This window comes from Achromobacter agilis, from assembly GCF_900496965.1.
Classification (GTDB): Bacteria; Pseudomonadota; Gammaproteobacteria; order Burkholderiales; family Burkholderiaceae_B; genus Achromobacter; species Achromobacter agilis.
Genome location: NZ_UFQB01000027.1, coordinates 1 through 54,804, shown reverse-complemented (window position 1 = coordinate 54,804; position 54,804 = coordinate 1). Strand labels below are relative to the sequence as shown.

Annotated in this window: 59 protein-coding genes (1 of these 59 only partly in view); 13 read left to right on the top strand and 46 right to left on the bottom strand. The window is 66.2% G+C overall.

All coding sequences use genetic code 11. The features are described 5' to 3' along the window. Together AGI3411_RS25165 and AGI3411_RS25160 are read left to right on the top strand one after the other, a co-directional pair. Positions 1-243, top strand: the 3' end of a protein-coding gene (locus AGI3411_RS25165; RefSeq protein WP_129530051.1) for a lipoate--protein ligase family protein. Its footprint begins 534 nt before the window's first position; the window shows 243 of its 777 coding nt (coding positions 535-777); its start codon lies beyond the left edge, outside the window; it ends in the stop codon at positions 241-243. 33 nt (positions 244-276) lie between these two features. After that, positions 277-1,095 (top strand): RsiV family protein, encoded by an 819-nt coding sequence (locus AGI3411_RS25160; RefSeq protein WP_129530050.1) that lies wholly within the window; start codon positions 277-279, stop codon positions 1,093-1,095. 182 nt (positions 1,096-1,277) lie between these two features. Here the strand turns inward: AGI3411_RS25160 and AGI3411_RS25155 are convergent, their stop codons facing one another. The 12 genes from AGI3411_RS25155 to mltG form a co-directional block, all read right to left on the bottom strand. After that, on the bottom strand, positions 1,278-2,387 hold the full coding sequence (locus AGI3411_RS25155) for a porin (RefSeq protein WP_129530049.1): 1,110 nt from the start codon (positions 2,385-2,387) through the stop codon (positions 1,278-1,280). Between the two features lie 341 nt (positions 2,388-2,728). Continuing rightward, complete coding sequence (locus AGI3411_RS25150; protein ID WP_129530048.1) at positions 2,729-4,018, bottom strand: Glu/Leu/Phe/Val family dehydrogenase; 1,290 nt, start codon at positions 4,016-4,018, stop codon at positions 2,729-2,731. A gap of 266 nt (positions 4,019-4,284) precedes the next feature. Beyond that, the gene (gene hutG / locus AGI3411_RS25145; RefSeq protein WP_129530047.1) at positions 4,285-5,229 is read right to left on the bottom strand and encodes a formimidoylglutamase; all 945 of its coding nucleotides are present in this window, start codon (positions 5,227-5,229) and stop codon (positions 4,285-4,287) included. Next, the gene (locus AGI3411_RS25140) at positions 5,226-5,987 is read right to left on the bottom strand and encodes an amino acid ABC transporter ATP-binding protein (protein WP_165359268.1); all 762 of its coding nucleotides are present in this window, start codon (positions 5,985-5,987) and stop codon (positions 5,226-5,228) included. The genes hutG and AGI3411_RS25140 overlap by 4 nt, the downstream gene beginning before the upstream one ends. A gap of 35 nt (positions 5,988-6,022) precedes the next feature. Then, entirely contained in the window at positions 6,023-6,691 is a 669-nt protein-coding gene (locus AGI3411_RS25135) for an amino acid ABC transporter permease (protein ID WP_129530045.1), read from the bottom strand. Then, positions 6,688-7,431: a transporter substrate-binding domain-containing protein gene (locus AGI3411_RS25130; RefSeq protein WP_129530044.1), complete on the bottom strand. Its 744-nt coding sequence runs from the start codon at positions 7,429-7,431 to the stop codon at positions 6,688-6,690. The genes AGI3411_RS25135 and AGI3411_RS25130 overlap by 4 nt, the downstream gene beginning before the upstream one ends. 92 nt (positions 7,432-7,523) lie before the next feature. Further along, entirely contained in the window at positions 7,524-8,270 is a 747-nt protein-coding gene (locus AGI3411_RS25125) for an IclR family transcriptional regulator (RefSeq protein WP_129530043.1), read from the bottom strand. Between the two features lie 186 nt (positions 8,271-8,456). After that, positions 8,457-9,320, bottom strand: a complete 864-nt coding sequence (locus tag AGI3411_RS25120; protein WP_129530042.1) for an ankyrin repeat domain-containing protein — start codon at positions 9,318-9,320, stop codon at positions 8,457-8,459. Positions 9,321-9,358: 38 nt separating this feature from the next. Continuing rightward, the gene (locus AGI3411_RS25115; RefSeq protein WP_129530041.1) at positions 9,359-10,129 is read right to left on the bottom strand and encodes a TatD family hydrolase; all 771 of its coding nucleotides are present in this window, start codon (positions 10,127-10,129) and stop codon (positions 9,359-9,361) included. 68 nt (positions 10,130-10,197) lie between these two features. Beyond that, the gene (gene holB, locus AGI3411_RS25110) at positions 10,198-11,289 is read right to left on the bottom strand and encodes a DNA polymerase III subunit delta' (protein ID WP_129530040.1); all 1,092 of its coding nucleotides are present in this window, start codon (positions 11,287-11,289) and stop codon (positions 10,198-10,200) included. After that, complete coding sequence (gene tmk, locus AGI3411_RS25105; RefSeq protein ID WP_129530039.1) at positions 11,286-11,909, bottom strand: dTMP kinase; 624 nt, start codon at positions 11,907-11,909, stop codon at positions 11,286-11,288. Before tmk ends, holB begins: the two co-directional genes overlap by 4 nt. Next, positions 11,906-13,039: an endolytic transglycosylase MltG gene (gene mltG / locus AGI3411_RS25100; protein ID WP_129530038.1), complete on the bottom strand. Its 1,134-nt coding sequence runs from the start codon at positions 13,037-13,039 to the stop codon at positions 11,906-11,908. The genes tmk and mltG overlap by 4 nt, the downstream gene beginning before the upstream one ends. A gap of 153 nt (positions 13,040-13,192) precedes the next feature. Between mltG and ygfZ the strand changes: the two genes are divergently transcribed. Beyond that, positions 13,193-14,194 (top strand): CAF17-like 4Fe-4S cluster assembly/insertion protein YgfZ, encoded by a 1,002-nt coding sequence (ygfZ, locus tag AGI3411_RS25095; protein WP_129530037.1) that lies wholly within the window; start codon positions 13,193-13,195, stop codon positions 14,192-14,194. Positions 14,195-14,244: 50 nt separating this feature from the next. On the opposite strand, the gene AGI3411_RS25090 is transcribed toward ygfZ, so the two are convergent. The 7 genes from AGI3411_RS25090 to AGI3411_RS25060 form a co-directional block, all read right to left on the bottom strand. Continuing rightward, a complete protein-coding gene (locus tag AGI3411_RS25090) occupies positions 14,245-14,934 on the bottom strand; it encodes a VIT1/CCC1 transporter family protein (RefSeq protein ID WP_129530036.1) in 690 nt (229 codons plus the stop codon). 78 nt (positions 14,935-15,012) lie between these two features. After that, entirely contained in the window at positions 15,013-15,450 is a 438-nt protein-coding gene (locus AGI3411_RS25085; protein WP_129530035.1) for a PaaI family thioesterase, read from the bottom strand. 1 nt (position 15,451) lies between these two features. Then, positions 15,452-16,342 (bottom strand): 3-hydroxyisobutyrate dehydrogenase, encoded by an 891-nt coding sequence (gene mmsB, locus AGI3411_RS25080; RefSeq protein WP_129530034.1) that lies wholly within the window; start codon positions 16,340-16,342, stop codon positions 15,452-15,454. Between the two features lie 83 nt (positions 16,343-16,425). Beyond that, entirely contained in the window at positions 16,426-17,601 is a 1,176-nt protein-coding gene (locus AGI3411_RS25075; protein ID WP_129530033.1) for an enoyl-CoA hydratase/isomerase family protein, read from the bottom strand. Beyond that, positions 17,598-18,752 (bottom strand): acyl-CoA dehydrogenase family protein, encoded by a 1,155-nt coding sequence (locus AGI3411_RS25070; RefSeq protein ID WP_129530032.1) that lies wholly within the window; start codon positions 18,750-18,752, stop codon positions 17,598-17,600. Before AGI3411_RS25070 ends, AGI3411_RS25075 begins: the two co-directional genes overlap by 4 nt. 190 nt (positions 18,753-18,942) lie before the next feature. Further along, on the bottom strand, positions 18,943-19,290 hold the full coding sequence (locus AGI3411_RS25065; RefSeq protein WP_129530031.1) for an RnfH family protein: 348 nt from the start codon (positions 19,288-19,290) through the stop codon (positions 18,943-18,945). Then, on the bottom strand, positions 19,280-19,714 hold the full coding sequence (locus AGI3411_RS25060; RefSeq protein ID WP_042793335.1) for a type II toxin-antitoxin system RatA family toxin: 435 nt from the start codon (positions 19,712-19,714) through the stop codon (positions 19,280-19,282). Before AGI3411_RS25060 ends, AGI3411_RS25065 begins: the two co-directional genes overlap by 11 nt. 224 nt (positions 19,715-19,938) lie before the next feature. Here AGI3411_RS25060 and smpB point away from each other — a divergent pair, with 224 nt between their 5' ends. Beyond that, on the top strand, positions 19,939-20,412 hold the full coding sequence (gene smpB, locus AGI3411_RS25055; protein WP_129530030.1) for an SsrA-binding protein SmpB: 474 nt from the start codon (positions 19,939-19,941) through the stop codon (positions 20,410-20,412). A 1-nt stretch (position 20,413) separates the two neighbouring features. Here smpB and AGI3411_RS25050 read toward each other — a convergent pair whose 3' ends face one another. The 3 genes from AGI3411_RS25050 to AGI3411_RS25040 form a co-directional block, all read right to left on the bottom strand. Then, on the bottom strand, positions 20,414-21,601 hold the full coding sequence (locus tag AGI3411_RS25050) for a GGDEF domain-containing protein (RefSeq protein WP_129530029.1): 1,188 nt from the start codon (positions 21,599-21,601) through the stop codon (positions 20,414-20,416). A gap of 26 nt (positions 21,602-21,627) precedes the next feature. Beyond that, positions 21,628-22,554: an SPFH domain-containing protein gene (locus AGI3411_RS25045; RefSeq protein ID WP_129530028.1), complete on the bottom strand. Its 927-nt coding sequence runs from the start codon at positions 22,552-22,554 to the stop codon at positions 21,628-21,630. A 97-nt stretch (positions 22,555-22,651) separates the two neighbouring features. Next, positions 22,652-23,086 carry an NfeD family protein gene (locus AGI3411_RS25040; protein ID WP_129530027.1) on the bottom strand — a complete coding sequence of 145 codons (435 nt, stop codon included), beginning with the start codon at positions 23,084-23,086 and terminating at the stop codon, positions 22,652-22,654. Between the two features lie 169 nt (positions 23,087-23,255). Here AGI3411_RS25040 and AGI3411_RS25035 point away from each other — a divergent pair, with 169 nt between their 5' ends. Further along, complete coding sequence (locus AGI3411_RS25035) at positions 23,256-23,993, top strand: glutamine amidotransferase (RefSeq protein WP_129530026.1); 738 nt, start codon at positions 23,256-23,258, stop codon at positions 23,991-23,993. Between the two features lie 103 nt (positions 23,994-24,096). Continuing rightward, positions 24,097-24,942: a bifunctional transcriptional activator/DNA repair enzyme AdaA gene (locus AGI3411_RS25030; protein ID WP_129530025.1), complete on the top strand. Its 846-nt coding sequence runs from the start codon at positions 24,097-24,099 to the stop codon at positions 24,940-24,942. Between the two features lie 216 nt (positions 24,943-25,158). Here AGI3411_RS25030 and ppsA read toward each other — a convergent pair whose 3' ends face one another. Continuing rightward, positions 25,159-27,525, bottom strand: a complete 2,367-nt coding sequence (gene ppsA / locus AGI3411_RS25025; RefSeq protein ID WP_129530024.1) for a phosphoenolpyruvate synthase — start codon at positions 27,523-27,525, stop codon at positions 25,159-25,161. A gap of 182 nt (positions 27,526-27,707) precedes the next feature. Here ppsA and ppsR point away from each other — a divergent pair, with 182 nt between their 5' ends. Further along, positions 27,708-28,535 carry a posphoenolpyruvate synthetase regulatory kinase/phosphorylase PpsR gene (gene ppsR, locus AGI3411_RS25020; RefSeq protein ID WP_129530023.1) on the top strand — a complete coding sequence of 276 codons (828 nt, stop codon included), beginning with the start codon at positions 27,708-27,710 and terminating at the stop codon, positions 28,533-28,535. 52 nt (positions 28,536-28,587) lie between these two features. Here the strand turns inward: ppsR and AGI3411_RS25015 are convergent, their stop codons facing one another. From AGI3411_RS25015 to AGI3411_RS24920, 20 genes are all read right to left on the bottom strand, one after another. Continuing rightward, positions 28,588-29,058 carry a DUF2846 domain-containing protein gene (locus tag AGI3411_RS25015; RefSeq protein WP_129530022.1) on the bottom strand — a complete coding sequence of 157 codons (471 nt, stop codon included), beginning with the start codon at positions 29,056-29,058 and terminating at the stop codon, positions 28,588-28,590. Then, positions 29,055-29,387, bottom strand: coding sequence for a hypothetical protein (locus AGI3411_RS25010; protein WP_244240449.1), 333 nt, complete (start codon positions 29,385-29,387; stop codon positions 29,055-29,057). Before AGI3411_RS25010 ends, AGI3411_RS25015 begins: the two co-directional genes overlap by 4 nt. Before the next feature lie 165 nt (positions 29,388-29,552). Continuing rightward, complete coding sequence (locus AGI3411_RS25005) at positions 29,553-30,020, bottom strand: DUF2846 domain-containing protein (RefSeq protein WP_129530020.1); 468 nt, start codon at positions 30,018-30,020, stop codon at positions 29,553-29,555. Between the two features lie 103 nt (positions 30,021-30,123). Further along, positions 30,124-30,912, bottom strand: a complete 789-nt coding sequence (locus tag AGI3411_RS25000) for a TrmH family RNA methyltransferase (RefSeq protein ID WP_129530019.1) — start codon at positions 30,910-30,912, stop codon at positions 30,124-30,126. Then, a complete protein-coding gene (rnhB, locus tag AGI3411_RS24995) occupies positions 30,909-31,550 on the bottom strand; it encodes a ribonuclease HII (protein ID WP_129530018.1) in 642 nt (213 codons plus the stop codon). Before rnhB ends, AGI3411_RS25000 begins: the two co-directional genes overlap by 4 nt. Continuing rightward, positions 31,537-32,733: a lipid-A-disaccharide synthase gene (gene lpxB / locus AGI3411_RS24990; RefSeq protein WP_129530017.1), complete on the bottom strand. Its 1,197-nt coding sequence runs from the start codon at positions 32,731-32,733 to the stop codon at positions 31,537-31,539. Before lpxB ends, rnhB begins: the two co-directional genes overlap by 14 nt. Continuing rightward, positions 32,730-33,524: an acyl-ACP--UDP-N-acetylglucosamine O-acyltransferase gene (lpxA, locus tag AGI3411_RS24985; RefSeq protein ID WP_129530016.1), complete on the bottom strand. Its 795-nt coding sequence runs from the start codon at positions 33,522-33,524 to the stop codon at positions 32,730-32,732. Before lpxA ends, lpxB begins: the two co-directional genes overlap by 4 nt. 3 nt (positions 33,525-33,527) lie before the next feature. After that, positions 33,528-33,983 (bottom strand): 3-hydroxyacyl-ACP dehydratase FabZ, encoded by a 456-nt coding sequence (gene fabZ / locus AGI3411_RS24980; protein WP_076521293.1) that lies wholly within the window; start codon positions 33,981-33,983, stop codon positions 33,528-33,530. 67 nt (positions 33,984-34,050) lie between these two features. Then, entirely contained in the window at positions 34,051-35,148 is a 1,098-nt protein-coding gene (lpxD, locus tag AGI3411_RS24975) for a UDP-3-O-(3-hydroxymyristoyl)glucosamine N-acyltransferase (protein ID WP_129530015.1), read from the bottom strand. 17 nt (positions 35,149-35,165) lie between these two features. Further along, entirely contained in the window at positions 35,166-35,726 is a 561-nt protein-coding gene (locus tag AGI3411_RS24970) for an OmpH/Skp family outer membrane protein (RefSeq protein WP_129530014.1), read from the bottom strand. A gap of 107 nt (positions 35,727-35,833) precedes the next feature. Beyond that, positions 35,834-38,179, bottom strand: a complete 2,346-nt coding sequence (gene bamA / locus AGI3411_RS24965) for an outer membrane protein assembly factor BamA (RefSeq protein WP_129530013.1) — start codon at positions 38,177-38,179, stop codon at positions 35,834-35,836. 53 nt (positions 38,180-38,232) lie between these two features. After that, entirely contained in the window at positions 38,233-39,564 is a 1,332-nt protein-coding gene (gene rseP / locus AGI3411_RS24960; RefSeq protein WP_129530012.1) for an RIP metalloprotease RseP, read from the bottom strand. Positions 39,565-39,618: 54 nt separating this feature from the next. Beyond that, positions 39,619-40,818, bottom strand: a complete 1,200-nt coding sequence (locus tag AGI3411_RS24955; protein WP_129530011.1) for a 1-deoxy-D-xylulose-5-phosphate reductoisomerase — start codon at positions 40,816-40,818, stop codon at positions 39,619-39,621. Next, positions 40,815-41,672: a phosphatidate cytidylyltransferase gene (locus tag AGI3411_RS24950; RefSeq protein WP_129530010.1), complete on the bottom strand. Its 858-nt coding sequence runs from the start codon at positions 41,670-41,672 to the stop codon at positions 40,815-40,817. The genes AGI3411_RS24955 and AGI3411_RS24950 overlap by 4 nt, the downstream gene beginning before the upstream one ends. A gap of 57 nt (positions 41,673-41,729) precedes the next feature. Then, a complete protein-coding gene (uppS, locus tag AGI3411_RS24945) occupies positions 41,730-42,494 on the bottom strand; it encodes a polyprenyl diphosphate synthase (RefSeq protein ID WP_129530009.1) in 765 nt (254 codons plus the stop codon). A 171-nt stretch (positions 42,495-42,665) separates the two neighbouring features. Beyond that, entirely contained in the window at positions 42,666-43,226 is a 561-nt protein-coding gene (gene frr / locus AGI3411_RS24940) for a ribosome recycling factor (protein ID WP_129530008.1), read from the bottom strand. Positions 43,227-43,241: 15 nt separating this feature from the next. Then, complete coding sequence (pyrH, locus tag AGI3411_RS24935) at positions 43,242-43,958, bottom strand: UMP kinase (RefSeq protein WP_043542852.1); 717 nt, start codon at positions 43,956-43,958, stop codon at positions 43,242-43,244. A gap of 94 nt (positions 43,959-44,052) precedes the next feature. After that, positions 44,053-44,931, bottom strand: a complete 879-nt coding sequence (gene tsf / locus AGI3411_RS24930) for a translation elongation factor Ts (RefSeq protein WP_129530007.1) — start codon at positions 44,929-44,931, stop codon at positions 44,053-44,055. 181 nt (positions 44,932-45,112) lie between these two features. After that, on the bottom strand, positions 45,113-45,862 hold the full coding sequence (rpsB, locus tag AGI3411_RS24925; protein WP_129530006.1) for a 30S ribosomal protein S2: 750 nt from the start codon (positions 45,860-45,862) through the stop codon (positions 45,113-45,115). A 173-nt stretch (positions 45,863-46,035) separates the two neighbouring features. Next, positions 46,036-46,224: a hypothetical protein gene (locus tag AGI3411_RS24920; RefSeq protein ID WP_129530005.1), complete on the bottom strand. Its 189-nt coding sequence runs from the start codon at positions 46,222-46,224 to the stop codon at positions 46,036-46,038. Between the two features lie 534 nt (positions 46,225-46,758). Between AGI3411_RS24920 and map the strand changes: the two genes are divergently transcribed. From map to AGI3411_RS24890, 6 genes are all read left to right on the top strand, one after another. Then, positions 46,759-47,580: a type I methionyl aminopeptidase gene (map, locus tag AGI3411_RS24915; RefSeq protein ID WP_129530004.1), complete on the top strand. Its 822-nt coding sequence runs from the start codon at positions 46,759-46,761 to the stop codon at positions 47,578-47,580. A gap of 19 nt (positions 47,581-47,599) precedes the next feature. Then, entirely contained in the window at positions 47,600-50,206 is a 2,607-nt protein-coding gene (locus AGI3411_RS24910) for a [protein-PII] uridylyltransferase (protein WP_129530003.1), read from the top strand. Between the two features lie 81 nt (positions 50,207-50,287). Continuing rightward, entirely contained in the window at positions 50,288-51,001 is a 714-nt protein-coding gene (locus AGI3411_RS24905) for a MarC family protein (RefSeq protein ID WP_129530002.1), read from the top strand. A gap of 49 nt (positions 51,002-51,050) precedes the next feature. Further along, positions 51,051-51,536 carry a disulfide bond formation protein B gene (locus tag AGI3411_RS24900; RefSeq protein ID WP_129530001.1) on the top strand — a complete coding sequence of 162 codons (486 nt, stop codon included), beginning with the start codon at positions 51,051-51,053 and terminating at the stop codon, positions 51,534-51,536. Positions 51,537-51,541: 5 nt separating this feature from the next. After that, a complete protein-coding gene (locus AGI3411_RS24895) occupies positions 51,542-51,757 on the top strand; it encodes a hypothetical protein (protein WP_129530000.1) in 216 nt (71 codons plus the stop codon). Positions 51,758-51,759: 2 nt separating this feature from the next. Next, positions 51,760-52,290: a YgjP-like metallopeptidase domain-containing protein gene (locus AGI3411_RS24890; RefSeq protein ID WP_129529999.1), complete on the top strand. Its 531-nt coding sequence runs from the start codon at positions 51,760-51,762 to the stop codon at positions 52,288-52,290. A 72-nt stretch (positions 52,291-52,362) separates the two neighbouring features. Here the strand turns inward: AGI3411_RS24890 and purF are convergent, their stop codons facing one another. From purF to AGI3411_RS24875, 3 genes are all read right to left on the bottom strand, one after another. Further along, positions 52,363-53,883 carry an amidophosphoribosyltransferase gene (purF, locus tag AGI3411_RS24885; RefSeq protein ID WP_129529998.1) on the bottom strand — a complete coding sequence of 507 codons (1,521 nt, stop codon included), beginning with the start codon at positions 53,881-53,883 and terminating at the stop codon, positions 52,363-52,365. A 30-nt stretch (positions 53,884-53,913) separates the two neighbouring features. Beyond that, complete coding sequence (locus tag AGI3411_RS24880; RefSeq protein ID WP_129529997.1) at positions 53,914-54,402, bottom strand: CvpA family protein; 489 nt, start codon at positions 54,400-54,402, stop codon at positions 53,914-53,916. Beyond that, the coding region (locus AGI3411_RS24875) for an SPOR domain-containing protein (RefSeq protein WP_165359266.1) at positions 54,402-54,804 on the bottom strand (403 nt) is incomplete at its 5' end. The genes AGI3411_RS24875 and AGI3411_RS24880, both read right to left, overlap by 1 nt.

Below are 54,804 nucleotides of genomic sequence, written 5' to 3'. Positions count from 1 at the left end.
GTGCTGCGCATCGGCCGCGAGAAACTGTCGGACAAGGGCACCACCAGCGCGAAGAAGCGTGTCGACCCGCTGCGCACGCAAACGGGGCTGGCGCGCGAAGTCATCATCGACCGCATGGTGGAAACTTTTGCCGGGCTGCATCGTCTCACTCCCGGGCAGGTAGGCAGCAGCACGCTGGCGCTCGCGCAAGCGCAGGCCGTCGAAAAGTTCTCCACGCCGGAATGGACGGGCGTCGTCCCTTGACCGGCCATGCCCTGATTTTCTGGAGGTAGTTCAATGCGTCGCAGTTTCACGCCGCAAGGCGCGATTGGCGGTCTTATCCTGGGCGCAGCCGTCTTGGCGCTGGCCGGCTGCGGCAGCACGCCGCCGGCGGATATCACCCTCGCCTCGCAACCGGCGCCCGCGAACGCCACGCCCGAGCAGGTCGGCGATCTTTCCACCGAACGCATCAAATGGGCGTCGAACAAGCCCGGTTGCGAAGGCGACTGCCCCCGCATCGAGATCGACAGCGTGGCGTTTCCGGGCATCCCCAAGCTGACGGCCCTGGTGGATCACGTGCTGGCCTACATGACCGGCACCGACGCCAACCGCCGCGGCCCCTATGACACGCTGTCCGAATATACGCAGTACTTCTGGTCCACCGCCCGCCCGCGCGATGCCACGTACTTCAAGGCAAACGTAAAGGACACGGTGGGCGATGTCGTTTCGATAGAACTGCATACCGAGCAGTTCCTGACCGGAGCCGCGCACGGCATCCCCGCCACCCAATACCTGAACTGGGAGCGCAGCCGTGGCCGCGTGATGAGCCTGGACGAAGCCCTGATTCCGGGCCGGCGCCCGCAGTACGTCGCCGCGCTGCAACGCGCGCACGCCAAATGGCTGGAGCAGAACCCCGATGCGCGCCGCGATCCGGCGGCCTACGGCAAGATGTGGCCGTTCCAGGAAAGCGACAATTTCGCGCTCACGCGCGACGGCATCGTGGTTAAGTACGACGCCTATTCGATCGCGCCGTACTCGCATGGCGAACCCGAACTGAGTATTTCCTACGCGGATCTGCGCGGAATACTCAAGCCGGAATTGCTGCCCCAGCCTTGAGGGTCCCCGGCAGGCGCAAGACCTGGACGGGGCCGGGGTTCGGGTGAGCGGACTGGGAGTGGAGCTAGGGAGGTGGCCGCCTTTTTCGCGTCTGTGGCCGGGTAAGACGTCCAGTCCGCTCAGTGCAACCGCGGCTCGGCGCAAGGGGCGGCGCCTGCGCGCCGCCCGCTCATGCCGGCGCTTTAGAAGCGGTGGCGAATACCCACCATGGCCACGGTGCTCTTCACGCCATCGGTGAACGCGAAGTTGGTGGCGTACGAACCCAAGGCGTACAGGTTGGTGCGCTTGGACAGGTTGTAGGTATAGCCCAGGCTATAGACGTTCATGGTGGCGTCGTCGCCGGTCAAGGCATCGCTGTCCGGATCGGCGCGCTGCCACGAGGCCAGGATGTTGCTGGCGCCGCCGAGCGGCACGCTCAGGCCGACCAGGTACGAGCTGGCCTTGAAACCCGAAACCGCCACGTTGGTGCCGAAGCCCTTGGCTTCGGGGCTGCCGCTGCCGAAGGCGTTGGCGCCCTGGCCCGTGAACCAGCCGTCGCGGGTCTGGCCGTAGGCCAGCGCCAGCTTCAGCACTTCGAAGTCATAGGAACCTCCAACCATCCACGACTTCGGCGTGGCGTCCGTGCCCAGCTGGTTCGCGGGATTGAGCTGGTCGTAGGTCACGGCGACGTTCACCGGGCCGCTCACATAGCGCAGGCCGGTCGTGATGGCGCGCGTGTTGTCGGCCGTCCTGAAGCCGGTCTGCGCAGCGGTCGTGTCGGCGGCGTTGAACGAATAGCCGATGCCGAACTGTACGCCGCTGAACGACGGGGTCGAGTACTGCACCATGTTGTCGTAGCGGACCGTGTTGGCGGCGCTGAAGGCCACGCCCACGTTGGCCTGGCCGTAGCTGCCGCCGAACGGATCGATCGCGGCGAAGTACTTCGACGCGATGTTGGTCTGGCGGCCCAGCTCCAGCAGGCCCCACGAATTGCTCTTCAGGCCGATGGTGGCCTGGCGGCCGAACAGGCGGCTGCTCTGGCCCGATTGGCCGTTGGCCGAATTAAAGCCGCTTTCCAGCGTGAACACGGCGCTCAGGCCGTCGCCCAGGTCTTCTGCGCCGCGCAGGCCCCAACGCGAACCGCTGGAAACGCCGTTGACCATACCTACCTTGGATTCATGGTAGTTGTCGCCCTTGATGCGCTGATAGCCCACGCCGGTATCGATCAGGCCGTACAGCGTCACCGAGGTTTCCGCCTGCGCCGCTGCGCCGAACGTGGCCAGAATGGCGGTGGCGAACAAAGTCTTTTTCATTGCAAATTCCCGTTGATTGAACAGACATGGCCGGTTGGCTCGCATCGCGGGCGGCGCGCCCGGCACATGGCAAGAAGGGATTCTAGGGACGCAATGTGTCAATCCGTGAAAAACAAGACCGGATATTCCCTAACCGCGAAATTCCGGGCGTATTGTGGCGCCGGGCCGACACGCCGCAAAAAAACCGCTGCGCACGCATGGCTGCAATGTTCCTGTGCCGCGTCTGCCCGCCTAGCCTCTCCCGCCGGCACCGCCAATGAAAATCGCCCCTTGTGGGGCGATTTTCGTTTTGTCTCCTGCCTTCCTCGGCGACGCGTCGGAAACGCGCCGCCGTATCGGAATCACGGATAGAGGCCGCGCACCTGGCGCGCCTGCAGGATCCGCGTGCAAGCAACGATGAACGCCGCCGTGCGCAGGGTGACCTTGTGCTCGCGGGCCACTTGCGACACCGCCGCATAGGCTTCGCGCATGAGGCGCTCCAGGCGCTGGTTGATCTCGTCCTCGCTCCAGAAGAAGCTGGAGAAGTCCTGCACCCATTCGAAATAGCTGACCGTCACGCCGCCGGCATTGGCCAGCACGTCCGGCACGACGTACACGCCGTGCTCGGCCAGGATGTCGTCCGCCTCCGGCGTCGTCGGGCCGTTGGCGCCTTCGACCACGATCTTCGCGCGCACCTTGGGAGCGTTCGCGGCGGTGATCTGGCTTTCCAGGGCGGCCGGGATCAGGAATTCGGTTTCCAGCGTCCAGAACTCGTCCTTGTCCATGGCCTGGCCGCCGGAGAAGCCGCCCACGCCGCCATGCTGCGACACATGCGACAGCAGCTTGTGCACGTCCAGGCCTTCGGCGTTGTGCACGGTGCCGGTATGGTCCTGCGCGGCGATGACCTTGGCGCCCGCTTCATGGAACAGGCGGGCGGCGGTGCCGCCCACGTTGCCGAAGCCCTGCACGATCACGCGCGCCTTCGACACATCGATGTTCAGGTCCCGCGCGGCTTCGCAGCCCACGACGAACACGCCGCGGCCCGTGGCTTCGACCCGGCCCAGGCTGCCGCCCAGCGCGATCGGCTTGCCGGTGACCACGCCGGTGGCGGTGGCGCCTTCGTTCATGGAATACGTGTCCATCATCCAGGCCATGGTCTGGGCGTTGGTGTTCACGTCAGGAGCGGGAATGTCTTTGGCCGGGCCGATGATGACGCCGATTTCCGAGGTGTAGCGGCGCGTCATGCGCTCGAGTTCGGATTGCGACAGCTTGCGCGGATCGACGCGCACGCCGCCCTTGGCGCCGCCGTAGGGCAGGTTCACCGCGGCGTTCTTGATCGACATCCAGGCCGCCAGCGCCATCACTTCGGACAGCGTGACATCCTGGTGGAAACGCACGCCGCCCTTGCCGGGGCCGCGCGAGGTGTTGTGCTGGACGCGGTAGCCCTCGAAGTGCGCGATGCTGCCGTTGTCGAGCTCGATCGGCACGTCGACGATCAGCGAACGCTTCGGACGCTTCAGGGTTTCAACCCACCGCGCCAGAGAACCGAGATACGGGGTAACCCGATCGACTTGTTGCAGGTAATTACCCCAGGGGCCGAGTTCCTCGGCATTCAGATACGACGGCAAGGCATGGGTGGGAGTTTGAGACATGAGCACGCTCTCCTGACTAAGTTGCGCCATTTTATCCGCGAAAAATATAGCGTCCCTAATTTAAAAGAAAAATATTTAAATAGGGACACATATGTGTTGCAGACATCGAACGGGTCACAAGCCCGGCCCTACATGTCGTCCTATCCTAAGCCGCCCGCCCGCCTGCGTCCAGCCCTCCCGGCGCGATGCCGCCCCTGCCCCGCCGCCATGCAAAAGGGGCGGTTTCCCTATGGGAACCGCCCCTCATTCACCATGCCCGCGGCCGCTCAGCGCGCGATCAATTGCCAGGCCAGGCGCGCGGCCGCGCGGGCGCCGTGGCCGTCCACGTCGAAGCCCGGGTTGTACTCCGCCATGTCGGCCAGGCGCAGCTTGCCGCTGGCCTTGACCCGCAGGACGATCTCCTCGATCACCGCCAGCGGCACCCCGTAAGGCGCGGGCGCCGATACGCCGGGCATGACCGCCGCGGGCAGCACATCCAGGTCTATCGTCAGGTACACGTGGGCGGCTCGTTCGAGCAAGGCGTCCACATCGGCCAGTCGGGCGTCCAGATGGCGCTCCTGCATGTCGCGGTCTTCGGTCCAGAACGCCCCGATCTCGGCCGCCCGCGCATACAGCGCGGGCGTATTGGCCAGCCGCGACACGCCCAGGCAGGCATATTGCAGGGGCTGGCCCTGCGCCTCGCAGTAGCGGGCGATCTGGTCGAATGGCGTGCCGGAACTGCCCGGCCGCCCCGTACGCAGGTCGAAATGGGCGTCCAGGTTCAGCACCAGCACGGGCCCTGCATCGCCGCGCGACTGCAGCCAGCGGGCCAGGCCCTGGAAACTGCCCCAGGCGATCTCGTGCCCGCCGCCCAGCACTACCGGCCGGCCGCCCTGTTCCAGCAACTCGGCCACGCGCAGGCCCAGGCGTTCCTGGGCGTCTTCGAGCTGGTCGCCCTCGCAAGCCACATCGCCCGCGTCCAGCAGGCGCGACAGGCCGTGCGCGGGCAATCCCGCCAGGAATTTCCGGATGCCGGCGGGCCCGCCGGCGGCGCCCACGCGGCCCTGATTGCGGACCACGCCCGCATCGCAGGCAAAGCCCAGCAATACCGCCTCTCCCTGGAACTGGCCGGCGGCGGGCTCGACGATGTGCGCCAGACGGCGCGTATCGCCCTGCTCCGCGCTATCGTCGCGGGCCTTCCAGAGTCGTTTGTCCAATTGCCCAGCGCTCATGCGGCCGCTCCCGGCGACGCATTCAGCACCGCCTGGAGGAATTCGCGGGTGCGCGGCTCGCGCGGCTGGCTGAAAATCACCTCCGGCGAACCGGATTCCAGGATCACCCCGCCGTCCATCACGGCAACGACGTCGGCCACGTCCCGGGCAAAGCCCATTTCGTGCGTCACGACCATCATGGTCATGCCCTCCCGGGCCAGCAGCTTCATGACCTGCAACACTTCGCCCACCAGCTCTGGATCCAGCGCCGAGGTCGGCTCGTCGAACAGCATGACCTTGGGTTGCATGGCCAGGGCGCGGGCGATCGCCACGCGCTGCTTCTGGCCGCCGGACAGGCTGGCCGGCATGGCGGACATCTTCTGCGCCAGGCCGACCTTGGCCAGCAGATCGGCCGCCAGCGCGTTGGCCGCTTCGCGGCTCATGCCGCGCAGCTTGCGCGGACCGATGGTCACGTTGTCAAGCACCGACAGGTGCGGGAACAGGTTGAAGCCCTGGAACACCATGCCCACCTGCATGCGCAGGTGGTTCAGCTCGGCTTCGGGCAGCAGCTTGCCGTTGTCCTGCAGGGTCTGCCCGCAGATTTCCACGGTACCGCCCTGGGATACTTCCAGGCCATTGCAGCAGCGCAGCAAGGTGCTCTTGCCCGAGCCGCTGGGCCCGATCACCACCACCACCTGCGAGGGCAGCACGTCGAAATCGATGCCGCGCAGAACGGCGTGGTCGCCGTAGGATTTTTGCAGGCCGCGGATGCGGATCATTTCTTGCGGGGCCGCGGCCCCCTTCGTGGCGGCGTTCATTGCACCATCCCTCCCGCGCGCAAGCGATGCTCGACCTTGCGCAACACCAACATGGTGACCGTGGTCAGGACCAGATAGATCAGCGCCACCACCAGATACGTTTCCAGCGAGCGATACGACACGCTGATGATTTTCTGCCCTTCGTGCATCAGGTCATGGATCGTCAACAGCGATACCAGGGCCGAATTCTTGATCAAGGCGATGAACTCGTTGCCCAGCGGCGGGATCATGCGCACAACGGCCTGCGGCAGCACGATGTTGCTCATCGCCTGGCCGGACGACATGCCCAGCGAGCGCGCCGCTTCGGTCTGGCCGCGGTCCACGGACTGGATCGCGCCGCGCACGATTTCCGACACATAAGCGCCGGAGTACATGCCCAGGCCCAGCACGCCGCAGGCGAACGCCGGCAGCGTCACGCCAAAATGCGGCAGGCCGAAGAACCAGATGAACAACTGCACCAGCAGAGGCGTGCCGCGGAACAGCAGCAGGTAGACGCTGCACAGGTTATAGATGACGTAGCGCCGGGGGTTAAGCCGGCCCACGCCCACCAGCAGACCGATGATGCACGCCAGCAGCAAGGCCCCGGCGGTCACCTCGACGGTGACCGCCGCGCCGTTCATCAGCGCGCCGAAGTCGGCAAAGACGGGGGAGAAATCCAGGTTCATTTCGCGGGCGCCTCGAACCACTTGTTCACGATGGCCTGGTAGCTGCCGTCGGCCTTGAGCTTCTGCAGCGCGGCGTTCAGTTCACGGGTCAGTTCGGGCTTGTTCTTGGGCACGGCGATGCCATAGTCCTCGGTCGTGATCTGCTCGTTCAGGACGGTCAGGTCCGACGTGCTTTGCGCGAACAGCTTGGCGGCGGGCTTACCCGTCACGGCGGCTTCGGCACGGCCGATCTGCACCAGGTTAAACATCTCCTGGTTCTTCTCGACTTCCACGCGCTGCACCGACGGATAGTGTTCCTTCAGGTAGTTGACTGACTTGGTGCCGACCTGCACCGACACCTTGCGGCCGTCGAGATCCTTCAGCGTCTTGATCGGACCGTCCTTCTTCGTCATGACGACCAGGCCGCCCGCGTAGTAGGGATCGGTGAAATCCACGACCTTGGCGCGCTCGGGCGTGATGTAGATGGCGGACACCGCGATGTCGGCGCGGCCGGCCTGCAGGGCGGGGATCAGGCCCTTGAAGTCGATGTCGATCCATTCGATCTTCTTGCCCATCGCGCCCGCCAGGGCTTCGACCAGCTCGATGTCGAAGCCGGTGCGCTTGCCGTCCTTGACGAACTCCATCGGCGGGAAGGTGGCGTCGGTGACGGCGCGGATGGTTTCCTGGGCGTGCGCGGAACCGGCGCTCCAGGCCAGGCCCAGGGTAAGGGCGGCGGTCAGCAGTGTGCGGCGAGTGGTCATGGTGGGTCCTATGGAAAAGGGAGACTGCGATCGATTGGGGGCGGGTACAGCGTGGAATTCTGGGAAAGCGTGAACGGCCGCGGCTAGCGGAATCAATGAACCTGCAATTTCGCCGAGATGCGCCGGGCGGCCGCCACGGTCATCTCGATAAAGGCATCCGGCCGCTGCGCGGCGCGGGTGGATGGGGCCATCAAGGTGATCGACGCGACGGCCTGGTTGGCGCGCTGGAAGATCGGCACGCTGACGCCCCAGACGCCGGCATCGACCTCGCTGTCCGTCACGGCGTAGCCCTGCTCGCGGATCGCGTCCAGCTCCTTGCCCAGCCGCGCGGCATCCATGCCGGCCTCGGCCGCCAGGTAGGCCAGCGCCGCCTGCAGGCGGGCCAGCGGCATAAAGGCCAGCAGCGATTTGGCGGAAGCGCCGCGCGCCAGCGGCAGGCCGCGCCCCTTCGTGAAGGAACAGCGCAGCGGATGCTGGCTTTCGACCATGTCCAGGCACACCGCCTGGTCCTTGACCGCGACCAGCAGGCCGATGGTTTCGCCCGACGCGGCGGCAAGCGCTGCCATGTCGGGCTGCGCTTCGTGGATCAGGAACGAGGACTGGTCGAAGCCCCAGGCCAGTTGCACGCACAGCGGCCCGGGCCCGTACTCGCCGTCATGCTCGGCGACGAACCCCCAGCGCTTGAGCAACGCCACCTGCCGGTACAAGGTGCTCTGCGCCAGGCCGGTTTCTTCGGCCAGCGCGGCGATGCTGAGCGGGCCATCATGCCGGGCCAGGGTGGCCAGCACATACAGCACGCGATCCGCGCCCGCCCCGACTGATTGATCCGCTTTCAACATCTGGCTCCAAGATAACGAAGCGCAGATTATCAATTTATGGTTTTAATCTATGTTTTTATTCCCGAATTTTGAGAATAATTCGGGAAAACCCCCAAGTTGGGTCGAAAAAAAAGCGCCCGAGGGCGCTAGGGAAACTCATCGGAACAGGGAAAATTGGCGCCCAATCGGACGCCGCATCCCCCGCGCTCAAGGCGTGGCGGGCTCGTCGTAGTTGTTCAGCTTCACACCCGATACGCCCTTGACGGCAGACGACGGCGCGGGAGCCGGGGCCGCTGCTGGCGCCTGGGCTTCTGCCGGAGCCGGAGCCGGAACGGCGGCGGACTCTGCGGCCGAACCCGCCGGAACGGCGGCGCGGTGCTTGCGGCGGGCCTCGTCCTGCTGCGCGATCAGCGTGTCCAGTTGCGCCCCCAGCGCCGTCGACTTGCCGGTGCGCGCCCAATCGGCGGCCGTCTGGCCCTTGGTATCGTGCGTGCCCACGTCCGCGCCCGCCTTCAACAGCAGGTCCACCATGGGCTTGCGCCCCGACAGCGCCGCCATCATCAGGGGCGTCTCGCCGTTGGGCGCGGGCGCGTTCGGCATGGCGTGCTGCGCCAGCAGCATGCGCGCCATCTCCATCTGCCCCTTCGAGGCCGCATAGTGCAGCGGCGTCCAGCCCAGCCGGTTGACCTGTGCCCCGCGCGCGATCAGTTTTTTCGCCCTTTCGGTCTGGCCGGCGATCGCCAGGTACATCAGCGGCGTCTCGCCCGCGGGGTTCTCCGCGTTGACGTCGGTGCGCTTGTCGGCCGCGAGCACGTCGAAGACTTTCCAGGCGCCGTCGACCACCGCGCGCATCAGCGCCGGCTGGCCATTCTTGTAGCGCACGTTAGGATCCGCACCCTGCTTGAGCAAGTCCCGGATGTCGTCCGGATAATCGTTGGCGACGTAGACCCACCAATCGCCGGGATTGGCCGCCTGCGCCGCCGGCGCGGCCAGCCCGACCGCCAGGGCCAGCAGCGCTCCCCGGCAGCACGACAACACGGCCCGATGGGCGGAAGCGACACTGTTAGCCATGGATATCCTAGAATTAACTTTAGTTAAAACACATTAGATTATTTCTTTATCTTATTGAAAAGACGGAAGAAATTATCAGTTGAAGCGCGCGCCACATCGGCAACGGGTATGCCCCGCAGGTCCGCGATCTTCTCGGCCACGTGTATCACCTTGGACGGGTCGTTCAGCTTGCCGCGGTACGGTACCGGCGCCAGGTACGGCGAATCGGTTTCGATCAGCAGCCGGTCCAGGGGCACTTTGGCGGCCACTTCGTGCACCACCTGCGCGTTCTTGAACGTGACGATGCCCGACAGCGAGATGTAGAAATTCTGGTCCAGCGCGGCCTGCGCCACCTCCCAGTTTTCGGTGAAACAGTGCATCACGCCGCCGACCTCGGCCGCCTTCTCTTCGCGCAGCATGCGCACCGTATCCTCGGCGGAGGCGCGGGTATGCACGATCAGCGGCAGCCCCGTGTCGCGGGCAACGCGGATATGGCGGCGAAAGCGTTCGCGCTGCCAGTCCAGCGGCTCCGACAGGCGGTAGTAGTCCAGCCCGGTCTCACCGATGGCGACGACCTTGGGATGCGCGGACAGCCGCGTCAGTTCTTGCGCGGTAGGGTCCGGCGTATCTTCGTAGTCCGGGTGCACGCCCACCGAGGCCCACAGATTCGCCTGCGGTTCGACGAGCGCCATCAGGGACGGCCATTCCGGCATGTTGACGCTGACGACCAGCGCGTGGGTCACCTGGTTGGCGGCCATCCGGTCAAGAATGGCCGGCAGATCGGCGGCAAGCTCGGGGAAATTCAAATGGCAGTGGGAATCAACGTACATGGTGAATCTGGATGAAAGTGCCGCGGCGCCTCGCCCGCGGCCGGGCAAAGCGCCGCCGGATCAAGGGCTTACGCCTGGCAGGATAGCACCACGCGCTGCAGGGCGGCGTGGGCGAACAGCTTGGCGTTGAGGGGGTGCGTGGCCAGCGCGCGCTGGCGCGTGAGCCAGCGCGCGGACTCGGCCACCCGGGCCGCGTTCATGCGCGCGGCGACTTGCGCGACGTTGCCGGCCAGGGCCGGGAAATAGCGGGCGGGAGCGCCCGCGCCGGCCAGCATCAGGTCGGTGTACAGCCGCTGCAGGGCATCGATCCATTCGCTGGCCGCCACTTTTTCCAGGGTCTCGGCCAAGGTACCCACGTCGGGCGCCTGCCCGTTCGCGAGCGGCCCGACCAACTGCGCCAGCCAGGGCGGGCACGCGGCCTCGCCCGACTGCGCCAGGCGCAGCGCGGCCAGCGGCGCCCCGCCGGCCGCCGCAAGCCATTCCCGCGCGGGCTCGACGTTCTGTTCGCGCAGCCACTGCAGCGCGGTGTCCGGATCCGGCGCCGGCAACGGCAAACGCCGGCAGCGCGACACCAGGGTCGGCAAAAGGCGGTCCGGCGCATCCGCCACCAGCAGGAAGACCGTATGCGGCGGCGGCTCCTCCAGCACCTTGAGCAAGGCGTTGGACGACACTACGTTCAGGGCATGGGCCGGATACAGGAGCGCCACCCGCCACCCGCCGCGGTGCGTGGCGGTGTTGAACCAGGATTCCAGCGAACGGATCTGGTCGATGCGTATTTCCTTGGAGGGCGCGCGCTTGGCCGTGCCGGCGGCCGGCTCGGCGTCCTCGGCGGACTCGGCGGCGTCCGCCCCCTCTGCCAGGGCCACGGCTTCGGGCCGGATGCGGCGCAAGTCGGGATGGTTGCCGCTGGCGAACCAGGCGCACGCGGCGCAATGACCGCAGGCCAGCCCGTTCTGGGGCGTTTCACATAGCAGGGCGGCGGCCGCGGCGACGGCGAAATCCAGCTTGCCGATGCCGGCCAGCCCGTGCACCAGCCAGGCATGCGCGAAGCGGTCGCGGTTGCCCAGCCAGGCGCGCGCGGTCTCCATCTGCCAGGGAAGGAATTGCGGCGCGCCGGACGCGGCGGACGGCGCGCTGTCGGAGGAACGGGCCGCGCTCATGCGGCCTGCCCCAGGAGTTCACGCAGCCCCGCCTCGAGCCCGGCGCGGACTTCGGCGATGGACTGCGTGGAATCGACGATGCGGATGCGGCCGGGATTGGCGGCCGCGCGCGCGTGATAGGCCTCGCGGGTGCGTTCGAAGAACGCCGCGCCCTCGCGCTCGAAGCGATCGGGTTCGCGCGCGTCGGCCAGCCGCGCCCTGGCCACTTCAAGCGGCACGTCGAAGAGCCAGGTGCGGTCGGGCTGGCCCGCCTGCATCCATTCTTCCAGCACGGCGACGCGCTCGGCGCCCAGGCCGCGCCCGCCGCCCTGGTAGGCGTAGGAGGCATCCGTGTAGCGGTCGCACACGACCCAGGCCCCGCGCGCCAGCGCCGGTTCGATCACCTGGCGGACGTGTTCGCACCGGGCGGCGAACATCAGCAGGGTTTCGGTATCCAGCCCCATCGGGTCGGCCAGCAGCAAGGCGCGCAGCTTTTCGCCCAGCGGCGTACCGCCGGGCTCGCGGGTGGACACCACGTCAAGGCCCTGCGCGCGCAGGAAATCGGCGATCCAGACGGTGTGCGTGCTCTTGCCCGCGCCGTCCACGCCTTCCAGCGTAATGAAACGTCCACGCGAGGTCATTGGTCTTGTCCTTGTGCTTGTTCTTGCGACGGGCTCGGGTCGCCGGCAGGCGCCGGGCTCGACGGCGAGGTGGGCGCCGGACTGGGAGCCGGGTTGCGGCTCGGCGCCGGGCCCGAACTCTGCCCCTGCCCCAGGATGTAGCGCGATACGTTGCGATTGTGCTCGGACAGACTGACCGAGAATTCACTGGTGCCGTTGCCACGCGAGACGAAGAAGAGGAACTTGTGCTGCTCGGGCTGCACCGCCGCCAGCAGCGCCGCACGGCCGGCCGCCGCGATGGGCGTCGGGGGCAGGCCCGGACGCGTATAGGTATTCCAGGGCGTGTCCGTCTGCAGGTCGCGCTTGCGGATCCGCCCCTGGTAGGCCTCGCCCATGCCGTAGATCACGGTCGGATCGGTCTGCAGCAGCATCCCGACCTTCAGGCGGTTGGTGAACACGCCGGACACGCGGCGGCGGTCGGGACCGTGGCCCGTTTCCTTTTCGATGATAGACGCCAGCACCAGCGCTTCGTAGGGCGTGCTCACGGGCAGATCCGATTGGCGCTTGGCCCAGGTGTCCTGCAGGATGCGCTGGCCTTCCTGGTACGCGCGGCGCAGCAGGTCGAAATCGGTGCTGCCCGGCGTGAAGATATAGGTGTCCGGGAAGAACAGGCCTTCCGGTTGCTTGATATTGGAGCCCAGGCGCTCCATCAGTTCCTCGTCGGTGACCTCGCCCAGCGTCTGCTTGACGTCCGGGTTGGCGCGCAGCGCCTGGCGGATCTGCCGGTAGGTCCAGCCTTCCAGGAAGGTGATCTGCCGCTGCGTCATGTCGCCGCGGGCCAGCCTTTCCAGCAGCCGCCAGGGCGTATCGCCATTGATCGCCTGGTAACCGCCGGCCTTCATCTGCTTGTCCAGTTCGGACAGGCGCGCCATCCACACGAAACCGGGCTCCCACATCGGCACGCCGGCCTCATTCAGCGCGCGCGCAACCGTGCGCGGGCTGCTGCCCGGATCCACCACGAAATCGATCTTGTCGGCCGGCAGCTGCATGGGCTTGTTCATCCAGTACCAAGCAGCGCCTACCGTGGCGGCCGCAGCCAGCACGATGAGCAGGAAAGACCACAAGACGAAAAAAAAGAGTCGCTTCTTCATAAGTGTCGGAAGTTTAATTGATCGCGCGGACCTGTCGCGCCAAAAGAGGGGCCGGAGCGCTCCGGCCGCCCCTTTGCACGGCGGGGGCATGGCCCTGCCTGAAGGGGAACACGGCTATCATCTGCACTTTGATGACGCGATAACCCCGCCGCCATGCATGCTTTCCATTCTTCGATCCCCGCGCGCGCCGAAGGTTGCGCCCAATGCGCGCCGCTGGACGATTTCCTGGTTTTCTCCGCCTCCGGCGCCGATGCCCTGACCTTCCTGCACGGCCAGCTAACTCAGGACGTCACCGGCCTGCCGGCCGATGCCGCCCGGCTGGCGGGCTACTGCACCGCCAAGGGCCGCCTGCTGGCCACGCTCGTGATGTGGCGCGCGGCGCCCCCTGACGCGGACGACGCGCCCCAGCTTTACGGCTTGGTCCGCCAGGACCTCGCCCCAGCCTTGATCAAGCGCCTGTCGATGTTCGTGCTGCGCGCCAAGGTCAAGCTGGCGGCCACGCCGCTGCACGTGGCCGGAGTGCTGGCAACCGCCGAACAGGCCGCCGCGCTGGAAGCGGCGGCTGGCTCCCTGCCGCGCACGCCCTGGCAACGCGCCGACCTGCCTTCGGGCACCTGGATCGCCGCCCCCTCCGCCGATGCCCGCCTGCGCTGGTGGTGGATTGCCTCGGACGAACAGCTGGAACAAGCCGCCGCGCTTGCCGGCGTGCTGGGGCTCGCGCCGGCCGCCCAGTGGCATGCGGCCGACCTGGCCGCGGGCATTCCGTGGATCACCACGGCCACCCAGGACGTTTTCATTCCACAGACCGTCAACCTGGACCTGATCCAGGGCGTCAGCTTCACCAAGGGCTGTTATCCGGGCCAGGAAGTCGTGGCGCGCAGCCACTACCGCGGCACGGTCAAGCGGCGCATGGCATACGGCACCATCGCCGACGCGGCCGCCCAAGGCGCGGCGCTGGCCGGGGTCGATGTGTACGATGCCGCCCAGCCGGGCGAACCCACTGGCCGGATCGTAGATGCCGCCAGCGAGCAAGGCGTGGTCTCGGTGCTGTTCGAAACGGCATTGGCCGCCCTGCCGGCAGGCGATCTGCGGCTTGGCGCCGCCGACGGCCCGCGCATTGCCGCCGCCCCGCTGCCCTATTCCATCACCCCGTAAGCCGCCCCGCCGGGGCCTCCCGCGTCCGCGCGGGAACTGGCCGGCGGGCGCTAGACGGCCACGCCGAACAGCGCGCCCACCATCGTGGTCGCGGCCATCGCCAAGCCCCCCAGGACCGTCACGCGCAGCGCGGCGGGCGCCCTGGGCGCGCCGCCCGCCCCCGCGGCCAGGGCGCCCAACCCCGCCAGGCAGACCACCGACGCGCCGATGACCCAGCCGATCAGCTGCGGCACGGGCGCCAGGGTAGCCACCAGCAGCGGCAGCGCCGCTCCCCCCGCGAACGACGCGGCCGAAGCCACCGCGGCCTGCACCGGCCGTGCGCGATTGTGGACGGAAATACCCAGTTCGTCGCGAGCATGCGCATCGAGCGCATCGTGGCTGGTCAGCTGACGCGCCACCTGCGTGGCCAGGTCCCGGGTGAGGCCCCGTCCCACGTAGATATCGATCAGCTCGGCCAGTTCCTCGGTGGAGTTGCGCTTGAGCGACCGTTGCTCCAGCCGCAGGTCCGCGGCCTCGGTGTCGGCCTGCGACCGCACCGATACATACTCGCCCGCCGCCATCGACAGCGCGCCGGCCACCAGCCCGGCCAGGCCCGAAGTGAGGATGGCGCCATGCGTGGCCTGCGCGGCCGCGACGCCGGTAATCAGGCTGGCCGTCGACACGATACCGTCGTTCGCGCCGAGCACAGCCGCGCGCAGCCAGTTGCTGCGGAAAATCCGATGATGTTCTCTAGGAGGCATTGCCAACTCTGCACATGCAACACGTGACGAGCCGCGCGGCGGGGCCGCCACCATGGACGGATCCGCCGCGCGCGGGATTCAGCGCGGTGTCACGCGCACCGCGGTAAGCAAGCCTATCACGCAAAGGGTGGCCTGCTCGCCCTCGTATGCATGCATTTCGACCTGGCAGATCGACAGGCGCTTGCCGGGCTTGACCACGCGGCCGCTGGCGACGTAGCGGTCACCCTTGGCCGGCGCCAAGAAGTTCATCTTGAATTCCGACGTCAGCACGTCCTCGCCCGGCTCGAACAGCGTGTAGGCAGCATAGCCGCCAGCGCTGTCCGCGATCGTCGTGGAGATGCCGGCGTGCAGGAAGCCGTTCTGTTGGCAGAGGTCGGCCCGGTACGGCAGGACGATGTCTACCCGCCCGGGCTCCACCACGCCCAGGCCCGCGCCCAGCAGGGCCATGATGCTCTGCCGGTCGAAGCTGGCCTTGACCCGGGAAGCCGGGCCTTCTGATGCCTGGAACTGCGCCATGTCAGTCCTGCTCGCGCTTGACGAGGTTGACGATGCTGGAGAAATCCAGCCTGCCCGACCCGCCCGCGCTATGCAGGGAATAGAGATTGCGCGCCAGTTCGCCCAGCGGGATCGAGGCCCGCGCCGACAGGGCCGCCTCGGCCGCCAGACCCAGGTCCTTCAGCATCAGGTCCACGCCGAAGCCGCCCGCATAGCCCTTGGACGCCGGGGTGTGCTCCATCACGCCGGGCCAGGGGTTGTAGAGTTCGGTCGCCCAGTTGCGGCCCGAACTCTTGGCGATGATGTCCGACAACACCTTGGGATCCAGCCCATTGGCCACGCCCAGCGCCAGCGCCTCGGACGTGCCCGCCATCAGGATACCCAGCAGCATGTTGTTGCAGATCTTCGCCACCTGGCCAGCGCCAGCCGGGCCGGCGTGGAAGATGTTCTTGCCCATTTTCTCCAGGACCGGACGGGCGCGCTCGAGCGCCTCGGCCTGGCCGCCGACGATGAACGTCAGCGTGCCGGCGGCCGCCCCGCCGGTGCCGCCGGAGACCGGCGCGTCGATCATGGTGATGCCGCGCACCTCGGCGGCCTGGGCCACCTTGCGCGCCGAATCCGGCGCGATGGTGCTGCATTCGATGACCAGCGCCGAGGACGGGATCTTGCCCAGCAGGTCCTCGCCCAGGTACAGCCCCTCCACGTGCTTGCTGGCCGGAAGCATGGAAATCACCACCTCGGCGCCCTTGACCGCCTCGGCGGCGGAAGCCGCGGCCTTGGCGCCGGCGTCGGTCAGCCCTTTCACGGCCGCCGGCACGAGGTCGAAGACCGTCAGGCTATGGCCGGCCTTGACCAGATTCAATGCCATGGGCGCGCCCATGTTGCCCAATCCGATAAACGCGATACTGCTCATGATGTCTTGTCTCCTGTTGCCAATGCTGTAGGTATGGAATCATCGTGTACTGCGTAATGGGCGCCGGCGCCGCCCCGGACGGGCTATCGCCCTTCCTTGCCCAGGTCCGCAAGCGGATGGGGCTCGCCTTCGGGCCAGGGTTCGTCGAAGAACTTCTGCACCCAGGCGTCGGTGGCCATGTCCATCACCGCGGGATTCCAGCGCGGCTTCTTGTCCTTGTCGATCAGCAGCGCGCGGATGCCTTCCGCGAAATCGCCATGCGCCGTGCAGGCCAGCGCCGCGATGTATTCGGCGCGGAACACATCGTCCAGCGAGCGCAGGCGCATGCGCTGCTGCAGCGCGAACGACAGGCGCACCGAGCCCGGCGAACCCGCCAGCATCGTCGACGCCGCTCGCGCCAGCCAGGGATCCTCGTGGTCTTTCAGCGCGGCCAACTCTTCATAAATATCGTCCAGCCGGTTGCCGCTGCACAGGCTGTTGATCAGGAACGAATGCTGGCGCAGGTGGCCGCCCTCGAGCGGCGCCCGCGGTTCCAGCGCCGTCAGGGCGCGGCGCAGCAGGCCGTCGTTGATCGAGCGCGGGGGAATGGCGTCTTCGGCGGCGCCCGACACCTGGCCGGCCCAGGGCTGTTCCTCGAGCGAGGCGAGCAGCTTGGGCCAATCCTCGTAATTCAGGCGGAAATCCGCCAGGCCGGCGAAAAAGGCGTCGGCCGTATTCATCTGCGCGCCGGTCAGCGCCAGGAACAAACCGATCCGGCCTGGCATGCGGTTGAGCAGCCAGCTGCCGCCGACATCCGGGAACAGGCCGATAGTGACCTCGGGCATCGCCAGGCGCGAGGCCTCGCTGACCACGCGGTGGCTGGCTCCCATCATCAGGCCGATCCCGCCGCCCATGACGATGCCGTGCCCCCAGCACAGCACGGGCTTGGGATAGGTGTGGATGCGATAGTCCAGCCGGTATTCGTGCTCGAAGAAGCGCCGCGCATAGGCGTTGCTCCAGCCGGACTTGCCCGTGTTCTCTTGCATGCTGCGGTAAAGCCCGTGCAGGTCGCCTCCGGCACAGAATGCCTTTTCGCCGGCGCCCTGCAGAACCACCAGGGCCACGCCCGGGTCATTCGCCCAGGTATCCAGCTGCGCGGCCAGGAGGTCCACCATTTCCAGCGACAGGCCGTTCAGGGTCTGCGGCGAGTTCAGCGTCGCGATCCCGAAGCGCATTCCATTGGCAGCGGCTTTTTCTTCGAACAGCACCGGTGCATTCATCGTATGTCGGCTCCTTTTTCCAACAATTGGCGGGAAATGATCACTCGCATGATCTCGTTGGTTCCCTCCAGAATCTGATGAACGCGAGTATCGCGCACCAGACGCTCCAAGGGATAGTCCCGCAAGTATCCGTAGCCGCCGTGAATCTGCTGCGCATCCAGGCAGATCTGGAACCCCATGTCGGTGGCGAAGCGCTTGGCCATCGCGCAGTAGGTCGCCGCGTCGGGCGCGCCCGCATCCAATTTGCAGGCCGCCAGGCGCACCATCTGGCGGGCCGCCACCAGGTGCGTGGCCATGTCGGCCAGCTTGAATTGCAGCGCCTGGAATTCGGCCAGGCGCCGGTTGAACTGCCTGCGCTCGTCCATGTAGCGCCGGGCGGCGTCCAGCGCCCCTTGCGCGGCGCCCACGGAGCAGGTGCCGATATTGATGCGGCCGCCGTCCAGGCCCTTCATGGCGATCTTGAAGCCCTCGCCTTCCTGGCCCAGCATGTTGGCGGCGGGCACGCGGACGTTCTCGAACGTGATGGGGCGCGTGGACTGGCTGTTCCAGCCCATCTTCTCTTCCTTGCGTCCGTAGCCGATGCCTTCGCTGTCGGCCGGGATGGCGAAGGCGCTGATGCCGCCCGCGCCCTCGCCCCCGGTGCGCGCCATGACCACCAGCAGGTCGGTGTCGCCGCCGCCCGAGATGAACGCCTTGGCGCCATTGACGATGTAGTCATCGCCCTCGCGCTGCGCGCGGGTGGACAGGGAAGCCGCGTCGGAACCCGCGCCCGGCTCGGTCAGGCAGTACGAGGCCAGCTTCTGGCCGCTGGCCAGCAACGGGCCCCAGGCTTCGCGCAGCCCTGGCTGCCCCCACTTGCCCACCATCCAGGTGGCCATGTTGTGGATCGTCAGGAACGCCGTGGTGGACGGGTCGACCGCCGCCATTTCCTCGAACACCAGGGTGGCGTCCAGGCGCGGCAGCCCCAGGCCGCCGATGTCTTCGCTGGCGTAAATGGCGCAGAAGCCCATCTCGCCCGCCCGGGCGAAGGCCTCGCGCGGGAAGATGCCCTCGGCGTCCCAGTGCGCGGCGTGGGGAGCCAGCTCACCCTCTGCGTAATCGCGCGCGGCCTGCGCGAACGCGCGCTGCTCGTCGGTCAGTTCCAAGTCCACAGCCTGTCTCCTGTTGTAGTCGGTATTGTCTGTTGGCGTTGCTGCCGTCTCGTGAACGCCAGCATACCGATTTTGGCATGACGTTGACGTAAACGTAAATCCGTAACGACGTTTATGTTACGCCCGAAGCGCCGGCGCGATTTGTCTTACCCGCGACAATGTGTTCCGGGGGCCCTTGCCGGGCCGCGAACTACAGCAGGCCGGCCGGACGGATGCGGCCGTTCCTGGCCGTCTTGGCGCGGCGATGCTCCGCGCGGCGCCGGCGCGATTCCTTGGGGTCGAAGCTGAGGCCGCGATAGATCTCCACGCGGTCGCCGTCGGCCAGCCGGGCCTGGGGTTCGGTGGCGCGGCCGAAAATGCCCACGCCGCGCTCCCAGGGCTGCACGATCGGGAAGGCATCGCCGAAGCCGCTCTCGGCCAGCGCGTCCGCCACGGTGGCGCCGTCGGGCAGGTTCAGCTCGCGCAACCAGACGTGGCCCGGCAGCGCATAGCAGACGCTGACGCGCAATGGCCGCGGCGGGGACGGCTCATTCGCCATACTTGGCCTGCGCGCGCTTGGTGAAGGAATCGATAAAGCTGGTGGCAATGCGGTTGAACACCGGCCCCACCACCATTTCGAGCGCCCGGTTGGAAAACGCGTATTCCATGGTGAACAGCACCTTGCAGGCGTCTTCCGCCAACGGCTGGAACTCCCAGTGCCCCACCAGGCTGGAGAACGGACCATCCACCAGTTCAAGGTCGATCCGGTCGGGATAGGCATGGGTGTTGCGCGTAGTGAAGCGCTGCTTCATCCCCGCGAAGCTGATCAGAATGGACGCCTGCATGCCGTGCTCGTCCCGCGTCTGCACCTCGGCGCCGCCGCACCAGGGCATGAACTCGGGGTACTTCTCCACGTCGGCGACCAGGTCGAACATCTGGGCGGCACTGTAGGGCACCAGGACGGATCGTTGTACTTTGTGCATCGGCTATCGCAAATGGCTAGAATGGCAGGATTTTACCAAGGGTATGTCCCGCCCCCGAAGCGCTGCGCGCTTCCCCCTCAAGGGGCGCCGCTGGCGGACCGGCGAAGCCGGATCCGCGCGGCCCCGAGTAGAGGCCCATGCAGGCGGCTACGCAGCATGAACTCAGAAGCCCGTCCCAAAACCAACCGGCGGCGGGCTCCGACGACACGTACAAAACAGGCTTTATGAGCATTATCGACAACCGCAAGGCCACGCACGACTATTTCATCGAAGACCGCTACGAGGCCGGCCTGGTGCTGCAAGGCTGGGAAGTCAAGGCGATCCGCGATGGCCGCGTACAGCTCAAGGAAAGCTACGTCATCGTGCGCGATGGCGAACTCTACCTCCTGGGCATGCACGTCAGCCCCCTGCCCACGGCCTCCACGCACATCCACCCCGATGCCATGCGCACGCGCAAGCTGCTGCTCAAGGCCGAGGAAATCAGCAAGCTCATCGGCAAGGTCGAACAGCGCGGCTATACGCTGGTGCCGCTCAACCTGCACTACAAGAACGGGCGCATCAAGCTGGACTTCGCGCTGGGCCGCGGCAAGAAGCTGTACGACAAACGCGACACCTCGCGCGAAAAAGACTGGCAGCGCGAGAAAGAGCGCATGATGAAGCACGACACCCGCGCCCCGCGCCGGAGCAAGGACGACTGATTCAGGCGGCCGTCGGGAGCAATTGGCGGTCGGCATCCCCGCCCGGCCCGACGATCCCGTTGCGCCCCCTGGCCTTCGCCGTATAGAGCTTGCGGTCGGCCCGCTCGAAAAACGCCTGCAGGCTCTCGCCGGGTATCCAGTTGGCCACCCCGGCGCTGAACGTATACGAAATGGTGCTGCCGCCGTGTGAACACGGCGTGCGCCGCACCGAATCCAGCAGCCGGCCGGCCACCTCCATGACCGCATCGCTGCGCAAGTCGGGAAACAGCACGGCGAACTCCTCTCCGCCCACGCGGCCCACGTGGTCGCCGGTGCGCAGCGTGGCGGTGGCCAGCAGGCCGAAATGGCGCAGCACGGCGTCCCCCGCGGCATGCCCATGGGTATCGTTGATGCGCTTGAAATGGTCGATATCCAGCAATAGCATCGCCAGCGGCCGCCGCGTGCGCAGCGCCTGCGCGCAATAGCGTTCGGCCTGCAGCCACCACGCCTTGCGCGACATCAGGCCGGTCAGGAAATCCGTATTCGCCTCTTGCTCGCGATCCGCCAGCATGCGGTCGTGGATGATCATGATGGTGCCCAGGGTCAGGCAGGGCATGGTCAGCACGCCCAGCGTCATGAACGCGATATTCCAGGCAGTAGGCAGCAGCAGCGCCTGCGGCGCCGCGATACCGAGCAGGTAGACCACGGCGCGCGCGGCGCAGACCACGGCCGACACGAACGCCACCACGCGGACGAAATGGTAGCTATAGCGCGACCGGTTCATCGGCATGCCATGCCCCACGGTCACGGCGATCGCCAGCATGAAGCCGGTCATCAGCGCCGACATCGCCACCATGCGGGCCCCGATCCGGGGCTCGATATACGTATAGGCGGCCAGCACCAGCAGCGTCGCCCCCGAGGCCAGCGCCATGAAATGCCGGGGCACGGGCCGGCCGACCAACCTGCACAGGCCTGCGTAGTACGCGCACAGGGCCAGCGCAACCGCCGTATTGGCCAGGATCACCGACAGGAACAGAGGCGCGCCGGTGGCCTGGAACGCGAAGGCGCCGAATGCCAGCAGCGTCAGCAGATTGGCGCAAATCGCTTCTTTGATGCCCGCCATGCCGCTGCGGGCCAGCGACCCGAGCACGCACAGCGCAAGCACTCCCGCCAGCGCTGCCACCAAGAGCAAGTTAACGGGAGCGATCATCGTCCGGGCGCCCGCGGGCGCGATTGTCAGCTGTTCCGGGTGGACTTCACGATGGTCATGGCGGAGGCGATCATGCCGCCCACATCCGCCAGGTTGGCCGGCAGGATCAGCGTATTGCCTTCCTTGGCCACGTTGCCGAACGCCTCGACGTAGCGCTCGGCCACCTTGAGGTTCACGGCTTCCATGCCGCCCGGCTGGCGCACCGCGTCGGCGACTTGCGTAATGGCCTTGGCGGTGGCCTCGGCGATCGCGAGCACCGCCGCGGCCTCGCCCTGGGCCTGGTTGATCTGCGCCTGCTTCTCGCCTTCCGAACGGGCGATCGCGGCTTCGCGTTCGCCCGTGGCGATGTTGATCTGTTCCTGGCGGCGGCCTTCGGATGCCGCGATCAGTGCGCGCTTTTCCCGTTCGGCGGTGATCTGCGCCTGCATCGAACGCAGGATCTCATTGGGCGGTGTCAAGTCCTTGATTTCGTAGCGCAGGACCTTCACGCCCCAATTCAGCGCGGCCTCGTCCAGCGACGACACGATGTTGCTGTTGATCGAATCGCGCTCTTCGAACGTGCGGTCCAGCTCCATCTTGCCGATGACGGAGCGCAGCGTCGTCTGGGCGAGCTGCGTGATGGCCGAGATGTAATTCGACGAACCGTAGGAGGCGCGCATCGGATCCGTGACCTGGAAGTACAGCACGCCGTCCACCTGCAGCTGCGTGTTGTCGCGCGTGATGCAGACCTGGCTGGGCACGTCCAGCGGGATTTCCTTGAGCGAATGCTTGTACGACACGCGCTCGATGAACGGGATGACGAAACCCGCGCCCGGCGACAGGACCCGGTCGAACTTGCCCAGGCGCTCGACCACCCAGGCATGCTGCTGGGGCACGATGGCGATCGCCCTGATGACGATCAGTATCGCCAGCGCGACGACGACGAGCAGGACGATGGTGGAAGTATCGATCATGATTCGGAGCCTCTCCTTCTGGTAAGTACGTTCGCAGAGCCTGCCCGGACGGCCTCGGCGCCTGCTGCCGGCCTCGCCTGCGGCGGACCGGCGCTGCTCATGCCGATCCGGGCGTGCCCTTGGGGGTCAGCACCAGGATCGAGCCGCGCATTTCGGTAATGGTCTGTTCGCCGGCCTGCGGCGCCTGCCCCTGGGCCAGCTCGGCCTGCCAGTGCGCCCCGCGGTACCAGACGCGCGCCGTGCCGTTCTCGGACCAGGCCTCGACCGAGACGGTCTGGCCGATGTCCAGGTTGACGTCTGCATTGCTGGCCGAGTCGACCTCGCGCTTTTTCAGGACACAGGTCTTGCGCAGGATAAGCAGGCCCAGCAGCAGCACCACGCCGCAAGCCACGAGTTCCCACTCGAGGCCGGCGCCGAACCATGCGGCCACGCCCCCTGCCGCAAGCCCCAGGGCCACCAGCAGCAAATAGAACGTTCCCGTCGCCAATTCGCCGATCAGGGCCAGCGCGGCCAGTCCCAGCCATATCCACATAGTCTTCGTTCGCCCGAAAGGATGAGTTCCTGTGCCGGATTGTACGTATTTCCGGGACGGAACGGTAAAGACGTTGTGCTTCAAGGACAATAGCGCTGGATTATGATGTGCGCTGGCGGTGGCGATCCATCAGGACCCGGCGCCCGTACCTATTTACGCAAAGCCCCCAATGACCGCTGCAATTCCTTCCGCCCTTCCCGTCCTGATCCTGCACACCGGCGATCCGGACGATACGCTCAAAAGCCAGTTCGGCGGCTATGCCGACCAGCTTGCCCAGGCCGCGGGCCTGACGCCCGACGCCATGGAAATCGTGGCCGTGCACGAAGGCCACCGGCCGCGGCCGCCGGCCAGCTATCGCGCCGCGCTGATCACGGGTTCTCCCGCGATGGTCACCGACAAGGAGCCCTGGAGCGAACACACCGCCGCCTGGCTGCGCGAAGCCGCCGCTGCGGAGTTGCCCATGTTCGGCGTCTGCTACGGCCACCAGTTGCTGGCCTATGCCCTGGGCGGCAAGGTGGGCTATAACCCCGCCGGCCGCGAAGTCGGCACGCAAACGGTGGAATTGCTGCCGCCCGCCGCCGGCGACAGGCTGCTGGCGGGCCTTCCGCCCACCTTCCCGGCCCAGATGCTGCATGCGCAGACCGTGCTGCAGCCGCCCCCCGGCTCCGCCGTGCTGGCCCGGTCGGATCTGGACGAACACCAGATGATCCGGATCGGCCGCAACGTATTCTCCACCCAGTTCCACCCTGAATTCGGCCCCGACTTCATCCGTGCCCACCTCGAGCGTTTCGGGCGCCGCTACGCCGCAGAAAACCTGGACGTGCCGGGCCTGTCCGCCAACGTGCGCGCCACGCCCGTGGCGGGTGGCCTGCTGCGCCGCTTCCTGGACACCTACGCTTCCGCCTAGGCCGGTTCCGGCCCTGGCCCGCGCAACAACCGGAGTGCAGCAGACGGCTGGCCTTGAGACGATACGGTCAAGCGCAGAGTCCGCGCACCGTCAGGAGTCCCTTATGAACCACGCCGCCGCCTCTTTGAGCAAACAGCACGCCGCCGCCGTCGAGCGCGCCTGCCGCGCGCTGGAGTCCGAGCAGCCGCCAGACCTGGCCACGCTGGCCGAGCAGGCCGGCATGAGCCGGTTTCATTTCCATCGCGTCTTCAAGGCGGCCACGGGCGTCACCCCCAAGGCCTATGCCACTGCCTTGCGCGCCAACCGCGCGCGCCAGCGCCTGGAGCAAAGCGCCAGCGTCACCGACGCCATGTACGACGCCGGCTTCAATTCCAGCGGACGCTTCTACGAAGCCGCACCCGCCATCCTGGGCATGACGCCCACCGCCTTCCGCAAGAACGGCGCGGGCGTGGACATCCGCTTCGCGGTCGCCCAATGCTCGCTGGGCGCCCTGCTGGTGGCCGCCAGCGATACCGGCATCTGCGAGATCGCTCTGCACGAAGACCCGGAGCAGCTCGTCCGCGACCTGCAGGACCGCTTCAAGGCGGCGCGCCTGATCGGCGCCGACGCGCAATTCGAAAGCTGGGTGGCCTCCGTGGTGGGCTTCGTCGAAGATCCTTCGCGGGGTCTGGACCTGCCCCTGGACGTGCGCGGCACCGCCTTCCAGCGCCGCGTCTGGGAAGCGCTGCGCGAGATCCCCGTGGGCGAGACGGCCACCTATACCGATATCGCCGAACGCATCGGCTCGCCCCGGGCCGTGCGCGCCGTGGCGCGCGCCTGCGCCACCAACAACATCGCCCTGGCCATCCCCTGCCACCGCGTGGTGCGCACCGACGGCTCCCTGGCCGGCTACCGCTGGGGCATCGACCGCAAGCGGGAATTGATTGCGCGGGAGGCGTTGGCGGCGTAGCGGATTGTTGGCTCGAGAGGTGTCAGACACCCGGGCAGGCCGGCGTCAGCCGGCCGGCAATCTCGTACGGGTGTCAGACACCGGGTGTATGGCGCTTGTGTCTGACACCCCTACGAGACGCCCGCGCATACAAGATTGGCCTGCCCGGGTGTCTGACACCCAACAAAAAAACCCCGCGCCCTCCCGGACGCGGGGTCTTTCAGATCGGGAACCCGATCAGTTCTTGGCCAGGCGCTGCCAGGTATCGACAACCGTGTCCGGGTTAAGCGACATCGACAGAATGCCCTCGTCCTTCAGCCACTGCGCGAAGTCCGGGTGATCGCTGGGGCCTTGGCCGCAGATGCCCACGTACTTGTTGGCGGCCAGGCAAGCCTTGATCGCGCGGCGCAGCATGAACTTCACGGCCTCGTCGCGCTCGTCGAAGTCGGCGGCCAGCAGTTCCATGCCGGAATCGCGGTCCAGGCCCAGCGTCAGCTGGGTCATGTCGTTCGAGCCAATGGAGAAGCCGTCGAAGTACTGCAGGAACTCGTCGGCCAGGATGGCGTTGGACGGCACTTCGCACATCATGATGAGCTTCAGGCCGTTCTCGCCGCGGGCGAGGCCGTGCTTGGCCAACAGGTTCACCACCTTCTCGGCCTGGCCGAGGGTGCGCACGAAGGGCACCATGATCTCGACGTTGGTCAGGCCCATGTCGTCGCGCACTTTCTTCAGCGCCTCGCACTCCATGCGGAAGCACTCGGCGAAGTCCTCGGCAATGTAGCGCGACGCGCCGCGGAAGCCCAGCATGGGGTTCTCTTCCTCGGGCTCGTAGCGCGAACCGCCGACCAGCTTGCGGTACTCGTTGGACTTGAAGTCCGACATGCGCACGATGACGGGCTTGGGATAGAAGGCGGCGGCGATGGTGGCCACGCCTTCGGCCATCTTCTCGACGAAGAACGCGCGCGGGCTGGCGTGCCCGCGGGCCGCCGATTCCACGGCCTTCTTCAGTTCGCCGTCGACATTCGGATAATCCAGCACCGCCTTCGGGTGGATGCCGATGTTGTTGTTGATGATGAATTCCAGGCGCGCCAGGCCGACGCCGCCGTTCGGGATCTGGGCGAAGTCGAACGCCAGTTGCGGATTGCCCACGTTCATCATGATCTTCAGATCGATGGCGGGCATCTCGCCGCGGCGCACTTCCTCGACCTCGGTTTCGATCAGGCCGTCATAGATGCGGCCTTCGTCGCCCTCGGCGCAGGACACGGTCACGGCCTGGCCTTCCTTCAGCACGTCGGTGGCGTTGCCGCAACCCACGACCGCCGGAATGCCCAGCTCGCGCGCGATGATGGCCGCGTGGCAGGTACGGCCGCCGCGGTTCGTCACGATCGCAGAAGCGCGCTTCATCACGGGCTCCCAGTTGGGGTCCGTCATGTCGGTGACCAGCACGTCGCCCGGCTGGACCTTGTCCATGTCGGAGATGTCGCCGACCACGCGCACGGGGCCCGAACCGATTTTCTGGCCGATCGCGCGGCCGGTGATCACGACATGGCCGGTGGCCTTCAGGCGGTAGCGCTGTTGCACGTCGGAGGCGCCCTGCTGCGACTTCACGGTTTCCGGACGCGCCTGCAGGATGTAGATCTTGCCGTCCACGCCGTCGCGGCCCCATTCGATGTCCATGGGACGGCCGTAGTGCTTCTCGATGATGACGGCATAGCGGGCCAGTTCGTTGACCTCGTCGTCGGTCAGCGAGTAGCGATTGCGCTCGGAAACGGGCACGTCCACCGTGCGCACGGCGCGGCCTTCGGGACGCTCCGGATCGAATTCCATCTTGATCAGTTTGGAACCGATGCGGCGGCCCACGATCGCGAAATGGCCCTGGGCCAGCGTCGGCTTGAAGACGTAGAACTCGTCGGGGTTGACGGCGCCCTGCACCACGGTTTCGCCCAGGCCGTACGACGAGGTGATGAACACCACGTCCTGGAAGCCCGATTCGGTGTCGATGGTGAACATCACGCCGGCGCTGCCCTTGTCGGAACGCACCATGCGCTGGATGCCGGCCGACAAGGCGACGTCGGCGTGGGCATAGCCCTTGTGCACGCGATAGGAAATGGCGCGATCGTTGTACAGCGAGGCAAACACGTGGCGGATCTTGTCCAGCACGTCGTCGATGCCGACCACGTTCAGGAAGGTTTCCTGCTGGCCGGCGAACGAGGCGTCGGGCAGGTCTTCGGCCGTGGCGGACGAACGCACGGCGAACGAACCCTTGCCGTCGGCGTCGAGCTTGGCGAAGGCGTCGCGGATCTGCGATTCGAATTCGGCCGAGAACGGCGCATCGACGATCCATTGGCGGATCTGCGCACCGGCGTTGGCCAGCTCGCGAACGTCTTCGGGGTTCAGCGTGCTCAAGCGCTCAGCGATGCGCTTGTCCAGGCCCGAGGCCTTCAGGAAGTCGCGGAAGGCATCCGCGGTCGTGGCGAAGCCGCCCGGCACGCGGACTCCCGCGCCAGACAGCTGGCTGATCATTTCGCCTAGTGATGCGTTCTTGCCTCCTACCGAGTCCACGTCCGTCATGCGGAGCTGCTCGAACAAAACAACATACGACATTGAAGTCACCTTTTACAATGGAATGAAAGCGAGTTTGGTCAATGCGTCAGGGAGCTGGATCACAGCCCCAAATCTACGCGCTGACCAAACTGGCCTTGGACCGCCCTTGGGGTGACTTATAGGGGCCTGATTGTACTCGGTCGAGTACGTCCGGCCATCCGCCTGGTTGGAATTTTTTACACATGACATCTACCCCGATCGTACGCACGGTATACATCGTTTCCGACAGTACCGGCATCACCGCAGAAACCTTCAGCCAGTCAGTCCTTTCGCAGTTCGAGGGAGTCGATTTCAAGCCGGTTCGGCTGCCCTTCGTCGACACCCTGGAAAAAGCAGCGGAAGTCGCCATGCGGATCGACCGCAGCGCCCTGGAGGCCGGTGTTCCGCCCATCGTTTTCAGCACGTTGGTCAACCCCGATATGCTGGCCCGTGTTCGCCAGGCGAACGGTATTTTCCTGGACCTCTTCGGTACCTTCGTGAGCCACATCGAGCAGGCGCTGGGGCTGAAATCCAGCCACTCCATCGGCCGCTCGCACATGCAGGCCAATTCAGAAAAGTACCGCAACCGGATCGATGCAATCAACTTCAGCCTGGCGCACGACGACGGCCAGTTCGTGAACCAGCTGGACCAGGCGGATGTGATTCTCGTGGGCGTCTCCCGCTGCGGCAAGACACCTACCAGCCTCTACCTGGCCATGCAATACGCCATCAAGGCGGCCAATTTTCCGCTCACGCCCGACGATTTCGAGCGCGGCACCCTGCCGTCGACCATCGCCCCGCACCGCGGCAAGCTGTTCGGCCTCTCGATCCAGCCCGAGCGCCTGGCCGAGGTCCGTAACGAACGCCGCCCCAATAGCCGCTACGCCAAGCTGGAGCAATGCCGCTACGAAGTGGCCGAGGCCGAGCGCATGATGCGCCGTGAAGGGATTTCCTGGCTGTCGAGCACGACGAAATCCATCGAGGAAATCGCAACGACCGTGCTGCAGGAAGTGGGCCTGGACCGGGGCTGAAAACGACAAGGGCGCGCCAATGGCGCGCCCTTGCGCACAGCGCCGTGGCGGGTTACAGGCCAGGCACCCGTTCGGGCGAGGCGGCGCCCCAATAGCGCAGCCGACGCATTTCGTTCTCGGCCAGTTCGGCGGGGTCGACCAATTGCATCGATAGCTGGCCCACCGCGCCGGTGCTGCCCAGCGATTCCGCCATGATGCGCACATAGCGCGTCTGGCCCGCATCCAGCATGAAGCTCACGCCGTCGCCAGTCCAATACAGGTTGGTCACGACGTAGCTGCCCGCCGGGCGGTCCACAAAGAAGAAGCTGCCTGGCTTGTTGCGTCCCACGACCTCCTTGTTGACACGCAGTTTTTGCTGGGCGGCAGCCATGCTGGCGGGCTGCGGCTGATAGAAATAAATCCGGCCATTCCCCTCCGCGATCGGCGGGATCCTGCCATGCAGGGACTCGTACTTGGATCCGGCACAACCGGCCAGCAGGACCGCGGCCGCTGCCGCGGCCGCCATTTTCAACCACGCGTTCATTGACGCATCTCCACGGGCAAGGCGACAGGACGGGACAGGGGCAGGAAGGCGCTTTCGCCGGGCAGGTAGAAGCCGAGCAGCTTGCCGGACGACGCCACGGCATAGGCCTCGTCCTGGCGCCGGGTCTGGATCGTGAACAATCCGCTCAGCGGACGGTAGACGTCGCCCTGCGGCAGGGCGCCCACGCGCCGCCATTGCGATCCCGCGGGCAGGGTTACGCTGGTGTCGTTCGGCAGGGCCGCGATGACCGCCCTGGACAATTGGATGGTGCCGGCGGGGTCCGCCGCGGCCACGGGCGCCATACTGACTTTCTGGGTACTGACCGACATGCAGGCGCTTAGCGCTACCGTGCACGCGGCAGCGAGAAACAGCGCCCTGCCCGCGCGCGCGGAACGACCTTCAAGCCTGCGAACCAGCGATGACGCCATAGACACCTCGAAAGGAAAATTCGAAGTATATGAGTGCGTCCAAGTTTTACAAAACGTGCGCCATGATCAGTACCGCAGATTCTTCCGGTCGCGCCAACCCGCGCCCCAGTATTTCAGGTCTGCCATGGACTGCGTGGCAACTTCCGCCGAGGTTTCCTGCCGCAGCGCCTGCCTGCCGTCCGTGATATCTACTCGCAGGTACACGGCCTGCCCCGCAGGCAGCGTGACCTCGACCACGTCGGCCGGGTCCTTGCGCGCCGCCGCGATCGCTACCGAAAGGCGGCCGGCGGGGCGGTCCACGAAGAAGAAGCGTCCCGGCTTGGAACGGCCTACTTTACGGCCGTCGACCAGGATCGGCGGTTGTGCCGCGTCGGCGCCTGCGGACGAAGCAAGCTGGTAGAAGTAGATACGGCCGGCGCCGGCCTCCATGGCGGGGATCCGCGATGCCACCTCGGCATACCGCGGGCCTGCGCAGCCCGACAACAACAACACCGCACCTGCGGCGGCCAGCATCCCTTTGACCCAGCTTTTCATATGTCGTCTCCAGAAGATAAGCCGCGGGCGCCCATGGCGCCCCGCCCATTCAAGGCGGCAGTATAAACGGGGGACGGTCCGGCCGAGCGAAACGCGAGAGGAATCAGCCTTCGCAGCCGCGCAACGCCTGACGGCGCTGCTCGAACAGGCAAATGGCGGCCGCGGCGCCCACGTTCAGCGACTCGACGGCCGCCATCTCGTGTGGAATGCGCACCCTGAGGCGCGCGGCGGTCAGCAGCGCCGCATCCACGCCCTGCCCTTCGTGGCCGAAAACCCAGGCGCAGCGCTGCGGCAGGCGCCCGCCGTACAGGTCCTGCGCGCCCTCCAGCGCGGTGGCCACCAGCGGCACCCGCAGGCGCGGCAGCAGCCCGGCAAGATCGACGTGCTCATGGATGGCCAGGGCGAAATGCGCGCCCTGCCCGCTGCGCAGCACCTTGGGCGACCACGCGGCCGCCGTGCCCGTCGCCAGGAACACCCGCTTTACCCCGGCTGCCGCGCAGGTGCGCAACAGCGTGCCCACATTGCCCGGGTCCTGGATGCGGTCGAACAGAACGCAGTTCTCGTCCACGTCGGCGGGCAGGTCCACGACCGGCGGTGTGACCAGGAAGGCCACGCCCTGCCCGCTTTCCACGCTGGCCAGCGACTGCATCAGCCGCGCGTCCAGCGCCAGGCAGCGATTGTCCGGCACCGCGGCGGCCAATGCGGCGATATCGGGCTGCGACAGGCGCTCCACGTCGAATACCGCCTGGTCGGGCGCGCCATGATGCTGCAACCAGGCCTGGCACAGATGCACGCCGTCCAGCAGCACGGGCGCGCCGCGCTTGCCGGCCGTGCCGGCCAGCCTGGCCAGCGCCTTGACCGCGGGATTGTCGCGGGAACTGATGTGCTTCATGGCGTCAGGGCTTGCGCGCTTGCGCCGCCGGCAACCGCCGGCCCGAAAGTCTTGATGGGCGCGAAACTGCGGCGGTGTTCGGGGCACGGGCCGTGTTCGCGCAGCATCTGCAAATGCAGCGCCGTGCCATAGCCCTTGTGCTGGTCGAACGCATATTGGGGATACAGCGTGTGCAGGCGCAGCAGGTCCGCGTCGCGGGCGGTCTTGGCCAGGATGGAGGCCGCGGAGATCGCGGGCACCAGCGCATCGCCCTTGATGACGGTCTGCACGGTGCAGCCGAGCTTGGGGGCCTGGTTGCCGTCCACCAGCGCCAGCTGGGGCACGACGGACAGGCCCTGCACGGCCCGCTGCATCGCCAGCATCGTGGCGCGCAGGATGTTCAGGTTGTCGATCTCGGCGACGCTGGCGCTGGCGATGTGCCAGGCCAGCGCGTATTCCTGGATCTCGAGCGCCAGGGCTTCGCGCGTGGCCGCTTTCAGCACCTTGGAATCCGCCAGCCCAGCGATGGGGCGGGCGGGATCCAGAATCACGGCCGCGGCGTAGACCGCGCCCGCGAGCGGGCCCCTTCCGGCCTCGTCCACACCGGCCGTCACCATGGGCGGCTGCTCGGGCGCGGCGAACAGGTCAGGCTGCTCCACCGGCCACCTCCAGGATCGCCTGGGCGGCCAGCGCCGGCGTATCGCGCAGCAGTTCCTGGTGCAAGGCAGTGAAGCGCGCCTCGACACGCGCCGTCAGCGCCTCGTCGGTCAGCGCGGCCCAGGTCGCCTCGGCCAGCTTTTCGGGGGTTGCGTCATCCTGCAGCAATTCAGGCACCGCGAAATCGCGCAGCAGCACGTTCGGCAGGCCGACCCACGGCAGGTAGGGACGCTGCTGGCCGGATTTCCACGCCATGATGCGGCGCATCCACGGCGACAGCACGTAAGAGATCACCATGGGCCGCTTGTACAGCGCCGTCTCGAGCGTGGCCGTGCCGCTGGCCACCAGCACCGCCGTGGCCGCCTCCATGACGGACCAGGCCACCGGCGCCTGGCGCTCTCCGCCCTCGCCGTGCAGATCCTGCGCGGTCACGCAGCGCAAGCCTGGCACGGGATACTGGGCCAGGATGGCCTGGAATTCGGCGCGCCGCTGGTCGTTGACCATGGGCACGACGCATTGCAGCGCCGGGTCTTTCTTTTGCAGCAATTGAGCGGCTTGCAGGAAGCGCGGCGCCAGCAAACGAATCTCGGACGAACGGCTGCCCGGCAAAATCGCCAGTACGCGCGCGTCCTGATCGATGCCCAGGCGGGCACGCGCCGCGGCGCGGTCCGGCTGCATCGGCACCGCTCCGGCCAAGGGGTGGCCCACGTAGGTCACCGGGATGCCTTCCTTGCGGTAGATCTCTTCCTCGAACGGGAACAGCACGAGCATGTGCGATACCGACTCGCGGATCTTGTGGATGCGTTCATAGCGCCAGGCCCAGATCGACGGCCCGACAAAGTGCACGGTGGGCGTGCCGGCCTGCCGCAGCTGGTGTTCCAGGCGCAGATTGAAATCCGGCGCGTCGATGCCCACGAAGACGGCGGGCGGCTCAGCCAGCCAGCGGCGCTTGACGTCGCGATACGTGCCGAGCAGGCTGGGCAGCCGCTTGAGCGCGTCGACGTAGCCGAACACGGTCAGGGCGTGCATGGGGTGCCAGGCGTTGAAGTCGCGGGCCTGCATCTGCGGCCCGCCGATGCCTTCGCAGTGGACGCCGGCATCGCGCGCTTGCAGACCGGCAATGATGCGACCGGCCAGCAGGTCGCCCGAAGGCTCGCCGGCCACCATGCCGATCCGGGTGCTCATGGCCGGATGATGCCGCGGCTAGCGACGTCCAGGAAATCGAGCAGGGTCTGCAGGCGGCTGGCAACTTCCGGTTCCGCCTGCTGGCGGGCACGCAGCTCGGCCCGCGCCGCGTCCAGGGAGAGCCCACGGCGGTAGATGACTTTGTAGGCGTCGCGCAACGCCGAAATCTCGGCGGGCGTGAACCCGCGGCGCTTCAGGCCTTCGACGTTGACGCCAACCGGGCGGCAAGGATTGCCGGCGGCCAGCACGAACGGCGGCGAGTCCTGCATCAGCGAGCTGTTTCCGCCCGTCATGCTGTGCGCGCCGATGCGCGCGAATTGGTGCACCCCGGTCAGGCCTCCCACGATGGCCCAATCGCCAACGTGGACGTGGCCGCCCAGCTGCACGGCATTGGCCAGGATGGTGTTGCTGCCGATGTGGCAGTCGTGCGCGACGTGCACGTACGCCATGATCCAGTTGTCATCACCCAGCGTGGTGACCCCGCCGTCCTGCACGGTGCCCGTGTTCAGCGTCACGAACTCGCGAACCGTGTTGCGGTCGCCGATCTCCAGTCGCGTAGGCTCGCCCTGGTACTTCTTGTCCTGCGGCATGCCGCCGATCGAGCAGTAGCGATAGAAGCGGTTGTCGCGCCCGATGGCCGTCACCCCGTCCACCATGCAGTACGGGCCGATCTCGGTGCCCGCGCCGATGGTCACGTTGGGGCCGATCGTCGCATAGGCGCCGACGACCACGCTCGGGTCGAGTTTTGCCGCCGGATCAACGACAGCGGTGGGGTGAATGTTTCCTGCCATTGACTACTCTTCCAGGCTGCGGATCGCGCACATCAGTTTGGCCGAAGCGACCTCCTGGCCGTCCACCGTCGCGCGCGCTTGGTACTTACAGATGCTGCGGCTCAAGCGTTCGGCTTCCACCTCGATGCGCAATTGGTCGCCCGGCACCACGGGACGGCGGAAACGCGCGCCGTCGATGCCGACCAGGTAGTACGCCGTCTTGGAACCTTCGCACTTCAGTCCGCCGTTCTCGTCGGTGAACGAGAACAGGGCCGAGGCCTGGGCCATGGCTTCCACGATGAGCACACCAGGCATCACCGGGTGATGCGGGAAATGACCCGTGAAAAACGGTTCATTGATCGAGACGTTCTTGATGGCCACGATGGACTTGCCGGGCACCATTTCGACGACGCGGTCAATCAGCAGCATCGGGTAACGATGCGGCAACCTCTCCATGATCCCCTTGATGTCGAGTTCCATTTTTCTATGCTTTCCTGCAAAGTGAAATAATTTCGCGGCGCGGACGCGCCGGGGCGGCAACCGCGCCCTACTCTTTTTCCAGTGTCCGCACGCGGCGGCGCAATTGCGCCAACTGCTGTATCACGGCGGCGTTGCGCTGCCAGTCGCCATGTTCCGCATACGGGAACACACCCGTGTAGCGGCCAGGCTTCGAAATATTGGACGTGACCGCGGTGCCGCCCGAAACGTGGACGTCGTCGCCCAGCGTCAGGTGGCCCGACAGCATGGCCGCTCCGCCGATCGTGCAGCGTTCGCCGATCGTGGTAGAACCCGCCACGCCGACGCAGGCAGCCATCGCGGTATGCGCGCCGATGCGGCAGTTGTGCCCCACCATGATCTGGTTGTCCAGCTTCACGCCATCGGACACGATCGTGTCTTCGAGCGCGCCGCGGTCGATCGTGGTGTTGGCGCCGATCTCGACATCGTCGCCGATGGCCACGCCGCCCAGTTGGGGAATCTTGCCCCAGGCGCCCTTGCCGAGCGAGGGATCCGGCGCAAAGCCGAATCCGTCCGCGCCCAGCACTGCGCCGCTGTGGATGATGGCCCGGGCGCCGACGGTGACGCCTTCGTACAAGGTGACGTGCGCGTGCAGCCGGCTGTTCGGGCCCACGGACGAGCCCGCGCCGATGACGCAGCCCGGCCCGAGCACCGTGCCGCGGCCGATCCGGGCGCCGGATTCCACGACGCATTGCGGCCCGATGCGCACACCCTCTTCGATCGTGGCGTCATCGGCCACCACCGCGGACGGATGCGTGCTGGCGGGCAGCTCGGGCCGCCGCGCGGCGTCGAACCACTGCGCCACGCGGGCATAAAGCAGATAGGGATGCTTGCAGACGACCAGTGCGAAAGGCGGCCGGGGGCTGCCTTCGGCTTCCAGGGCCTCGGCCACGTCATTCGAGACGATGACCGCCGCCGCCCTGGTGGCGCCGAGCTGGCTCTGGTAGCGGGGATTGGCCAGGAATGCAATTTCCTGAGGCCCCGCCGATGACAAGGTTCCGATGCCGCAGACCCGCAAGGGGTCTGCGCCCGGTGCCGCACTGATACGCCAGTCCAATCCCTGGGTGTTGGCGGCGCTCAACAGTGCTTCAAGCGTCGGCGCGCGGACAAGATCCAGTAAAACCGGCATGACGTGACGGGTGTTACTTACTTGCCCAGGCTCTGGATCACCTTGTCGGTGATGTCGATGCGCGGGTTGACCGTCACGGCGTCCTGGATGATCAGGTCGTAGCTTTCCTGCTCGGCGATGCGCTTGATGGCGTCGTTGGCCTTCGTCACGATGCCCGAGAACTCTTCGTTGCGGCGGCGGTTGAAGTCTTCCTGGAACTCGCGGCGCTTGCGCTGCAGGTCGGTATCCAGGTTGGACAGTTCACGCTGGCGCTTGACGCGGTCGGATTCCGACATGACGGGAGCGTCCTTGTCGAACTTCTCGGCCTGCGAACGCAGGTTGTTGTTCAGGCGTTGGAGCTCGTCGTCGCGCTTCTTGAATTCGGCTTCGATCTTGCTTTGGGCGGCCTTGGCCGGACCCGACTCGCGCAGGATCCGTTCGGTATTCACGAAACCGATCTTGGTGCCTTGTGCCTGCGCGGGGATCGCTGCAGCCGAACCGAGAATGAGCGCACCCACCAGGGCAATGGAACCGCCCAGCTTGCCGCGGCGCTTGGCACCCAGCGAATTCGATGTTTTAAGTGCGGAATCAGACATCATGAAAATCTCACCTTCCAGTAAGGCAAAGCCAAAGTGTGTATTGTGCCACTAAACAGCAAGGGAGCCGGCCGGCGGGCCTCATCCCTTGTTTTCAAGCGTAACGGCGCTTAGAAACCGGTCCCGATCTGGAACTGGAAGCTCTGCTTGTCGTCGCCCGGCTTGGAATTGAGCGGACGGGCGTACGACAGCTGCAACGGCCCCATCGGCGACTGCCAAGACAGGCCGATACCGGCCGAGAAGCGCCAGCCGCAAGGATCTTCCACCTCGCTGCCCGGCTTGCCACTCGTGCAAGACAATCCGCTGCCCGCCGAAACCTGGCCGGCATCCGAGAAGATGAACCAGCGCAGCGTGCGGTCTTTCGAGGCCCCCGGGAACGGCAGGTACAGCTGGGCGTTGGCCACGATGCGGCGCGTGCCGCCCAGGTAATCGCCCGTCTTCGAGTCGCGCGGACCGAGCGACGACCCTTCGTAACCGCGAACGGTGCCGATACCGCCGGCATAGACGTTCTTGATGACCGGATAGTCCTTGCTGCCGTAGCTCTGGCCCCAGTCGACCATGCCGTTCAGGGCCAGGGTATAGGAGCCGCCCAGGGGCACGTAATACTGCTGCTGGGCCGTCAGCATCGTGTATTGCAGGTCGATGGTGGACAGGTCGGCCTTCAGGCGGGTGTACGAACCCTTGGTCGGCGCCAGCGCGCTGTCGCGCGTGTCCTTCGACCAGCCCGTGCTGAAAATCACCGAATTCGTCGCATCGCCGTAGTCGTCGACGAACTTTTCGTATGCCGCCGGCGAGTTGTTGTACAGCTCGATCTGGTTGCGTTCGAAGTTCGCGCCCAGGAAGATCCGGTCGTACTCGGAGATCGGGATACCGAAGTTCATGCCCAGGCCCATGGCCTTGACGCGGTAGTCGCCGTCGTTGTTGTTCCAGGGCTCGGTTACGCGGTAGTACGCCGACGACGTGCGGCTGATGCCGTCCTTGGTCCAGTACGGATCGGTGTGCGACAGCACGATCGCGCGGTTGGTCTTGCTGGTGTTCAGCTGCAGGGTCAGGTTGGTGCCGCTGCCGAACACGTTGTCTTCGCTGATGCCCGCCGACAGGATGGCCTTTTCCGACGAGCCATAGCCCACGCCCAGGTTGATCATGCCGGTGGGCTTTTCCTTGACGTCGACGTTCACGTCGACCTGGTCGGGAGAGCCCGGGACCGGGTCGGTCTTGACGTTGACGTCGCTGAAGTAGCCCAGGCGGTCGATGCGGTCGCGCGAGGTCTTGATGTCCTCGGCGTCGTACCAGGCGGCTTCCTGCTGGCGCATTTCACGGCGCACCACCTCATCGCGGGTACGGGTGTTGCCGCCGATCTGGATGCGGCGCACATACACGCGGCGGCTCGGATCGACGTAGAACGTCAGGTCGGCCTCATGCTTGGCGCGGTCCAGCTGCGGATTGGGGTTGACGTTGGCGAACGCGTAACCCAGCTCGCCCAGGTAGTCGGTGATGGCCTTGGCGGAGTTGTTGGCCTTGGCCGCCGAGAAGGTCTCGTCCGGCTTGACCTGCAGCAGCGCGTTGATTTCCTTGTCCAGGCCCAGCAGGTTGCCCGCCAGCTTCACGCTGCGCACTTTGTAGGGCTCGCCCTCGTGCATGGTGATCGTGATGCGGATGTCCTTGCGGTCCGGCGAAATCGTGACCTGCGGCGGCTCGACCGAGAATTCGAGATAGCCCTGGTCCAGGTAGAAGGAGCGCAGGCGCTCCAGATCGCCCTCGAGCTTTTCGCGCGAGTACTTGTCGGTGTCGGTGTACCAGGTCAGCCAGCCCGGCGTGGTCAGCTGGAACACGTCCAGCAGGTCGCCTTCGGAAAACGCCTTGTTGCCGACGAAACGGATTTCCTGGATACGGGCGACGGACCCTTCGAACACGTCGAAGCTCACACCCACGCGGTTGCGCGGCAGCGGCGTCACGGTGGACGTCACTTCAATGCCGTACTTGCCCTTGGACAGGTACTGCTGCTTGAGTTCGTATTCGGCGCGCTCGAGCATGGAACGGTCGAAAATGCGGCCTTCGGCGAAACCCACCTGCGCCAGCGACGTGGTAATGGCCTTGGAGTCGAACTCGCGCATGCCGTTGAAGTTCACCGAGGCGATCGTCGGGCGCTCCTGCACGACGACCACGACGACGTTGTCGTCAGTCTGGATCTGCACGTCGGTGAAAAAGCCCGTGCCGTACAGGCGGCGGATGGCCTCGGTGGCCTCTTCTTCAGTGAACTGTTCGCCGACCTTGACGGGCAGATACCCGAAGACGGTGCCGGCGTCGGTTCGTTGAATACCCTCTACGCGGATATCCCGCACGACAAAAGGGTCGAAGGCGTGGGCGATGGCCGGCATTAGCAGCGCGGCGATCAGACTTGGCACTACGCCCGGCAGTACACCCTTTTTGTGATGAAACATCCGGCGAAAAGACATCCTTGAGTATCCTCGGTCGTGCAAATGGCGGGGGATTTTATGCTAAATCGCGCTTAAGTGAACAAACGCGTGAAATCGTTGAACAGCGCAAGCCCCATCAGGCCTGCCAACAAACCGATGCCGGCGCGCTGTCCGATATCGATCCACCTCGCAGGCGGCGGGCTACCCCGCACAATTTCGACGAGATAGTACAGCAGATGACCACCATCCAGCATAGGAATTGGTAGCAAATTTAGAACGCCAAGACTGATGCTGATCAAGGCGATATAAGCGATATAAGCAACAATTCCGATTCTTGCGGTCTGTCCGGCGTAGTCCGCGATGGTCACTGGGCCGCTGACATTACGCCAGGACACCTCGCCCGTCACCATGCGGCCCATCATGCGCAGCGAGAACCAGGCCGTGTCCCAGGTACGGACGGCGCCGCGCCACAGGCTTTCAAACACTCCGTAGCGGACCGTCACCATGGGGACATCGCCGCCCAGCTGCACGCCCAGGCGTCCAATTTCCTGGCCATTGACCATTTCGGCGCGCGGCGTGACGTTCAGGGAAACAGGGGCCCCGCCGCGCGTCAGGGTCAGCGCCAGGGTCTTGCCCGCGCTCTCCTGGATCTGCTTGACCAGGGCGCCGGTGTCGGGGGTGGGCGTGCCATTCACCGCCACGATGAGGTCGCCCGGGCGCAGGCCGGCCGCCTGCCCTTCCCCGCCGTCGTTGACCACCCGCACGGCGGGCTTGGGCTGAGCCAGGCGGATGCCTGCGGCCGCCAGCGGGTCGCCGCCAGCCGGATCCATCGTATTGGAGGGAAGCACCAATTCGCGCTGGTGCACGGCGCCGCCGGAAGTCCGGACCTCGATCTGGGCGTTTCCGCCCGTGGACATTACGTCCATCAGGCGCCAGCGGGCATCCGACCAGGAAGCGATTTCCTCGCCGTCGATGGCCAGGATGCGGTCGCCGGGCAGCAGTCCGGCGCGCGCGGCAGGCGTGTCGGCCGCGGGCTGGGCAATGACGGCCACCGGCTCTTCGGTGCCGGCCATGTTCAGGCCGGCATAAAGGAAGACCGCGAGGATCAGGTTGAAAATGGGGCCCGCCGCGACGATGGCGATGCGCTGGCCGACCGGTTTTCTGTTGAAGGCGCCCGCGGCCTCCTCGGCGCTGGCGCCGGCGGGCGGGTCATCCTGCATCTTGACGTAGCCGCCCAGCGGCAGCGCGGAAACCGCCCATTCCGTGCCGTGCCTGTCGGTGCGGCGCAGGATGACCTTGCCGAACCCCACCGAGAAACGCAAGACTTTCACGCCGCACAGGCGAGCCACCCAGTAGTGCCCCAGCTCATGGAAGATGATCAGGGTGCCAAGCGCAACCGCAAAGGCCAACAGGGTGAAAAGCATCGGATTCGGAAGATCTATGGAATCGGTGGCGAGCAGCCGCGGCGATGACCGCCGTCAGGCAAGACCCAGGTTGCCCGCGTAGGCGCGCGCCGCCGCATCAAGCGCAAGCACGGCATCAAGACTGTTGAGCGTAACAGAAGCTTGCCGCGCCTGCCACTCCAGGGAGGCCTCGATCACCCTCGCAATCCAGGTGTAGGGCAGTCGACCGGCCAGGAAGGCTTCGACGGCCACTTCATTGGCTGCATTCAAGACCACGCAGGCCGCCTGCCCGGACCGCAAAGCCGCGAACGACAGGGCCAGACAGGGAAAGCGGGCGAAATCGGGTTTTTCGAAGTCCAGGCGCCCCAGGCGCGTCAGGTCCAGCGGGCCCACCCCGCTTTCCAGGCGCTCGGGGAAACCTAGGCCGTAGGCAATGGGCGTGCGCATGTCGGGCTGCCCCAGCTGCGCCAGCACGGATCCGTCGTTGTACTCCACCATCGAATGCACAACGCTCTGCGGGTGCACCACGACCTCGATGCGGTCGGCCGGCATCGCGAACAGCCAATGCGCCTCGATCACCTCCAGGCCCTTGTTCAGCATGGTGGCGGAATCCACCGAAATCTTGCGTCCCATGCTCCAGTTGGGATGGGCGCAGGCCTGGGCCGGAGTGACGTCATGCAGGTCTTCCAGGTCCCGGCCGCGGAACGGGCCGCCGGAAGCCGTCAGCAGCAGGCGCCTCACACCGGGCGCGGGCGCATCCGGCGCCACCGCCTTCCCGCCTTTCGGCAGGCATTGGAAAATCGCATTATGTTCGCTGTCGATAGGCAGCAATTCAGCGCCATTATCGCGAATAGCCCGCATGAAGAGTGAACCGGCGGCTACCAGCGCCTCTTTGTTCGCCAGCAGAACGCGTTTGCCGCTGCGGGCGGCCGCCAGGGCGGCGGGCAGCCCCGCCGCGCCGACGATGGCGGCCATGACCGAGTCGCAGCCGGGCTCGGCGGCGGTGTCGGCCAGCGCCTGCGCTCCGACCCGGATCTCGGGCATGGGCCGGGAGCCCGCCCAGGCGGCGATGAACTTCTGGCGCGCGCCGTCATCGGGCACCACCACCACGGCCGCGCCGCTGGCCTGGGCCTGCTCGGCCAGGCGGCCCATCCGGCTGTACGCGGACAAGGCATGAACCGCCAACCGCTCCGGGTGGCGGGCAATCACATCCAGCGTGCTTTCACCGATCGAACCGGTCGATCCCAGCACAACGACGCGTTGAAAAGCCGTCAAAACAACACTCCAGACAAAAGTAGCGCAAACGGCGCGACGGGAAGGATCGCGTCGATGCGGTCATAGACGCCGCCGTGGCCGGGCAGCAGCGTGCTGGAATCCTTGCGGCCGGCACGGCGCTTGAGCAGCGATTCGAACAGGTCGCCCACGATGGACAGCACGCCCAGCAGCGCGGCGATCGGCAGCGCCAGCCAGAACGTCCAGCGTTCCACGAGCGCGTGCCCGAACGTGCCGGCCCACAGGCTGGACAGGCCGATCCAGACCACCGCGCCCAGCACGCCGGCGATGGCGCCTTCGATCGTCTTGCCCGGGCTGACCCGCGGGGCCAGTTTACGCCTGCCGAAGGCGCGGCCGGCAAAATACGCGGCGATGTCGGCCACCCAGACGAGCGCCAGCAGCGACACGACGAAACCGGCTCCGCGTGCCATGAACATCTGCGCCAGCACCGCCCAGGCGGCAAAGGCGGCCGGCACCGAAAAGACAGACCAGCCCAGGCTGGCGGGAGGCGCGTCGGCGCGACCGCGGACCACCGCCGCCACCCCGGCGAACAGCCAGACCGCGGCCACCGCCGGCGTCACGTAGCGCAGCGCCCAGACCGGATCCGCGACCCCGCCACGGTCGCCCGCCAGCCAGGCGGACGTCAGCGCCAGCATGCCCGCGAACAGCAGCACGGCCACGCCGACGGAAATCAGGGGGGAAGGCGGTTGCGGCAGCGTCAGGCGCAGCCACTCCCAATTGGCGCAAGCGGCAGCCAGGGCCAGCAAGGCGACGAACCACCAGGGATTCGCGCTGATCATCGCGGCAGCCAGGACGGCCAACAGGATGACGGCGGTAACGATACGCTGGCCCAACATTTGACGGTCTCCTCGTGTACAGCTCTGGAAAGACGCGCTTGTCGCCGTCTGGTTGACTTACTGCGCGCCGTCTTCGGTGAGTTGCGCGCTGGTGCGGCCGAAACGGCGTTCGCGCGTGCGGTACCAGTCGAAGGCTTCCTGGAGTTCCGCCGCGCCGAAGTCCGGCCAATAGCGGTCCGTGAAGTAGAACTCCGCGTAGGCCATCTGCCAGATCAGGAAATTGGAAATACGCTGTTCGCCGCCCGTGCGGATGAACAGGTCGGGCTCCGGCGCCCAGGCCATGGACAGGTGCCGCGCCAGGCGCTGCTCGTCCACCAGCTGCGGCTGCGTCGCGAGCCCCGGCTCGGCGGCCAGCATGGCGCGGGTGGCCTGCAGGATGTCCCAGCGTCCGCCGTAGTTGGCGGCGACAGTCAGGTGCAGGCGGTCGTTGTGGGCGGTGCGTTCCTGGGCGGCGAAGATGAGATCCTGCAGGCGAGGCTCGAATGCGCTCAGGTCGCCGATGACATGCAGCCGCACGCCCTGCTCTTCCAGCTTGCCGACCTCGCGCTCCAGCGCCTGCACGAATAGGCGCATCAACAGCGACACTTCCTCGGCGGGACGGCGCCAGTTCTCGGAACTGAAGGCGAAGAGCGTCAGGTAGCGCACGCCGGCTCGGCCGCAAGCCTCGACCACGCGCCGCACCGCCTGTACGCCCTTGGCGTGGCCCGCCGTGCGAGGCAGCAGCCGCCGCGTCGCCCACCGGCCATTGCCATCCATGATGATGGCTACGTGCTCGGGAACATCGCGAGTAGCGGGAACCGCCTGGGTCGAACTGGTTGCCATTAGTCTGGTACTACGCGGAGGTCCGGCGAAAAACGGGAATACGGGAAAAGCCTGCGCCGTCGTTCCATCGCTACGTAAGCTTGCTGCGAAACAATGGATAGGACGGCGCGTGGGCTGGAAAATCCTGGGCCTGGGCGCCGCCATGCCGGCCGCGCCCAGGACGTGCAGGAATTATACGGTCATGATTTCCGCTTCTTTCTGCGTGACCATCTTGTCGATGTCGGCCACGCTGCGATCGGTCAGCTTCTGGACCTCGTCCTGCGAACGGCGTTCGTCGTCCTCGGAGATTTCCTTGTCCTTGACCAGGCGCTTGAGCGCTTCGTTGGCTTCGCGGCGCAGGTTGCGCACGGCCACCTTGGCATCTTCGCCTTCGCTGCGGACAACCTTGGTCAGGTCGCGGCGGCGCTCTTCGGTCAGGGCCGGCATCGGCACGCGGATCGTGTCGCCCATCGACATGGGGTTCAAGCCCAGGTCCGATTCGCGAATGGCCTTCTCGATCGCGGCGGCCATGGGCTTTTCATAGGGCTGGACGCTGATGGTGCGGGCGTCGACGAGGTTCACGTTGCCGACCTGGCTGATCGGCACGGGCGAGCCGTAGTACTCGACCTGCACGTGGTCCAGGATGCCGGTATGGGCGCGGCCCGTACGGATCTTGGCCAGGTTGGTCTTGAGCGTGTCAAGCGACTTGGCCATCCTGGCTTCGGCGGATTTGCGGATTTCTGCGACGCTCATGGAATTTCCTTTTCTTTAAACGTGTACCAAGGTGCCTTCGTCTTCGCCGCTGACCACCCGCTTGAGGGCGCCGGACTTATTGATCGAAAACACTTTGATCGGCAGTTTCTGGTCACGGCACAGCGCGAACGCGGTGGCGTCCATGACTTCCAGACGGCGGACGATCGCTTCGTCGAAGCTGATGCGTGCATAACGCGTAGCGGTGGGATCCTTGTTGGGGTCCGCGCTATAGATGCCGTCCACCTTGGTGGCTTTCAACACGATCTCCGCGCCGATTTCAGCGCCACGCAGGGCGGCGGCGGTGTCGGTGGTGAAGAAGGGGTTGCCGGTGCCCGCCGCGAAGATGACGACCTTGCCCTCTTCGAGGTAGCGCAGGGCCTTCGGACGGATGTAGGGTTCGACGACCTGATCGATGTTCAGGGCCGATTGTACGCGGGTGTCGATTCCCTTGTGCTTGAGCGCGTCCTGCAGCGCAAGCGCATTCATGATGGTGGCCATCATGCCCATGTAGTCGGCCGTCGCGCGGTCCATGCCCTGCGCGCCCGGGGCGACGCCACGGAAAATGTTGCCCCCGCCGATGACGATGGCCAGTTCGACGCCGGTTGCGGCGACTTCGGCGATCTCATCGGTCATGCGGACGATGGTGGAACGATTGATGCCGAACGCATCTTCGCCCATCAGCGCCTCGCCGGAAAGCTTGAGAAGAACCCGTTTGTATGATCTGCTGCTCATAGGTGATATCCCGAGGAACAATCCGACGAAAGTGTAAGACAAGAAATAGGCCGGCCTGATTTTAGTCAGTGCCGGCCTTTAAGCAAACTACCGATTAGGCGCGGCCAGCGGCGGCGGCTGCAACCTCGGCGGCGAAATCGCTGGTCTTCTTCTCGATACCTTCGCCGACGACGAACAGCACGAACTTGCTGATCGAAGCGCCCTTGGCCTTCAGCATCTGTTCGACCGTCGCCTTGTCGTCCTTGACGAACGGCTGCGACATCAGGGTGACTTCCTTCAGGAACTTCTGCACCGAGCCTTCGACCATCTTGGCGACGATTTCAGCCGGCTTGCCCGATTCGGCGGCCTTCTGCTCGGCAACCGAGCGCTCGGCGGCGATGTCGGCCGGGTTCACGCCGTCGGCGTTCAGGGCCTTCGGCTTGGTCGCGGCGATGTGCATCGCCAGGTCCTTGCCCACTTCTTCGGCGCCCGAGTACTCGACCAGCACGCCAATGCGGCCGCCGTGCACGTAGCTGGCCAGCGCGTTGGGGGTCTCGATGCGCTCGAAGCGGCGGATCGCCATGTTTTCGCCGATCTTGCCGATCAGGGCGGCGCGGGTCGTTTCGACCGTGCCTTCGCCGTAAGGCAGCGCCGACAGCGCGGCCACGTCGGCCGGGTTCTGCGTGGCGACCAGTTCGGCCAGCTTGTTCACGAAAGCCACGAAGTCGTCGTTCTTGGCGACGAAGTCGGTTTCGCAGTTAACTTCGATGACGGCGCCCTTCTTGGCGTCGGCGGAGATGAACAGACCGATCAGGCCTTCAGCGGTGACGCGGGCGGCGGCCTTGCTGGCCTTGTTGCCCAGCTTGACGCGCAGGATTTCCTCGGCGCGGGCCAGGTCGCCCTCGGCTTCCGTCAAGGCCTTCTTGCACTCCATCATGGGGGCGTCGGTCTTTTCGCGCAGTTCCTTGACCAGGGCAGCGGTAATTTCAGCCATGTTTGCTCCAATTTTGCTAGGGACTTGCCCCGGCGGGCCGGGACAGTGGTGTGATTCGATGGGACATCCGCGATTCGCGGATCGGGAAGATGGGAGCCCACCTTCGCTGTGCCGGCGAGGCGGGAGCGGACCGGAATCCCGAACCGCTCCCAAACGCTAACCGCCGGACATGACAGCCGGCTTAGGCCTGGTTGTCCTGCACTTCGACGAACTCTTCCTGGCCTTCGCCCAGCTCTTCAACCAGACCGTTCAGGTTCTGCTCACGGCCTTCCAGCACGGCGTCGGCGATGCCCTTGGCGTACAGCGCGATGGCCTTGGCCGAGTCGTCGTTGCCGGGGATGACGTAGTCGATGCCGTCGGGCGAGTGGTTGGTGTCAACCACGGCGACAACGGGGATGCCCAGCGTCTTGGCTTCGGCGATGGCGATCTTGTGGTAGCCGACGTCGATCACGAACATGGCATCGGGCAGGCCGTTCATGTCCTTGATGCCGCCGATCGACTTGTTCAGCTTTTCCAGTTCGCGCTGGAACAGCAGGCCTTCCTTCTTGATCATGCGCTCGGCGCCGCCTTCGGCGACAACGGCTTCCATGTCCTTCAGGCGCTTGACCGAGGTCTTGACCGTCTTGAAGTTGGTCAGCATGCCGCCGAGCCAGCGGGCGTCGACGAAGGGCATGCCGCAACGGGCGGCTTCGGTGGCGACCAGCTCACGCGCGGCGCGCTTGGTGCCGACGAACAGGATGTTGCCACCGCGAGCAGCCAGCTGCTTCACGAACTTGGTGGCTTCCTGGTACTTATCAACCGTCTTTTCGAGGTTGATGATGTGAATCTTGTTGCGATGGCCGAAGATATAGGGGGCCATCTTGGGGTTCCAGTAACGGGTCTGGTGACCGAAGTGGACACCCGCTTCCAGCATTTCACGCATCAAAGACATAACTTTCTCCAAGGGTTGGTTTCTTGCGCCGCACCTGCATCAGCTTCTGGCTGACACCCTGGGTGGTGTTGCGCGCGATTTCCCGCAACGGCGGGATAACAAAATTCTAACCGGGCCGGCCGATCACTGCCGCAATAACTCCGGCGCCTTCAGGCGAATTCGCCCTGAACGCCTCATACTACGCTGCCGCGATAAACCCAGACGGCCGCCACGACGAAAAGCACCGCCGCATCCTTGCAACGCGTCTCCCGACCCGCCAGGAATTCCCTGGAAGTTTCTTCGAGACGCACCCGGACCTGTTTTGTTGGCAGCGAAATCCAGCTCTGGAAATCCAGCTCTTCGCGCTCAGAAAAGGATGCCAAACCTGGCTTCCATTCGACCGCGCATCAGACCATCGGGGCATTTCTTAAGAAAACACGAATGTTTTCAAGAACTTAATCCGACATCCACACCGAGCACAGATCCTGAACCTGCATCGCCGCTCTAAAACATGACCAGGCTTGCAAGCACACCGCGCCCCGGCTCGCGTCAGCCGTGAAACCGCCGCCGCCCACGCCCGCCCGGCCCGCATTTGCCTGCCCGCACCCCGCCACCGACACCCGCGGCCTGCCCGATTTCGCTCCACAACCTTCGCTTGCGGTGAAACTTCAGGGCGTGCCGCCGATCCCAATGACTGGATCCGCACAACCAGAATACCTGCCGGGTTTGCGCAAAGCTGGCGCCAATGCCACCCTGCCAACACCCGCCGGGATCGGCTCTTGCCGTTACCCAGTAGTTGTACCAAGTAGGTGTTCTACTTCCTACTCACTACCATGCATCCCCAAAAATTTAGGGAAGCCTATAATTCTACTATTCTTTCAAGCAGACATTCAAGCGACAGATCCTCAAGCGACTCCATGGGCACAATTACCAATCAGGCCGACCTGGCCAAAATGCGCGCGGCCTGCCAGGACGCCGCCAAAGTCCTCGATTTCATCACCCCCCACGTCAAGCCAGGCGTCACCACCGGCGAGCTGGACCGCCTGTGCCTGGAATACCTGACCGACGAGCTGGGTGTGAAATCCGCCACGGTGGGCTACGCGCCTCCCGGCTATCCGCCTTTCCCCGGCGCCATTTGCACCTCGGTGAACCACCAGGTCTGCCATGGCATTCCCGGCGACAAGGTGCTGAAAAATGGGGACTCATTGAATATCGACGTCACCATCATCAAGGACGGCTGGTTCGGCGACACCAGCCGCATGTACGCGGTCGGCGAACAATCCATCCTGTCGCGCCGCCTGGCCGAAATCACCTTCGAGTGCATGTGGAAAGGTATCCAGCAGGTGAAGAACGGCGCCACGCTGGGCGACGTCGGCAACGCGATCCAGAAGCATGCCGAAGCCAGCGGCTTTTCCGTGGTGCGCGAATTCTGCGGCCACGGCATCGGCCAGCGCTTCCACGAAGACCCGCAAGTGCTGCACTACGGCAAGCCGGGCACGGGCGTGCCCCTGACGACGGGCATGCTGTTTACCATCGAACCCATGATCAACGCCGGCCGGCGCGAAATCCGCCAGCTGTCCGACGGCTGGACGGTCGTCACCCGCGACCACAGCCTGTCCGCCCAATGGGAGCATGCTGTGTGCGTGACCGAAACCGGCTACGAAGTGCTGACCCTGTCGCCCGGCATGCCCCAGCCGCCGGCGTTCATCACCGAACCCCTCGTGATTCCCGCCGTCTGAAGCCCCGCCTCCCGCCGCCATGACCGCCGAATACCTCAGCGCCCTGCGCGAACGCATCCAGGAATCCCGGCAGACGGCGGTGGCCCAGTTCCGCGAGCACGAACGTCCGGACGCCCTGCTGTCCGAACTGCGCCGCATCGTCGACGCCGCGCTGCGCGACCTGGTCAAGCAGTGCCCGCTGCCGGCCGGCGCCACGCTGGCGGCCGTGGGCGGCTACGGCCGCGGCGAACTCTACCCCCATTCCGACGTCGACCTGCTCATCCTGCTGCCGCACGCCCCCACGCGCGAGGACGAGACCGCCATCGAGCGGCTGGTGGCCTCGCTGTGGGACCTGGGCCTGGAGCCCGGCCACAGCGTGCGCACCATCGAGGACTGCGAACGCGAGGCCGACGCGGACATCACCGTGGAAACGGCCTTGCTGGAATCCCGCTGGCTGGCGGGCAGCCGGACGCTGATGAAGAAGTTCGAAGCCGCCACCAAGTCCCGCCTGGACCCGCGCGCCTTCTTCCGCGCCAAGCGCGTCGAGATGCAGCAGCGCCACGCGCGCTACCACGACACGCCCTACGCGCTGGAGCCGAACTGCAAGGAATCTCCGGGCGGCCTGCGCGACCTGCAGGTCATCCTCTGGATGGCCAGGGCGGCCGGCTTCGGCGACAGCTGGCGCTCGGTGGCGCAAGCCGGCCTGCTGACCTCCTCGGAGGCGCGCGACCTGCGCAAGGCGGAACAGGCGTTCAAGCGGCCGCGCATCGAGCTGCACCTGCTGTCGAACCGGCGCGAAGACCGCGTCCTGTTTGACCTGCAGCCCGCGCTGGCCGAGGTCTACGGCATCCATGCCACGGCCACGCGCCGCGGCAGCGAGCTGCTGATGCAGCGCTACTATTGGGCCGCCCGGCTGGTGACCCAGCTGAACGGGATCCTGGTGCAGAACATCGAAGAGCGGCTGTTTCCGCGCCCCGACAGCGACGCCCGCGACATCGACGACGATTTCCGCAACCTGCGGGACCGCCTGGACATCATTCGCGACGACGGCTTCGAACGCAATCCCACCCTGCTGCTGCGCGCCTTCCTGGCCATGCAGCAGCATCCTGAACTGACAGGCATGTCGGCGCGCACGCTGCGCGCCATCTGGCATTCCCGGCATCGCATCGACGCGCAGTTCCGCCGCAACCCCGTGAACCGCAAGCTGTTCCTGCAGATCCTGCAGCAGCCCCGCGGCATCGTGCACGAGTTGCGGCGCATGACCATGCTGAACATCCTGCCGCGCTATCTGCCGGTGTTCCGCCGCATTGTCGGCCAGATGCAGCACGACCTGTTCCACGCCTACACCGTGGACCAGCACACGCTGGCGGTCGTGCGCAACCTGCGCCGCTTCACCATGCCCGAGCATGCCCAGGAGTATCCACTGGCCAGCCAGCTGATCGCCGGACTGGACCGCCATTGGCTGCTGTACGTGGCGGCGCTGTTCCACGACATCGCCAAGGGCCGCGGCGGCGACCACTCCGAACTTGGCGCGCGCGAAGTCCGCAAGTTTGCCCAGGATCACGGCATGGAGCCCGAGGACACGGCCCTGGTCGAGTTCCTGGTCCGCCAGCACCTGCTGATGTCGGCCGTGGCGCAAAAGCGCGACCTGTCCGATCCGACCGTGGTGCGGGACTTCGCCGCCACCGTGAAAGACGAGCGCCACCTGACCGCCCTGTACCTGCTGACGGTGGCCGATATCCGGGGCACCAGCCCGAAGGTCTGGAACGCCTGGAAGGGCAAGCTGCTCGAAGACCTCTACAAGCTGACGCTGGCCGCGCTCGGCGGCGCGCACGCCGACGCGCACACCGTGCTGACCGAGCGCAAGGAAGAAGCCGCCCGCCTGACCCGCCGGGCCGGCCTGCGCGACGACGCCCGCGAGGCCTTCTGGAACCAGTTGGATGTGGCGTACTTCCTGCGCCACGACGCCTCGGACATCGCCTGGCACACGCGCCACCCGTACCACCAGGTCGCGCCGGCGCAGGCCGTGGTCAAGGCCCGCCCCACCGAGCACGGCGAAGGCCTGCAGATCATGGTGTACACCCGCGACGCGCCCGATCTGTTCGTGGCCATCTGCGGCTACTTCGACGCCAAGTCCCTCTCCATCCAGGACGCCCGCATCCACACCACGCGCCATGGCTGGGCGTTGGACAGCTTCATCGTGCTGCTGCCGGAAGGCGCGAGCGACCTGCGCGCCCAGGCCACCCTGGTCGAACACGAGCTGGCCGAACGGCTGAAAGACCCGCAGGCGGCCGCCCATGCCCAGCCCTCCCGCGGCGGTTATTACGGCCGCGGCCGCCAGTCCCGCGTGTCGCGCGTCTTCCCCGTCATGCCGCAGGCGGAACTGCAGCCCGACGAACGCAGCACGTCCTGGCGCCTGTCCGTCACCGCCACCGACCGCCCCGGCCTGCTGCACGCGCTCGCGCGCGTCTTCGCGCGCCACGAAGTCAACCTGGTGATGGCCAAGATCATGACCCTGGGCGACCGGGTGGAAGACGTGTTCATCGTGGACGGCTCGGCGCTAACCCGCCCGCGCAGCCAGATGCAGTTCGAACGCGACGTCCTGGACGCCCTGGCGGGCGAGGAAGCCAGCCAGCGCGCCGCCTGAACGCAGCGGGCTTTCCCTCCATCGCCAGCGCCGTCCGGACGGCATACAATCCCGGTTTTCGGCCATGCGGCGTCCGTTCCTATGCAGTTCAATGACTATCTGCGCGTATTCGGGGGCAGCTTCTTCTTCGCCCTGGCCACCCTGCTGCCCTTCCTGAACCCGCCCGCCATCGCGCCGATCTTCCTGTCGCTGACCGAAGGGGCGTCGTCCTCGACCCGGATGGTGCTGGCCAAGCGCGTCGCCATCAACGTCTGCCTGATGCTGATCGTGGCCATGGTCGCCGGCAACGTGCTGCTGAGCTTCTTCGGCATTTCGCTGTCCATCGTGCGGGTCGGCGGCGGCATGCTGGTGATCGCCAGCGCCTGGCGGCTGGTGAACTCGCCCGACGCCGACACCGAGCGCGTGGCGCGCATGGCCGAATCGTTCACCCCCGAAATGGCCAAGGCACGCGCCTTCTATCCGCTCACCTTCCCCATCAGCTGCGGCCCGGGCTCCATCGCCGCGGCCATCACCGTCGGGGTATCGCTGCGGGATCAGAACCACGTGCTGAGCCTGATCCGGCTGGGCGGGTCCATTCCGGGCATCATCGTCGTCTCCGCGACTCTCTACGTCTGCCTGCGCTTTGCCGCGCAGATGCTGCATCGGCTGGGCGATAATGGCACCGCCGTGTTCATGCGCCTCTCGGCCTTCATCATGCTGTGCCTGGGCGTGCAGATCTTCTGGGAAGGTTCGCGCGAACTGCTGCTGGGCGTCCTGCAGCAAGTGATGCAACCAATTCCGGTTCCCACGGCCTAAGCCTGGCCGGGCGCCCGGCCCGGCCTTTCGCAACCCTTACCGCAGAACCATGACTTCACGCTCCGAACGCCTGCTCCGCCTGATCGCCCTATTCTCCTTCGGCGCCGTCGGCATCGCCCTCGTTTCCCAGCACGTCTTCGACATGCCGCCGTGCGCCTGGTGCGTCATGCAGCGCCTGATCTACCTGGTGATCGGCGTCATCGCACTGGTGGGCGGGTTTGGTGGCGGCCGCGCCCTGACCCGCGCTTGCGGCGCCCTGGCCGCCCTGCTTTCCGCATGCGGCGTGGTCGCCGCCTGGTACCAGTACAGCGTGGCGGCAAAGATGCTGTCTTGCGACCAGACCTTCGCCGACCGCTTCATGACCGGCATCGGGCTGGACGGCGGCGTGCCCTGGCTGTTCGGCATCTACGCCACCTGCATGGACGCCACGGTGTCCGTCCTGGGCATCGAGTACGCCCTCTGGAGCCTGGCGCTCTTCGTCATCCTGTTCTTCATGGCGCTGCCCGCCGCCTTCGGGCGCGGCCGCACTCAGTAAACGCTGTGCCTGTCCAGACGGAAGCATCGCAAGCCGCCGCGTTGCGCGCGCTGGTGCGCGCACACGCGCCGCTGATGCGCTGGCTGCGCGCCGCGCGCGACCACGGTCCGGCGGACGGCTGCATCGGGGCCGACCCCGCCGCCTATGCGCAGCGGCTCGCCGCGAAGCGCCATTCCGAAACCTGGCCGCGCCTGACCGTCGTTTCTTCCGTTTTCTCCTGATCGTGCCTTCCCTGAAATACCTGACCGGATACCCGGAACCGCTGCTGCACCAGGCCCGCAAGCTGCTCGACCAGGGCAAGCTGGGCGCCGCCCTGCTGTCCCGTTACCCCGTGGGCGCGCACGGCGTGCGCACCGACCGCGCGCTCTACCAGTACGTGACGGACCTGAAGAACACCTATATGCGCAACGGCGACCAGATCAACAAGGTCGCCTTCGACAGCAAGATCCACGTGATCCAGCACGCGCTGGGCCAACATACATACGTCTCGCGGGTACAGGGCGGAAAGCTCAAGGCCAAGCACGAGATCCGCGTGGCGACGCTGTTCAAGACGGTCCCGGCGGAATTCCTGAAGATGATCGCCGTCCATGAACTGGCCCACCTGAAGGAAAAGGACCACAACCGCGCCTTCTACAACCTGTGCCTGCACATGGAGCCGCAGTACCACCAGCACGAGTTCGACCTGCGCCTGTACCTGACGCACCTGGATGCCACCGGCGAAGCGCTGTGGAAAGCCGGCCCCGCCGCCGACTGACCCGCCAGCCTCCCACAAAAAAAGCCGTCCACCCGGGACGGCTTTTTACTGCCCGCTGCGAAACCGCAGCATTCAGGCGTCGTTGGCGGCGTAGCCCATATTGAACTGCAGGCCGCTGGCGCCGCCCTCTTCACCGGGTTCGCTGCGGGACTGGCCCAGGCGCGCCAGGTACTCGGCGGTGATGTCGCCGGTGACGTACTCGCCGTCGAAGCACGAAGCCTCGAAGCGCGACAGCTTCGGGTTGATGTCCCGCACCGCTTGCTGCATGTCGTGCAGGTCCTGGTAGACCAGGTTGTCGGCGCCGATCGCGCGGGCGATTTCCTCGTCGTTGCGGCCGGTAGCGATCAGTTCGCTTTGCGTGGGCATGTCGATGCCGTAGACGTTGGGGAAGCGGACCGGAGGCGCGGCGGAGGCGAAATACACCTTGTTGGCGCCGGCGGCGCGGGCCATATCCACGATCTCGCGGCTGGTGGTGCCGCGCACGATGGAGTCGTCGACCAGCAGCACGTTCTTGCCCTTGAACTCCATGCCGATGGCGTTGAGCTTCTGGCGCACCGACTTCCGGCGCACCGCTTGGCCCGGCATGATGAACGTGCGGCCCACATAGCGGTTCTTGATCAGGCCTTCGCGGTAGTCCAGGTTCAGGCGGGCAGCCAGCTGCATGGCGGCCGGGCGCGAGGAATCCGGGATCGGCATGACCACGTCGATATCGCCCAGGCGCATGTTGCGCGCCACCTTGTCGGCCAGGTATTCGCCCATACGCAGGCGGGCGTCATAGACCGACACGCCGTCGATCAGCGAATCCGGACGCGCGAAGTACACGTATTCGAAAATGCAGGGCACCAACTGCGGATTGTCGGCGCACTGGCGGCTGACGAAGCGGCCGTCCAGGTCGACGAACACGGCTTCGCCCGGCTCCACGTCGCGCACGAAGGCGAAACCGCTGCCTTCCAGCGCCACCGATTCCGAGGCGACCATCCATTCCACGCCCTCTTCGGTTTCCTGGCGGCCGATGCACAGCGGGCGGATGCCGTTGGGGTCGCGGAAGGCCAGCAGGCCGTAACCGGAGATCTGCGCCACCACGGCGTAGGCGCCGCGCACACGCTTGTGCACGGCGGACACCGCGCGGAACATCGCGTCGTCGTCCAGCGACACGCCGCTGGCCGCCGACTGCAGCTCGTGGGCCAGCACATTCAGCAGCACTTCCGAATCGGAATTGGTGTTGATGTGGCGGCGGTCGACGCGGTACAGGGACTCGCGCAGTTCGCGCCAGTTGGTCAGGTTGCCGTTGTGGGCGAACATGATGCCGAACGGCGCATTCACGTAGAAAGGCTGGGCCTCTTCCTCGCTGGCGCTGGAGCCTGCGGTGGGATAGCGAACCTGGCCGATGCCGGACGTACCCGGCAGCGCGCGCATGTTGCGCGTGCGGAAGACGTCGCGCACCAGGCCATGGGCCTTGTACATATTGAATTGGTTGCCTTGCGACGTCGCGATGCCCGCGGCGTCCTGCCCGCGATGCTGCAACAGCAGCAAGCTGTCATAGAGCAGCTGGTTGACCGGCCCGCGCCCGATGACCCCTACGATTCCACACATGGTGAGATTTCCTGGTTGATTTGAAGCAAATCAATACGGCAGCCACGTCGCCAGGGACGGCGGCAGCCACGTCTTGATATGTTTGATGGCCTCGATGGCCGAATGCGAAAACATGGCGTCCTTCCACCACGGCTCTTCAGGCAGCGGCGTGTAGCCTGCGGCGGCGACCAGCGCCAGCACGATCAACAGGCCACGGGCCAGCCCGAACATGCCGCCCAATCCGTGGTCGGCGGGGCTCAGGCCGGTACTGCGGATCAAGGCGGCAAGCGTCATGTTGACCAACCCCACGCCGAGCAGCACGATGATGAATACCGCCGCGTACGAGACTCCCATGCGCAGCAGCGTCGTTTCAATATAGGGCTCCAGCCACACGTAGACCGTAGGGCCCCACCATATCGCCGCCACGAAGGCCAGCAGATAGGCGACCAGCGACAGCACCTCTTTCAGCAGGCCGCGCACCAGGCCGAGCACACCCGAGACCGCCAGGATAGCCAGCACGACGAAGTCGAAGCCGGTCACTATTGCGCGGCGATGAAACCATTGTCATAACCCAGGGTGCGCAAGCGCGCCTGGGCTGCCTGCGCCGCTTCGCGCGAGGGGAACGGCCCCACCCGCAGGCGGTACTGCTGCTTGCCACCGATCGTGGCCTGTTCGACGAATGCGTTCGTCACCCCCGCCTGGTGCAGCTTGCTGCGACGCGACTGCGCGTCTTCCGAGGTGGTATAGGCGGCGATCTGGAGCACGAAATTGCCCTTCGCGGCCGGCTTGGGAGCGGGCGCGGCAGGCGCAGCGCGCCCTTCCAGCAGCGCCATGGCGCGCGCGCCGTCGTCGGAACGCGTGTCCGGCTTGGGCGGCGTGGCGGGCTTGGGCTCCGGCTTGGGCGGCGGCGCGGCCGGCTTCGGCGGCGTAGCGGGTGGGGTA

Bases quoted from the DNA above. Each gene is read 5' to 3' on its own strand.
- AGI3411_RS25160 (WP_129530050.1), top strand. From the start codon at position 277: ATGCGTCGCAGTTTCACGCCGCAAGGCGCGATTGGCGGTCTTATCCTG.
- AGI3411_RS25155 (WP_129530049.1), bottom strand. From the start codon at position 2,387: ATGAAAAAGACTTTGTTCGCCACCGCCATTCTGGCCACGTTCGGCGCA.
- AGI3411_RS25150 (WP_129530048.1), bottom strand. From the start codon at position 4,018: ATGTCTCAAACTCCCACCCATGCCTTGCCGTCGTATCTGAATGCCGAG.
- hutG (WP_129530047.1), bottom strand. From the start codon at position 5,229: ATGAGCGCTGGGCAATTGGACAAACGACTCTGGAAGGCCCGCGACGAT.
- AGI3411_RS25140 (WP_165359268.1), bottom strand. From the start codon at position 5,987: ATGATCCGCATCCGCGGCCTGCAAAAATCCTACGGCGACCACGCCGTT.
- AGI3411_RS25135 (WP_129530045.1), bottom strand. From the start codon at position 6,691: ATGAACCTGGATTTCTCCCCCGTCTTTGCCGACTTCGGCGCGCTGATG.
- AGI3411_RS25130 (WP_129530044.1), bottom strand. From the start codon at position 7,431: ATGACCACTCGCCGCACACTGCTGACCGCCGCCCTTACCCTGGGCCTG.
- AGI3411_RS25125 (WP_129530043.1), bottom strand. From the start codon at position 8,270: ATGTTGAAAGCGGATCAATCAGTCGGGGCGGGCGCGGATCGCGTGCTG.
- AGI3411_RS25120 (WP_129530042.1), bottom strand. From the start codon at position 9,320: ATGGCTAACAGTGTCGCTTCCGCCCATCGGGCCGTGTTGTCGTGCTGC.
- AGI3411_RS25115 (WP_129530041.1), bottom strand. From the start codon at position 10,129: ATGTACGTTGATTCCCACTGCCATTTGAATTTCCCCGAGCTTGCCGCC.
- holB (WP_129530040.1), bottom strand. From the start codon at position 11,289: ATGAGCGCGGCCCGTTCCTCCGACAGCGCGCCGTCCGCCGCGTCCGGC.
- tmk (WP_129530039.1), bottom strand. From the start codon at position 11,909: ATGACCTCGCGTGGACGTTTCATTACGCTGGAAGGCGTGGACGGCGCG.
- mltG (WP_129530038.1), bottom strand. From the start codon at position 13,039: ATGAAGAAGCGACTCTTTTTTTTCGTCTTGTGGTCTTTCCTGCTCATC.
- ygfZ (WP_129530037.1), top strand. From the start codon at position 13,193: ATGCATGCTTTCCATTCTTCGATCCCCGCGCGCGCCGAAGGTTGCGCC.
- AGI3411_RS25090 (WP_129530036.1), bottom strand. From the start codon at position 14,934: ATGCCTCCTAGAGAACATCATCGGATTTTCCGCAGCAACTGGCTGCGC.
- AGI3411_RS25085 (WP_129530035.1), bottom strand. From the start codon at position 15,450: ATGGCGCAGTTCCAGGCATCAGAAGGCCCGGCTTCCCGGGTCAAGGCC.
- mmsB (WP_129530034.1), bottom strand. From the start codon at position 16,342: ATGAGCAGTATCGCGTTTATCGGATTGGGCAACATGGGCGCGCCCATG.
- AGI3411_RS25075 (WP_129530033.1), bottom strand. From the start codon at position 17,601: ATGAATGCACCGGTGCTGTTCGAAGAAAAAGCCGCTGCCAATGGAATG.
- AGI3411_RS25065 (WP_129530031.1), bottom strand. From the start codon at position 19,290: ATGGCGAATGAGCCGTCCCCGCCGCGGCCATTGCGCGTCAGCGTCTGC.
- AGI3411_RS25060 (WP_042793335.1), bottom strand. From the start codon at position 19,714: ATGCACAAAGTACAACGATCCGTCCTGGTGCCCTACAGTGCCGCCCAG.
- smpB (WP_129530030.1), top strand. From the start codon at position 19,939: ATGAGCATTATCGACAACCGCAAGGCCACGCACGACTATTTCATCGAA.
- AGI3411_RS25050 (WP_129530029.1), bottom strand. From the start codon at position 21,601: ATGATCGCTCCCGTTAACTTGCTCTTGGTGGCAGCGCTGGCGGGAGTG.
- AGI3411_RS25045 (WP_129530028.1), bottom strand. From the start codon at position 22,554: ATGATCGATACTTCCACCATCGTCCTGCTCGTCGTCGTCGCGCTGGCG.
- AGI3411_RS25040 (WP_129530027.1), bottom strand. From the start codon at position 23,086: ATGTGGATATGGCTGGGACTGGCCGCGCTGGCCCTGATCGGCGAATTG.
- AGI3411_RS25035 (WP_129530026.1), top strand. From the start codon at position 23,256: ATGACCGCTGCAATTCCTTCCGCCCTTCCCGTCCTGATCCTGCACACC.
- AGI3411_RS25030 (WP_129530025.1), top strand. From the start codon at position 24,097: ATGAACCACGCCGCCGCCTCTTTGAGCAAACAGCACGCCGCCGCCGTC.
- ppsA (WP_129530024.1), bottom strand. From the start codon at position 27,525: ATGTCGTATGTTGTTTTGTTCGAGCAGCTCCGCATGACGGACGTGGAC.
- ppsR (WP_129530023.1), top strand. From the start codon at position 27,708: ATGACATCTACCCCGATCGTACGCACGGTATACATCGTTTCCGACAGT.
- AGI3411_RS25015 (WP_129530022.1), bottom strand. From the start codon at position 29,058: ATGAACGCGTGGTTGAAAATGGCGGCCGCGGCAGCGGCCGCGGTCCTG.
- AGI3411_RS25010 (WP_244240449.1), bottom strand. From the start codon at position 29,387: ATGTCGGTCAGTACCCAGAAAGTCAGTATGGCGCCCGTGGCCGCGGCG.
- AGI3411_RS25005 (WP_129530020.1), bottom strand. From the start codon at position 30,020: ATGAAAAGCTGGGTCAAAGGGATGCTGGCCGCCGCAGGTGCGGTGTTG.
- AGI3411_RS25000 (WP_129530019.1), bottom strand. From the start codon at position 30,912: ATGAAGCACATCAGTTCCCGCGACAATCCCGCGGTCAAGGCGCTGGCC.
- lpxB (WP_129530017.1), bottom strand. From the start codon at position 32,733: ATGAGCACCCGGATCGGCATGGTGGCCGGCGAGCCTTCGGGCGACCTG.
- lpxA (WP_129530016.1), bottom strand. From the start codon at position 33,524: ATGGCAGGAAACATTCACCCCACCGCTGTCGTTGATCCGGCGGCAAAA.
- fabZ (WP_076521293.1), bottom strand. From the start codon at position 33,983: ATGGAACTCGACATCAAGGGGATCATGGAGAGGTTGCCGCATCGTTAC.
- lpxD (WP_129530015.1), bottom strand. From the start codon at position 35,148: ATGCCGGTTTTACTGGATCTTGTCCGCGCGCCGACGCTTGAAGCACTG.
- AGI3411_RS24970 (WP_129530014.1), bottom strand. From the start codon at position 35,726: ATGATGTCTGATTCCGCACTTAAAACATCGAATTCGCTGGGTGCCAAG.
- bamA (WP_129530013.1), bottom strand. From the start codon at position 38,179: ATGTCTTTTCGCCGGATGTTTCATCACAAAAAGGGTGTACTGCCGGGC.
- rseP (WP_129530012.1), bottom strand. From the start codon at position 39,564: ATGCTTTTCACCCTGTTGGCCTTTGCGGTTGCGCTTGGCACCCTGATC.
- AGI3411_RS24950 (WP_129530010.1), bottom strand. From the start codon at position 41,672: ATGTTGGGCCAGCGTATCGTTACCGCCGTCATCCTGTTGGCCGTCCTG.
- uppS (WP_129530009.1), bottom strand. From the start codon at position 42,494: ATGGCAACCAGTTCGACCCAGGCGGTTCCCGCTACTCGCGATGTTCCC.
- frr (WP_129530008.1), bottom strand. From the start codon at position 43,226: ATGAGCGTCGCAGAAATCCGCAAATCCGCCGAAGCCAGGATGGCCAAG.
- pyrH (WP_043542852.1), bottom strand. From the start codon at position 43,958: ATGAGCAGCAGATCATACAAACGGGTTCTTCTCAAGCTTTCCGGCGAG.
- tsf (WP_129530007.1), bottom strand. From the start codon at position 44,931: ATGGCTGAAATTACCGCTGCCCTGGTCAAGGAACTGCGCGAAAAGACC.
- rpsB (WP_129530006.1), bottom strand. From the start codon at position 45,862: ATGTCTTTGATGCGTGAAATGCTGGAAGCGGGTGTCCACTTCGGTCAC.
- map (WP_129530004.1), top strand. From the start codon at position 46,759: ATGGGCACAATTACCAATCAGGCCGACCTGGCCAAAATGCGCGCGGCC.
- AGI3411_RS24910 (WP_129530003.1), top strand. From the start codon at position 47,600: ATGACCGCCGAATACCTCAGCGCCCTGCGCGAACGCATCCAGGAATCC.
- AGI3411_RS24905 (WP_129530002.1), top strand. From the start codon at position 50,288: ATGCAGTTCAATGACTATCTGCGCGTATTCGGGGGCAGCTTCTTCTTC.
- AGI3411_RS24900 (WP_129530001.1), top strand. From the start codon at position 51,051: ATGACTTCACGCTCCGAACGCCTGCTCCGCCTGATCGCCCTATTCTCC.
- purF (WP_129529998.1), bottom strand. From the start codon at position 53,883: ATGTGTGGAATCGTAGGGGTCATCGGGCGCGGGCCGGTCAACCAGCTG.